This is a genomic window from Pseudomonas sp. AD21 (genome assembly GCF_002878485.1).
Taxonomy (GTDB): Bacteria; Pseudomonadota; Gammaproteobacteria; order Pseudomonadales; family Pseudomonadaceae; genus Aquipseudomonas.
In genome coordinates this window covers 111,092-151,927 of record NZ_NQYG01000011.1, presented here as the reverse complement: position 1 = coordinate 151,927, position 40,836 = coordinate 111,092, and the positions used below count along the sequence as shown (strand labels likewise).

General features: G+C 58.8%; 35 protein-coding genes (1 of these 35 running past the window's edge). 6 read left to right on the top strand and 29 right to left on the bottom strand.

Annotated elements, in window-relative coordinates; genetic code table 11:
• Positions 1-50: 50 nt before the first annotated feature.
• From hutH (PseAD21_RS10005) to rpmH, 28 genes are all read right to left on the bottom strand, one after another.
• Complete coding sequence (hutH, locus tag PseAD21_RS10005; RefSeq protein WP_102355526.1) at positions 51-1,583, bottom strand: histidine ammonia-lyase; 1,533 nt, start codon at positions 1,581-1,583, stop codon at positions 51-53.
• Positions 1,584-1,699: 116 nt separating this feature from the next.
• Positions 1,700-3,223 carry a histidine ammonia-lyase gene (hutH, locus tag PseAD21_RS10000; RefSeq protein WP_102355525.1) on the bottom strand — a complete coding sequence of 508 codons (1,524 nt, stop codon included), beginning with the start codon at positions 3,221-3,223 and terminating at the stop codon, positions 1,700-1,702.
• A 142-nt stretch (positions 3,224-3,365) separates the two neighbouring features.
• Entirely contained in the window at positions 3,366-4,196 is an 831-nt protein-coding gene (locus tag PseAD21_RS09995; RefSeq protein WP_049827999.1) for a glycine betaine/L-proline ABC transporter ATP-binding protein, read from the bottom strand.
• Complete coding sequence (locus PseAD21_RS09990; protein ID WP_007949591.1) at positions 4,193-5,044, bottom strand: proline/glycine betaine ABC transporter permease; 852 nt, start codon at positions 5,042-5,044, stop codon at positions 4,193-4,195. Before PseAD21_RS09990 ends, PseAD21_RS09995 begins: the two co-directional genes overlap by 4 nt.
• A gap of 70 nt (positions 5,045-5,114) precedes the next feature.
• Positions 5,115-6,083, bottom strand: coding sequence for an ABC transporter substrate-binding protein (locus PseAD21_RS09985; protein ID WP_102355524.1), 969 nt, complete (start codon positions 6,081-6,083; stop codon positions 5,115-5,117).
• 69 nt (positions 6,084-6,152) lie between these two features.
• Positions 6,153-7,625, bottom strand: coding sequence for a cytosine permease (locus PseAD21_RS09980; RefSeq protein ID WP_102355523.1), 1,473 nt, complete (start codon positions 7,623-7,625; stop codon positions 6,153-6,155).
• 173 nt (positions 7,626-7,798) lie between these two features.
• Positions 7,799-9,487 carry a urocanate hydratase gene (gene hutU / locus PseAD21_RS09975; protein ID WP_102355522.1) on the bottom strand — a complete coding sequence of 563 codons (1,689 nt, stop codon included), beginning with the start codon at positions 9,485-9,487 and terminating at the stop codon, positions 7,799-7,801.
• A 411-nt stretch (positions 9,488-9,898) separates the two neighbouring features.
• Entirely contained in the window at positions 9,899-11,731 is a 1,833-nt protein-coding gene (gene glmS, locus PseAD21_RS09970; protein ID WP_102355521.1) for a glutamine--fructose-6-phosphate transaminase (isomerizing), read from the bottom strand.
• Between the two features lie 2 nt (positions 11,732-11,733).
• Complete coding sequence (locus tag PseAD21_RS09965; RefSeq protein ID WP_102355520.1) at positions 11,734-12,510, bottom strand: DeoR/GlpR family DNA-binding transcription regulator; 777 nt, start codon at positions 12,508-12,510, stop codon at positions 11,734-11,736.
• 230 nt (positions 12,511-12,740) lie between these two features.
• The gene (glmU, locus tag PseAD21_RS09955; protein ID WP_102355519.1) at positions 12,741-14,108 is read right to left on the bottom strand and encodes a bifunctional UDP-N-acetylglucosamine diphosphorylase/glucosamine-1-phosphate N-acetyltransferase GlmU; all 1,368 of its coding nucleotides are present in this window, start codon (positions 14,106-14,108) and stop codon (positions 12,741-12,743) included.
• 117 nt (positions 14,109-14,225) lie between these two features.
• Positions 14,226-14,651 carry a F0F1 ATP synthase subunit epsilon gene (locus PseAD21_RS09950; protein WP_007954164.1) on the bottom strand — a complete coding sequence of 142 codons (426 nt, stop codon included), beginning with the start codon at positions 14,649-14,651 and terminating at the stop codon, positions 14,226-14,228.
• Positions 14,652-14,696: 45 nt separating this feature from the next.
• Positions 14,697-16,076: a F0F1 ATP synthase subunit beta gene (atpD, locus tag PseAD21_RS09945; RefSeq protein WP_016984062.1), complete on the bottom strand. Its 1,380-nt coding sequence runs from the start codon at positions 16,074-16,076 to the stop codon at positions 14,697-14,699.
• A gap of 27 nt (positions 16,077-16,103) precedes the next feature.
• Entirely contained in the window at positions 16,104-16,964 is an 861-nt protein-coding gene (atpG, locus tag PseAD21_RS09940) for a F0F1 ATP synthase subunit gamma (RefSeq protein WP_008084419.1), read from the bottom strand.
• 50 nt (positions 16,965-17,014) lie between these two features.
• Complete coding sequence (gene atpA / locus PseAD21_RS09935) at positions 17,015-18,559, bottom strand: F0F1 ATP synthase subunit alpha (protein WP_016984064.1); 1,545 nt, start codon at positions 18,557-18,559, stop codon at positions 17,015-17,017.
• Between the two features lie 21 nt (positions 18,560-18,580).
• Positions 18,581-19,117: a F0F1 ATP synthase subunit delta gene (locus PseAD21_RS09930; RefSeq protein WP_007911956.1), complete on the bottom strand. Its 537-nt coding sequence runs from the start codon at positions 19,115-19,117 to the stop codon at positions 18,581-18,583.
• A gap of 12 nt (positions 19,118-19,129) precedes the next feature.
• Positions 19,130-19,600: a F0F1 ATP synthase subunit B gene (locus PseAD21_RS09925; RefSeq protein WP_007954149.1), complete on the bottom strand. Its 471-nt coding sequence runs from the start codon at positions 19,598-19,600 to the stop codon at positions 19,130-19,132.
• Positions 19,601-19,659: 59 nt separating this feature from the next.
• On the bottom strand, positions 19,660-19,917 hold the full coding sequence (atpE, locus tag PseAD21_RS09920; protein ID WP_003097235.1) for a F0F1 ATP synthase subunit C: 258 nt from the start codon (positions 19,915-19,917) through the stop codon (positions 19,660-19,662).
• A gap of 133 nt (positions 19,918-20,050) precedes the next feature.
• The gene (atpB, locus tag PseAD21_RS09915; RefSeq protein ID WP_025112248.1) at positions 20,051-20,920 is read right to left on the bottom strand and encodes a F0F1 ATP synthase subunit A; all 870 of its coding nucleotides are present in this window, start codon (positions 20,918-20,920) and stop codon (positions 20,051-20,053) included.
• Between the two features lie 16 nt (positions 20,921-20,936).
• Complete coding sequence (locus PseAD21_RS09910; RefSeq protein WP_003229783.1) at positions 20,937-21,344, bottom strand: F0F1 ATP synthase subunit I; 408 nt, start codon at positions 21,342-21,344, stop codon at positions 20,937-20,939.
• Positions 21,345-21,492: 148 nt separating this feature from the next.
• Positions 21,493-22,365 (bottom strand): ParB/RepB/Spo0J family partition protein, encoded by an 873-nt coding sequence (locus PseAD21_RS09905; protein WP_102355518.1) that lies wholly within the window; start codon positions 22,363-22,365, stop codon positions 21,493-21,495.
• A gap of 9 nt (positions 22,366-22,374) precedes the next feature.
• Entirely contained in the window at positions 22,375-23,172 is a 798-nt protein-coding gene (locus PseAD21_RS09900) for a ParA family protein (RefSeq protein WP_003229787.1), read from the bottom strand.
• Between the two features lie 18 nt (positions 23,173-23,190).
• Complete coding sequence (gene rsmG / locus PseAD21_RS09895) at positions 23,191-23,835, bottom strand: 16S rRNA (guanine(527)-N(7))-methyltransferase RsmG (RefSeq protein ID WP_038359549.1); 645 nt, start codon at positions 23,833-23,835, stop codon at positions 23,191-23,193.
• Entirely contained in the window at positions 23,832-25,730 is a 1,899-nt protein-coding gene (gene mnmG / locus PseAD21_RS09890; RefSeq protein WP_102355517.1) for a tRNA uridine-5-carboxymethylaminomethyl(34) synthesis enzyme MnmG, read from the bottom strand. The genes rsmG and mnmG overlap by 4 nt, the downstream gene beginning before the upstream one ends.
• 551 nt (positions 25,731-26,281) lie before the next feature.
• The gene (gene mnmE, locus PseAD21_RS09880) at positions 26,282-27,652 is read right to left on the bottom strand and encodes a tRNA uridine-5-carboxymethylaminomethyl(34) synthesis GTPase MnmE (RefSeq protein WP_102355516.1); all 1,371 of its coding nucleotides are present in this window, start codon (positions 27,650-27,652) and stop codon (positions 26,282-26,284) included.
• Positions 27,653-27,733: 81 nt separating this feature from the next.
• Complete coding sequence (gene yidC / locus PseAD21_RS09875) at positions 27,734-29,416, bottom strand: membrane protein insertase YidC (protein WP_047596981.1); 1,683 nt, start codon at positions 29,414-29,416, stop codon at positions 27,734-27,736.
• Between the two features lie 2 nt (positions 29,417-29,418).
• Entirely contained in the window at positions 29,419-29,664 is a 246-nt protein-coding gene (gene yidD, locus PseAD21_RS09870; RefSeq protein ID WP_010565858.1) for a membrane protein insertion efficiency factor YidD, read from the bottom strand.
• Positions 29,657-30,058: a ribonuclease P protein component gene (gene rnpA / locus PseAD21_RS09865; RefSeq protein WP_201771622.1), complete on the bottom strand. Its 402-nt coding sequence runs from the start codon at positions 30,056-30,058 to the stop codon at positions 29,657-29,659. The genes yidD and rnpA overlap by 8 nt, the downstream gene beginning before the upstream one ends.
• A 16-nt stretch (positions 30,059-30,074) precedes the next feature.
• Entirely contained in the window at positions 30,075-30,209 is a 135-nt protein-coding gene (gene rpmH, locus PseAD21_RS09860; RefSeq protein WP_003213577.1) for a 50S ribosomal protein L34, read from the bottom strand.
• A 566-nt stretch (positions 30,210-30,775) separates the two neighbouring features.
• Here rpmH and dnaA point away from each other — a divergent pair.
• The 5 genes from dnaA to PseAD21_RS09835 all read left to right on the top strand — a co-directional run bounded on the left by dnaA (position 30,776) and on the right by PseAD21_RS09835 (position 39,253).
• A complete protein-coding gene (dnaA, locus tag PseAD21_RS09855; protein WP_102355514.1) occupies positions 30,776-32,299 on the top strand; it encodes a chromosomal replication initiator protein DnaA in 1,524 nt (507 codons plus the stop codon).
• 39 nt (positions 32,300-32,338) lie between these two features.
• Entirely contained in the window at positions 32,339-33,442 is a 1,104-nt protein-coding gene (gene dnaN, locus PseAD21_RS09850; RefSeq protein WP_102355513.1) for a DNA polymerase III subunit beta, read from the top strand.
• Between the two features lie 14 nt (positions 33,443-33,456).
• A complete protein-coding gene (gene recF / locus PseAD21_RS09845; protein WP_102355512.1) occupies positions 33,457-34,560 on the top strand; it encodes a DNA replication/repair protein RecF in 1,104 nt (367 codons plus the stop codon).
• Positions 34,561-34,565: 5 nt separating this feature from the next.
• On the top strand, positions 34,566-36,983 hold the full coding sequence (gene gyrB, locus PseAD21_RS09840) for a DNA topoisomerase (ATP-hydrolyzing) subunit B (protein WP_102355511.1): 2,418 nt from the start codon (positions 34,566-34,568) through the stop codon (positions 36,981-36,983).
• A 146-nt stretch (positions 36,984-37,129) separates the two neighbouring features.
• Positions 37,130-39,253 carry a DUF6311 domain-containing protein gene (locus PseAD21_RS09835; protein ID WP_102355510.1) on the top strand — a complete coding sequence of 708 codons (2,124 nt, stop codon included), beginning with the start codon at positions 37,130-37,132 and terminating at the stop codon, positions 39,251-39,253.
• Between the two features lie 47 nt (positions 39,254-39,300).
• On the opposite strand, the gene PseAD21_RS09830 is transcribed toward PseAD21_RS09835, so the two are convergent.
• Positions 39,301-40,020, bottom strand: coding sequence for a response regulator transcription factor (locus PseAD21_RS09830; protein WP_102355509.1), 720 nt, complete (start codon positions 40,018-40,020; stop codon positions 39,301-39,303).
• 168 nt (positions 40,021-40,188) lie between these two features.
• Between PseAD21_RS09830 and PseAD21_RS09825 the strand changes: the two genes are divergently transcribed.
• On the top strand, positions 40,189-40,836 hold the 5' portion of the coding sequence (locus tag PseAD21_RS09825; RefSeq protein ID WP_102355508.1) for a HAMP domain-containing sensor histidine kinase. 885 nt of this gene lie beyond the right edge of the window; the window shows 648 of its 1,533 coding nt (coding positions 1-648); it begins with the start codon at positions 40,189-40,191; its stop codon lies beyond the right edge, outside the window.

The window sequence follows — 40,836 nt, the reverse complement described above, 5'->3', positions numbered from 1 at the left end:
CGTCACGGGCTGCATTCCCACGCAGAGCGTGGGAACGATCAGTGGGTGGGTTACAAACTAGGCAAAAGTTTCGCTGGAACCAGTTCGGTCAGACACCGCGAAGCCAGCAGCTCGGTCGCCGCATTGATGTCCGGCGCAAAGAAGCGGTCCTTCTCGTAGAACGGCACTTCCTTGCGCAGAATCGCCCGCGCCTGTTCCAGCTTGGTCGAAGTCTTCAGACCGTTGCGCAGGTCCAGGCCCTGCACCGCCGCCAGCCATTCCACGGCGAGAATCCCGCGGGTGTTTTCGGCCATTTCCCACAGACGCTTGCCGGCAGCCGGGGCCATCGACACGTGGTCTTCCTGGTTGGCCGAGGTCGGCAGGCTGTCGACCGAATGCGGATGGGCCAGCGCCTTGTTCTCGCTGGCCAGTGCTGCGGCGGTCACCTGAGCAATCATGAAGCCGGAGTTGACCCCGCCATTGGCCACCAGGAACGGCGGCAGTTGCGACATGTGCTTGTCCATCATCAGCGAGATGCGGCGTTCGCTCAGCGAGCCGATTTCAGCGATGGCCAAGGCCATGTTGTCAGCGGCCATGGCCACCGGTTCAGCATGGAAGTTGCCGCCGGAAATCACATCGCCTTCAGCAGCGAACACCAACGGGTTGTCGGAGACGGCGTTGGCTTCGATGACCAGCACGTCGGCGGCCTGACGGAACTGGGTCAGGCAGGCGCCCATGACTTGCGGCTGGCAGCGCAGCGAGTACGGGTCCTGGACCTTTTCGCAGTTCTGGTGCGAATCGGAGACTTCGCTGCGCTCGCCGAGCAGATCGCGATAAGCCGCAGCGGCGTCGATCTGGCCTTTCTGGCCACGGGCGGCGTGGATGCGCGCGTCGAACGGCGAGCGCGAACCCAAAACGGCTTCAACGGTCAGGCCGCCCAGCGCCAGCGCACCGGCGAACAGGTCTTCACCTTCAAACAAGCCACGCAGGGCAAACGCGGTGGACACCTGAGTACCGTTGAGCAACGCCAGACCTTCTTTAGCCGCCAAAGTCAGCGGGGTCAGACCGGCGACTTTCAGCGCTTCGGTGGCTTCCATCCACTCGCCCTTGTAGCGCGCCTTGCCTTCGCCCAGCAGCACCAGCGACATGTGCGCCAGCGGCGCCAGATCGCCCGAGGCACCCACCGAGCCTTTCAGCGGAATGTGCGGATAGACCTCGGCGTTGATCAGCGCGATCAGCGCATCGATCACCACGCGGCGAATACCGGAGAAACCACGGCTGAGGCTGTTGACCTTGAGCACCATGATCAGGCGCACCAGCTCATCACTGATCGGCTGGCCGACGCCGGCGGCGTGGGACAGCACCAACGAACGCTGCAGGTTTTCCAGGTCTTCGCTGGCGATGCGGGTCGAGGCCAGCAGGCCGAAACCGGTGTTGATGCCGTAGGCGGTGCGATTCTCGGCGAGGATCTGCTCGACGCACGCGACGCTGGCTTCGATCTGTGCGGCAGCGCTGTTGTCGAGGGTCAGCTTGACCGGGTGCTGATAAACGTCACGCAGTTGCGCCAGGCTCAGTTGGCCGGGAATCAGGTTCAGCGCAGTCATTAAAATGCTCCTGTTTAGGCATTGTTATTAACTACCAGTCGCTCCGGAGCATTCCGTTATCCGTCGCTTCTCGTCTTGTGGACGATCCGCGCCTTGGCACGCTGGTATGGGTATTGTCAGTGCAGATTCGGTAACACGTTGTGCAGCGAATTCGAGTCTTTCAAAACACTCGCGGCGGCGGCGATATCCGGCGCCAGCCAGCGATCCTGATCGTAGGCCGGGACGGTTTCGCGCAGCAGTCGCCACGCCCGGTCAGTGCCTGCGCCAAAGCGCTGCTCCTTGAGGAATTCAAAGGCCTGCGCCGCCAGCAGGTACTCGATGGCGAGGATCTGCGTGCAGTTTTCCAGGGCACGGTGCAGCTTCAGCGCGGCGCTGGTGCCCATGCTCAGGTGATCTTCCTGCAGGCCCGAGGTGACGTAGTTGTCGAGCACCGCCGGTTGCGCCAGCTGGCGGTTTTCCGCGCACAGTGAGGCGGCGACGTATTGCACGATCATCATCCCGGAGTTCACCCCCGGGTTGGCCACCAGAAACGCCGGCAGACCGCTGACGTGCGGATTCACCAGACGATCGAGACGACGCTCGGCGATCGAGCCGATTTCGGCCATGGCAATCGCCAGCACGTCCGCTGCCATCGCCACGGATTGGCCGTGCGGGTTGGCTTGCGACATCACCCGGAAACTCTCCGGCGTACCCAGCAGCAGCGGGTTGTCGGTGCAGCCGTTGAGTTCGGCTTCGACCTGCTTGATCGCGTGATCCAGTTGATCGCGCGCAGCACCATGCACCTGCGGGATCGAACGAATGCTCAGCGCATCCTGAGTGCGAATGCCTTTACTCGCCGCGATCACTTCACTGCCATCGAGCAACGCGCGCAGATTGACACCGACCTGCTGCATGCCCGGGTGCGGCTTGAGCGCGATGATTTCGGCATCGAATGCGGCGATCTGACCGCGCTGGGCTTCGAAGCTCATGGCGCCGATCACATCGGCCCACTGCACCAGCCGCGTCGCATCGGCAATCGCCAGGCAGCTGAGGCCGGTCATGCACGGCGTGCCGTTGACCAGGCACAAGCCGTCCTTCGCGCCGAGTTGCACCGGTTGCAGGCCCTCTTCGACCAGCGCCTGTTGCGCCGAGGTGATTTGCCCGCGATAGCTGACATTGCCCACGCCCAGCAGCGCGATGCCGATGTGCGCCATGTGGGTCAGGTAACCCACCGAACCTTGCGACGGAACCTGCGGGGTAATGCCGCGATTGAGCAGTGCCAGCAGCCCTTCGACCACGCGGCGATGAATGCCGGATTTGCCGTGGCTGTAGTTGTGGACGGCGGCGCAGATGATCGCGCGGGTTTGCTCATCGGGCAACACCGGGCCGACACCGCAGGCGTGGCTGAGCAAGGTATTGCGCGACAGCTGGCTGAGCTGTTCGTCTTTCAGCGAGACGTTGGACAAGCCACCCAGACCGGTGTTGACGCCATAGGCACGCTCGCCGCTTTCGACGATACGCTGGACGATGCCTTGCGCGTTTTCGATGCGCGCCCAGGTCTCGCTCGACAACTCCAGAGGTGCGCCGTGACGGGCGACGGCGACCACGTCCTGCCAACGCAGAGGGTTGCCGGTGATAATGATTTTTTCAGCCTGGGACATCTAAAAAACCTCATGAACAAGATCGTTCCCACGCTCTGCGTGGGAATGCCGCCTGGGACGCTCCGCGTCCCGACTTCTGCTCTGTGCAAGGTGACGCGGAGCGTCACGGGATGCATTCCCACGCAGAGCGTGGGAACGAGCGTCAAACCACCGCCGCCCGCCGCTGCACGAACCGGTCGACATATTCATCCGCCGGCGAATGCAGGATCTCGCGCGGTGTACCGACCTGAATCAGGCGGCCATCCTTGAGGATCGCAATGCGGTTGCCGATACGCACCGCCTCGTCGAGGTCGTGAGTGATGAATACGATGGTCTTGTGCAAAGTCTTTTGCAGCTCCAGCAACTGGTCCTGCATCTCGGCGCGGATCAGCGGGTCGAGTGCACTGAACGCTTCGTCCATCAGGATGATGTCGGTGTCTGCCGCCAGTGCACGGGCCAGGCCGACACGCTGACGCATGCCACCGGAAAGCTGATGCGGGTATTTGTTTTCGTAGCCCTTGAGGCCCACGGTGTTGATCCAGTGCAACGCACGTTCGGCGCACATCTGCTTGCTCTCGCCGCGCACTTTCAGGCCGTAGGCGACGTTCTCCTGCACGGTTTTGTGCGGCAGCAGGCCGAAGCTCTGGAACACCATGCTGATCTTGTGCCGGCGAAATTCGCGCAGGGCGTCCATGTCGTATTGCAGGATGTCCACACCGTCGACCAGGATTGCGCCGCTGGTCGGGTCGATCAGGCGATTGAAGTGACGCACAAGGGTCGACTTGCCGGAACCGGACAGGCCCATGATCACGAAGATCTCACCGGTGCCAATGCTCAGCGACAGGTCGTTGACCCCGACCACGCAACCGGTTTCGTTCAGCACCTGATCCTTGGTCTTGCCCTGGCCAACCATCGCCAGTGCGTCCTTGGCGCGGTTGCCGAAAATCTTGAAGACGTTTTTGACTTCGATCTTGCTCACGGTTGCGTTGCTCATTTGCTCACCTCATGCCGTGGCCGACCGTACGCCTGAGTAATGCGGTCGATGACCACTGCGAGAATCACGATCGCCAGACCGGCTTCGAGGCCGCGCCCGACGTTGAGGGTCTGAATCCCCACCAGCACATCTTCACCCAGGCCTCGGGCGCCGATCATCGAGGCGATCACCACCATCGACAGGGCCATCATGGTGGTCTGGTTGATCCCGGCCATGATGCTCGGCAGGGCCAGCGGCAGTTGCACGCCGAACAGTTGCTGCCAGCGGTTGGCACCGAAGGCGTTGATCGCTTCCATGACTTCGCCGTCAACCTGACGAATGCCCAGGTCGGTCAGGCGGATCAGCGGCGGTGCGGCGTAGATCACCGTGGCAAAAATCGCCGGGACCTTGCCCAGGCCGAACAGCATCAGCACCGGAATCAGGTACACGAAGCTGGGCATGGTCTGCATGATGTCGAGCAGCGGCATCAGCACCGAACGCAGGCGATTGCTGCGCGCCGAGAGAATCCCCAGCGGAATGCCGATCAACACCGAAATGATCGTCGCGACCATCATCAGCGCCAGGGTCTGCATGAGTTTGTCCCACAGGCCAACAGCGCCAACGAGGAACAGCAGACCAACGATGACGGCAGTGGTCACGACTTTGCGCGTGGCGTGCCAGGCGACTACACCGACGATCGCCAGCATCAACCACCACGGCGCTGCACGCAGCAGGCCTTCGAGGTTGACGATGGCCCATAGCAGGGTGTCCGAGATGTGGCGGAACACATCACCGTAGTTGGTGACCAGCGAATCGACCCAACCGTTGACCCAGTCGGCGATGGAAAAGGTAAAGCTTTCGGGAAACATAAGAGACTCTCAATCAAGGGGTTGCGATCAAGCGTCCGGCTGCCGTTGCCGACAGCCGGAGAAGCTCAACCTACAAGGCCGCGTCGATTTTCCTGGCTGCGTCGTCGCTCACCCATGCGTGCCAGACTTCAGGATGTTCCTTGAGGAAGATTTTCGCCAGTTTTGGCGACTCGATACGTTCCTTCGCCATGCGTCCCAGGTTCTGGTTCAGCAGGTCGATCGGCAGGTTGACCTTTTCCAGCACGGCCACCAGCTCCGGGGCTTGCTCGTGGAAGGTCTTGGACAGGCCGACCTTGATGCTCACGGTCTTGTCGACGCCCGGTTTCTCTTCGAGTTTGACCGCGTCGATCTGGCCCATCAGTGGGGTTGGCGACCAGTAGTAGAACAGGATCGGCTCGCCACGCTTGTAGCTCGACAGAACCGCCGCATCCAGCGCCGGGCCGGTGCCCGGACGGAAGTTGGTGTAGGTGTTTTCCAGGCCGTAGCTTTTCAGCATTTCGCTGTTGTCCAGCTCACAGGTCCAGCCGGCCGGGCAGTTGTAGAAACGGCCTTTGGACGGCTCTTCAGCGTCCTTGAAAATGGCTGCGTATTTGCCCAGATCGGCAATGTTTTTCAGGTCCGGGGCTTTCGGTTCAAGCTTGCGCTTGGCATCGCCTTCGATCACGTAGCGCGGAACGTACCAGCCTTCGACAGCGCCGACGATCGGCGCGCCGATACCGACGACCTTGCCGGCCTTCTCGGCCTTGTTCCAGACCTCGCTGCGGCCGACCCATTCTTCGGCGAACACTTGAATATCGTTACTGCTCAGGGCGTTCTCCATGGTGATGGAGTTGCCCGGCAGGCTGTCGGTCTTACAGTCGTAACCTTTCTCCAGCACCACTTGCAGCACGTCGGTCAGCAGCATGGCGCTTTCCCAGTTCAGACCGGCGAATTTCACCGGTTTGCCGGACTCGCACCAACCGGCCGCCTGGGTGGCGCCGGCACTGGCCAACAGGCCCATGGACAGCAGTGTGGTCAGCAGGGTCTTGTTCGATTTCATTGTTGCGACGCTCCTAATCATGAATTGGCTTACGGCAGTCAAGAGGCATCCAGCCCTGTCCACGTCCAATCAGGCCTGCGCCGCAGCGCGCCCGGCCCCACTTTTTTCAGGTTGTACAACGCTGCTCTGCTCGACCGGCAGAATCAGTTGATCAGGCACCGAGCCGTGCCATTTTTTCGCGCACACGTAATACAGAACAGCAGGCATCACCAGACCGATGATCCAGGAGATGTCCACATCACCGAGGGCGGCCACCAGCGGGCCGGTGTAGAACTTGGTGGAGATGAACGGCAGCTGCACCAGCACACCGAACACATAGACGCTGATTCCGAGCAGGTTCCAGCGGCCATAGCGACCGTTCGGATCGGCCAGCGCCGGTACGTCATAGCGCTCGCGGGTGATGCAGTAGTAATCCACCAGGTTGATCGCGCTCCATGGCGTGAAGAACGCCAGCAGGAACAGGATGAAGGACTTGAACGCACCGAGGAACGAGTGCTGGCCGAGCAACGCGATCAGGGTCGCCGCACTGACGATCACCAGCACGAACACCAGACGCTGCAGGCGCGACACCGTCAGGTGCCCACGAAAACCGCTGATGATGGTGGCGATGCACATGAAGCTGCCGTAGGAGTTCAGCGTCGAGATGGTCACCTTGCCGAAGGCGATGCTGAAGTACAGCAGCGCAGCGGTGGCACCGGTGCCGCCCAGCCCTACGATGTAAGCCACTTCATGCCCGGCGAACTGACCGTTGGCCGAAGCCGCCGCGAACACGCCAAGGACCATCGCCACCTGAGCACCGATAACCGAACCTGCGCCAGCGGCAAAGAAGGTTTTCACCGAAGAAATCTTGCTCGGCAGGTAGCGCGAATAGTCCGCCACATACGGGCCGAACGCGATCTGCCAGGATGCCGCGAGCGACACGGCCAGCAGGAAGCTGCTCCAGCTGAAGTGTCGGATCTGCAACAGCGCGCCCACATCAACCTGGCTCAGCAGACGGCTGAACAGATAAACGAAGGCAATCACACCGATCACACTGGCGATTCGGCCGATCCAGTGGATCACCCGATAACCGAGCACCGTGACCACCACAATGACACTGGCAAACAGCAGGATGCCGACGGTGTCGCTGACGCCGAACAGCTGACCCAGCGCCTGGCCGGACAATACGGTGCCGGTGGCGGTGAAGCCCAGGTACATCAGGCACACCAGCACGATCGGAATCGCCGCACCATATACGCCAAACTGCACCCGGCTGGAGATCATCTGCGGCAGGCCGAGCTTCGGCCCTTGCGCCGCATGCAGCGCCATCACGCCACCGCCCAGCAGTTGACCGATCAACAGACCGATCAACGACCAGAACACGTCACCGCCCAGCACCACGGCCAACGCCCCGGTGACAATCGCGGTGATTTGCAGGTTCGCACCCATCCACAGGGTGAACTGGCTAAACAGACGACCGTGTCTTTCCGCTTCCGGGATGTAGTCGATCGAACGCCTTTCGATCAACGGTTTGTTGCCTGCACGATCGGGAGTTACAGCCATGATTCAACCTCTGTGGATTGTTATTCGAGTTCACTGAGCGTTTTTGTGGCTGCTTTGGGTGGGAGCGGGCTTGCTCGCGAAGGCGTCGGCACATTCGAAACATGTGCTGACTGATCCAACGCATTCGTGAGCAAGCCCACTCCCACCCAAAGCATTCCCCACAGTTTTTGCGTTTATTTACCGGTAATCATTGGCAGGTTCAGGCCCTGCTCCTTGGCGCAGTCGATGGCGATCTGGTAACCGGCATCGGCGTGGCGCATGACGCCGGTAGCCGGGTCGTTGTGCAGTACGCGAGCAATGCGCTCGGCCGCTTCGTCAGTACCGTCGCAGACAATCACCATGCCCGAGTGTTGCGAGAAGCCCATGCCCACGCCACCGCCGTGGTGCAGCGAGACCCAGGTCGCGCCGCTCGCGGTGTTCAGCAGAGCGTTGAGCAGTGGCCAGTCGGACACAGCGTCGGAACCGTCCTGCATCGATTCGGTTTCACGGTTGGGGCTGGCGACCGAGCCGGAGTCGAGGTGGTCGCGACCGATCACGATCGGCGCCGACAATTCGCCACTACGCACCATTTCGTTGAACGCCAGGCCGAGCTTGGCGCGCTGGCCCAGGCCGACCCAGCAGATACGCGCCGGCAGACCCTGGAAGCTGATGCGCTCGCGGGCCATGTCCAGCCAGTTGTGCAGGTGCGCGTCGTCCGGGATCAGCTCTTTGACTTTGGCGTCGGTCTTGTAGATGTCTTGCGGGTCACCCGACAGTGCCGCCCAGCGGAACGGGCCGATGCCACGGCAGAACAGTGGGCGGATGTAGGCCGGTACGAAGCCCGGGAAGTCGAACGCGTTTTCGACGCCTTCTTCCTGCGCCATCTGACGGATGTTGTTGCCGTAGTCGAAGGTCGGAATGCCTTGTTTCTGGAACGCCAGCATGGCGTTGACGTGCACCGCCATCGACTGCTTGGCGGCTTTGATCACGGCGGCCGGTTCGGTCTTGGCGCGGGCGCGGTACTCGTCCCAGGTCCAGCCGGCTGGCAGGTAGCCGTTGAGTGGGTCGTGGGCGCTGGTCTGGTCGGTGACCATGTCCGGGCGCACGCCACGCTTGACCAGTTCCGGGAGGATTTCTGCGGCGTTACCCAGCAGGGCGATGGAGATTGCCTTGCCTTCTTTCGTGTATTTGGCGATGCGTGCCAGGGCGTCGTCGAGGTCTTTGGCTTGCTCATCGACGTAGCGACTTTTCAGGCGGAAATCGATGCTCACCTGTTGGCATTCGATGTTCAGCGAGCAAGCGCCAGCCAGGGTGGCGGCCAGTGGCTGAGCACCGCCCATGCCGCCGAGGCCGGCAGTCAGCACCCACTTGCCAGTGAGGTTGTCGTTGTAGTGTTGGCGACCGGCTTCGACGAAGGTTTCGTAGGTGCCCTGAACGATGCCCTGGCTGCCGATGTAGATCCAGCTGCCAGCGGTCATCTGGCCGTACATGGCCAGGCCTTTGGCGTCGAGTTCGTTGAAGTGCTCCCAACTCGCCCAGTGTGGCACCAGGTTGGAGTTGGCGATCAGCACACGTGGGGCGTTGGCGTGAGTCTTGAACACGCCGACCGGCTTGCCGGATTGCACCAGCAGGGTCTCGTCGTCATTCAGGTTGGTCAGGCTCTCGACGATCTTGTCGTAGCATTCCCAGTTACGCGCGGCGCGACCGATACCACCGTAGACCACCAGTTCTTTCGGGTTCTCGGCGACTTCCGGGTCGAGGTTGTTCATCAGCATGCGCAGCGGCGCTTCGGTCAGCCAGCTCTTGGCGGTCAGCGTGTTGCCGCGGGCAGCGCGGATCTCGACGTCACGATACTTCGTAGGTTTCTGGGTATTGTCAGTCACGAAAAAGACTCCTCAGCGATCAATTCAAACCAACCCTGGTGGTGGGCAAGCGGCTTGTGCGCCTCTTGGCGCGACAAGCGAATCAGTGGACGTAATGCGGCGTTTCTTTCGACTCGTATGCATACGTCTTTACTTGTACATACAAGCATATGCAATCGAGCGGCCAACTTGCCGAGAAGTCCTCCAACAAGAACTGCTGACAGGGCTGGAGAGCGCCAAAATCAAGGGTTCCGGGGTGCTTGAATTTTTACGCTGGGATTTTTTTCGAGAAGTCGAAGACTGTTACATGAGCGTGGCTTTGCGCCGCGCTGGGGTGTTTGGTAACAAACCGTGGGGGGGGAAGCTGCAACCTGGAGTTCCAATGGGTCTCCAGGTTGTGCGCTTTTATTGCGGGTTATCCCTGTGGATAACTTATTCCACCGTCACCGACTTCGCCAGGTTGCGCGGCTGGTCGACGTCGGTGCCCTTGAGCACGGCGACGTAGTACGACAGCAATTGCAGCGGAATGGTGTAGAGGATCGGCGAGAGGATGTCGTGGATGTGCGGCATCTGCACCACGTGGGTGCCTTCGCCGTTGGTCATCCCGGCTTTCTCGTCGGCGAACACGATCAGTTCACCGCCACGGGCGCGGACTTCCTGCAGGTTGGACTTGAGCTTCTCCAGCAGTTCGTTGTTCGGCGCAACGGTCACCACCGGCATGTCGTTATCCACAAGCGCCAACGGACCGTGTTTCAGCTCGCCAGCCGGATAGGCTTCGGCGTGGATGTAAGAGATTTCCTTGAGCTTCAAGGCCCCTTCCATCGCCACCGGGAATTGCGCGCCACGGCCGAGGAACAGGGTGTGGTTCTTCTCGGCGAACAGTTCGGCGATTTTTTCCACCGTGCTGTCCATCGCAAGCGCTTCGCCCAGACGGGTCGGCAGGCGACGCAGTTCTTCCACCAGTGTGGCTTCGACATCTTTACCCAATGTGCCGCGCACCTGACCCAGGGACAGGGTCAGCAGCAACAGACCGACCAGTTGCGTGGTAAAGGCTTTGGTCGACGCCACACCGATTTCGCGGCCGGCCTGGGTCAGCAGGGTCAGGTCGGATTCACGCACCAACGAGCTGATGCCGACGTTGCAGATCGCCAGGCTGGCGAGGAAGCCCAGTTCCTTGGCATTGCGCAGCGCGGCCAGGGTGTCGGCGGTTTCGCCGGACTGGGAGATGGTGACGAACAGCGTGTCCGGTTGCACCACCACCTTGCGGTAGCGGAATTCGCTGGCCACTTCGACCTGGCACGGAATACCGGCCAGTTCTTCGAGCCAGTAACGCGCGACCATGCCGGCGTGGTAGCTGGTGCCGCAGGCGACGATCTGCACGTTGCGCACTTTGGCGAACAGTTCGGCAGCTTGCGGGCCGAATGCCTGGACCAGCACCTGGTTCGGGCTCAGACGACCTTCGAGGGTGCGTTGCACAACGGACGGTTGCTCATGGATTTCCTTGAGCATGTAGTGGCGGAACTCACCTTTGTCGGCGGCCTCGGCGCCATCACTGTATTGCACGGTCTGACGCTCGACGACATTACCGTTCACATCCCAGATCTGCACGCTGTCACGACGGATTTCGGCGATATCGCCTTCTTCCAGGTACATGAAGCGGTCGGTGACCTGACGCAGCGCCAATTGGTCGGACGCGAGGAAGTTCTCGCCCAGACCCAGGCCGATCACCAATGGGCTGCCACTGCGCGCGGCAACCAGACGATCCGGCTGTTGTGCATTGATCACGGCCAGACCGTAGGCACCGTGCAATTCCTTGACGGTCGCCTTGAGCGCAACTGTCAGGTCAGGCTGATCCTTGAGTTTGTGGTTCAGCAGGTGTGCGATGACTTCGGTGTCGGTGTCCGAGGTGAACACGTAACCCAGCGCCTTGAGTTGCTCACGCAGGGCTTCGTGGTTCTCGATGATGCCGTTGTGCACCACGGCAATATCGCCGGAGAAATGCGGGTGCGCGTTACGTTCGCAAGGTGCGCCGTGGGTCGCCCAACGGGTGTGCGCAATACCGAGACGACCCACAAGCGGATGTTCAGCCAGCGCCGCTTCCAGCTCACTGACCTTGCCCGGGCGACGCATGCGCTCGAGCTTTTCGTCGTTGGTGAAAACCGCCACACCGGCACTGTCATAGCCGCGGTATTCAAGGCGCTTCAGGCCTTCGAGCAAGATGGCGGTGATATTACGTTCAGCAACTGCGCCGACAATTCCACACATGCTTATTTCTCCTGACTGACAGCCGCGCAAATCACGGTGATACCGCGGGCCTGAATCTGATCGCGTGCATCGTTGGGCAGGCGATCATCGGTAATTAGGGTATGGACGCTGCTCCATGGCAGCTCCAGGTTGGGAATTTTGCGGCCAATCTTGTCGGCCTCGACCATCACGATGACTTCCCTCGCGACGTCGGCCATCACCCGGCTCAGGCCGAGCAATTCGTTGAACGTGGTGGTCCCGCGCACCAGATCGATGCCGTCGGCGCCGATAAACAACTGGTCGAAGTCGTAAGAGCGTAGTACTTGCTCGGCCACCTGGCCCTGAAAGGACTCCGAATGCGGATCCCAGGTGCCGCCGGTCATCAACAGCACCGGCTCGTGTTCGAGCTCGCTCAAGGAGTTGGCAACATGCAGGGAGTTGGTCATGACCACCAGACCCGGCTGCTGGCCAAGCTCGGGGATCATCGCTGCGGTGGTGCTGCCGCTGTCGATGATGATCCGGGCGTGCTCGCGAATGCGTTTCACCGCCGCGCGGGCAATCGCCTGTTTGTATTTCGAAACGCTTTGGCCGGGTTCAGCCACCAATTCCTGCGGCATAGTGATCGCCCCGCCGTAACGGCGCAGCAACAGGCCATGGCTTTCCAGCGCCGCAAGGTCCTTGCGGATCGTAACTTCCGAGGTTTCGAAGCGCTTGGCCAATTCATCGACACTGACTTCGCCCTGCTCATTGAGCAAGGCGAGAATGTTGTGCCGGCGCTGGGGAGTGTTGCGTTTCGACATGGCGACTTAAGTTTCGATTCGAAAGATAACGGAAGCAATCAAAACCTATCGACCATAAATCGTCAAGCGCGATGCAGAGTTTTTTGAGAACGACACGAACAAAAATGTGGTAGCGGGCTTGCTCGCGAAGGCGTCGTGTCAGTCAACATCAACGTTGAATGCTCTAACGCTTTCGCGAGCAAGCCCGCTCCCACATTGGATTTGCGTGGCTAAGTCAGGCTGTGGATAACTCAGCCCTTTTTGATTTTCACCGGACGCTTCCAGCCATCGATATTCTTCTGCCGCGCCCGACCCACGGCCAACTGCGCGTTATCCACATTTTGCGTGATGGTCGAGCCGGCTGCCGTGGTAGCACCCGAAGAGATATCCACAGGCGCTACCAACGAGTTGTTGGAACCGATGAATACATCTTCACCCAGCACGGTTTTCCACTTGTTGGCGCCATCGTAGTTGCAGGTGATGGTGCCAGCGCCGATGTTGGTGCGCGCACCGATTTCGGCGTCGCCCAGATAAGTCAGGTGTCCAGCTTTGGCACCCTCGCCCATCCGCGCGTTTTTCAGTTCGACGAAGTTACCCACATGTGCGCGCGCTTCAAGCACGGTGCCCGGACGCAGACGGGCGAACGGACCGGCATCGCTGCCCTCACCAAGAATCGCGCCTTCAATGTGGCTGTTGGCCTTGATCACCACACCTTTGCGCAGGGTGCTGTCCTTGATTACGCAGTTCGGACCGATCACCACGTCGTCTTCGATAACGACGTTGCCTTCGAGGATCACGTTGACGTCGATCAGCACGTCGCGACCAACGGTCACTTCGCCGCGCACATCGAAACGCGCCGGGTCACGCAGGGTCACGCCTTGCGCCATCAGTCGGCGACCGGCGCGCAACTGGTAATGACGCTCCAGCTCCGACAGTTGCTTGCGGTCGTTGGCGCCCTGCACTTCCATCGGGTCATGCGGTTGTTCGGTAGCCACCACCAAGCCGTCATTGACCGCCATTTCAATCACGTCGGTCAGGTAGTACTCGCCCTGTGCGTTGTTGTTCGACAGGCGGCTCATCCAGTCGGCCAGATGATTGGCCGGGACGGCGAGGATACCGGTGTTGCCTTCGGTGATTGCGCGCTGGGCTTCGCTGGCGTCCTTGTGCTCGACAATCGCGGCAACCTTGCCGTCGGCGTCGCGCACGATGCGGCCGTAACCGGTCGGGTCTTGCAGCTCAACGGTCAGCAGCCCCATCTGTCCCGGTACGACATGCTTGAGCAGACGTTGCAGGGTTTCGACTTCGATCAGCGGCACGTCACCGTAGAGAATCAAGACCGTGTCGGCGGTGATGAACGGAACAGCCTGGGCGGTGGCATGACCTGTGCCCAGTTGCTTGTCTTGCAATACAAAATTCAGATCATCAGCGGCCAGACGCTCACGCACCACATCGGCACCATGGCCGATGACCACATGGATGCGCTGCGGATCAAGTTGCCGCGCGCTGTGGATAACATGACCAAGCATTGAATTGCCGGCAACCGGGTGCAACACCTTCGGCAGCGCCGAACGCATACGGGTGCCTTGACCGGCCGCGAGAATAACGATTTCGAGAGACATGACTGGCTACCAATCCTGGGTGGTCAGCAACTGCGACCAGGTTGTAAAAATCGGAAAAGAAAAAAGGGTAGCCGAGGCTACCCTTTTTTATCAATCGCACAACAAGTGGCTGACGGATTAACCGCCAAACTTCTTGCGGATCTGCTGGACGGTGCGCAGCTGAGCTGCAGCCTCGGCCAGACGTGCGGACGCAGCTCCGTAGTCGAAATCTGCGCTCTTTTCGTGCAAAGCAGCCTCGGCAGCCTTGAGAGCTGCTTGAGCCTGAGCTTCATCCAGGTCGGCGGCACGTTGCACAGTGTCGGCAAGAACCTTGACCATGTTCGGCTGAACCTCGAGGAAACCACCGGAGATGTAGAACACCTCGGCTTCCCCGCCTTGCTTGATCAGGCGGATCGGACCTGGCTTCAGATTAGTGATCAGCGGCGCGTGACCCAGAGCGATACCAAGATCACCCAGTGCACCGTGCGCAATCACCATCTCGACCAGGCCGGAAAAGATTTCCCCTTCCGCGCTGACGATATCGCAATGGACTGTCATAGCCATCTGATTGCCTCAACCTAAATTAGCGCCCGTTGCCGGGCGCCGGGATTACAGTTTCTTGGCTTTCTCGATCGCTTCTTCGATGCCGCCAACCATGTAGAACGCTTGTTCTGGCAGGTGGTCGTAGTCACCGTTGAGGATGCCTTTGAAGCCAGCAATGGTGTCTTTCAGGGAAACGTATTTACCCGAAGCACCGGTGAAGACTTCAGCCACGAAGAACGGCTGCGACAAGAAGCGCTGGATCTTACGAGCACGGTTTACCAACTGCTTGTCGGCTTCCGACAGCTCGTCCATACCCAGGATCGCGATGATGTCCTTCAGCTCTTTGTAACGTTGCAGAACGTACTGAACGCCGCGAGCGGTGTCGTAGTGGTCCTGGCCAATTACGTTCGGGTCCAGCTGGCGCGAAGTCGAATCCAGTGGATCTACCGCTGGGTAGATACCCAGGGAAGCGATGTCACGGGACAGAACGACGGTGGCGTCCAAGTGGGCGAAGGTGGTCGCTGGCGACGGGTCGGTCAAGTCGTCCGCAGGTACGTATACCGCCTGGATCGATGTGATCGAACCTTCCTTGGTCGAAGTGATACGTTCTTGCAGAACGCCCATCTCTTCAGCCAGGGTCGGCTGGTAACCTACTGCCGAAGGCATACGGCCCAGCAGTGCGGATACTTCAGTACCGGCCAGGGTGTAACGATAGATGTTGTCGACGAACAGCAGAACGTCGTTACCTTCGTCACGGAACTTCTCGGCCATGGTCAGGCCGGTCAGTGCTACGCGCAGACGGTTACCCGGCGGCTCGTTCATCTGACCGTAAACCAGTGCCACTTTGTCCAGAACGTTGGAGTCCTTCATCTCGTGGTAGAAGTCGTTACCCTCACGAGTACGCTCACCCACACCGGCGAACACGGAATAACCGCTGTGCTCGATGGCGATGTTACGGATCAGTTCCATCATGTTTACGGTTTTGCCTACACCGGCACCACCGAACAGACCGACTTTACCGCCTTTGGCAAACGGGCAAACCAGGTCGATAACCTTGATGCCGGTTTCCAGCAGGTCGTTGCCGCCTGCCTGTTCAGCGAACGAAGGCGCTGGACGGTGAATGCCCCAACGCTCTTCGGTGTCGATCGGGCCAGCTTCGTCGATCGGGTTACCGAGGACGTCCATGATCCGGCCCAGGGTCGCTTTACCGACCGGTACGGAGATGGCTGCGCCAGAATCGGTAACTTCCAGACCGCGCTTCAAGCCCTCGGTGGAACCCATCGCAATGGTACGAACCACGCCGTCGCCCAGCTGCTGCTGAACTTCCAGAGTGGTGCCGGCATCGCTTTTAACTTTCAAAGCGTTGTAGATGCTCGGTACGCTGTCGCGTGGAAATTCCACGTCGATAACGGCGCCGATGATTTGAACGATACGTCCGCTACTCATAGCTGGATCCTCTGAATATTTGAACCGTTAAACCGCGGCAGCGCCGCCGACGATTTCCGAGATCTCTTGGGTGATCGCAGCCTGACGCGCCTTGTTGTAGATCAGCTGCAAATCGCTGATCAAATCACCGGCGTTGTCGGTAGCGTTCTTCATCGCGATCATCCGCGCAGCTTGTTCAGCCGCGTTGTTCTCGACCACCGCCTGGTAGACCTGCGACTCAACGTAGCGGACCATCAAGCCGTCAAGCAGCTCTTTGGCATCCGGTTCGTAGAGATAGTCCCAGTGGTGCTTGAGATCCTGATCCGGGGTGGCCACCAGTGGAATCAACTGCTCCACGGTAGGCTGTTGCGTCATGGTGTTGATGAACTTGTTGGACACCACGGACAGGCGGTCAATACGGCCATCCAGGTAGGCATCCAGCATCACCTTGACGCTGCCGATCAGATCATTGATCGACGGCTCTTCACCCAGGTGGCTGATAGCTGCAACGACGTTACCGCCGAAGTTGCGGAAAAAGGCCGCACCCTTGCTACCAACGACACACAGATCAATCTCGACGCCGTTTTCGCGGTTTACCGCCATGTCCTTGACCAGGGCCTTGAACAGGTTGGTATTCAAGCCGCCGCACAGACCACGGTCACTGCTCACAACGACATAACCAACACGCTTGATAGCGCGGTCGATCATGAACGGGTGGCGGTATTCCGGGTTGGCGTTGGCCAGATGCCCAATAACCTGGCGGATACGCTCCGCATAAGGACGGCTAGCAGCCATGCGCATTTGTGCCTTGCGCATTTTGCTGACCGCCACTTTTTCCATGGCGCTGGTAATCTTTTGCGTGCTTTTGATGCTCGCAATCTTACTGCGAATCTCTTTTGCGCCTGCCATGTAACACCTATCAGGTTAGCAAGCGGGAGCCTCGCGGCTCCCGCTGCGGCTTACCAGGTTTGGGTGGCCTTGAACTTCTCGATACCGGCTTTCATGCCAGCGTCGATTTCGTCATTGAAGTCACCTTTAACGTTGATCTTGGCCATCAAATCGGCGTGATCGCGGTTGAAGAAAGCAATCAGCGCTTGTTCGAAGCTGCCGATCTTGGCGATTTCAATGTCAGTCAGGAACCCACGCTCAGCGGCATACAGCGACAGCGCCATGTCAGCGATCGACATCGGTGCGTATTGCTTCTGCTTCATCAGCTCGGTAACGCGCTGACCATGCTCAAGTTGCTTACGGGTCGCTTCGTCCAGGTCAGAAGCGAACTGGGCGAATGCCGCCAGTTCACGGTACTGAGCCAGAGCGGTACGGATACCACCGGACAGCTTCTTGATGATCTTGGTCTGAGCGGCACCACCCACACGGGATACCGAAACACCGGCGTTCACTGCAGGGCGGATGCCCGAGTTGAACATGGCCGATTCCAGGAAGATCTGACCGTCGGTGATGGAAATCACGTTGGTCGGAACGAACGCGGAAACGTCGCCAGCCTGGGTTTCGATGATCGGCAGTGCGGTCAGGGAACCGGTTTTGCCGGTCACTGCGCCGTTGGTGAACTTCTCTACGTACTCTTCCGAAACGCGGGATGCGCGCTCCAGCAGACGGGAGTGGAGATAGAACACGTCGCCTGGGTAAGCTTCACGGCCTGGTGGACGGCGCAGCAGCAGGGAAATCTGGCGGTAAGCCACTGCTTGCTTGGACAGATCGTCATAAACGATCAGCGCGTCTTCACCGCGGTCGCGGAAAAATTCACCCATGGTGCAACCGGAGTACGGTGCCAGGAATTGCAGCGCAGGAGATTCCGAGGCACTGGCAGCCACGATGATCGTGTTGGCCAGGGCGCCGTTTTCTTCCAGCTTGCGAACCACGTTGGCGATGGTCGATTGTTTCTGACCGATTGCTACGTAGACGCAGAAAATGCCGCTGTCTTTCTGGTTGATGATCGCGTCGATCGCCAGAGCGGTTTTACCGATCTGACGGTCACCGATGATCAGCTCACGCTGGCCACGGCCGACAGGGATCATGGCATCGACAGCCTTGTAGCCAGTCTGTACAGGCTGGTCTACCGACTTACGCCAGATCACGCCCGGTGCAACTTTCTCGACCGCGTCGGTCTCGGTGTTGCCCAGTGGACCTTTGCCGTCAACAGGGTTACCCAGTGCGTCGACTACGCGACCCAGCAGTTCCTTACCCACCGGAACTTCGAGGATGCGGCCAGTGCACTTGGCGCTCATGCCTTCAGCCAGAGACTGGTAAGCGCCGAGTACAACGGCACCTACGGAGTCTTGCTCCAGGTTGAGGGCCATACCGTAGACGCCGCCCGGAAACTCGATCATCTCGCCGTACATTACGTCGGCCAGACCGTGAATCCGCACGATGCCGTCAGATACGCTGACGACAGTGCCTTCGTTACGGGCTTGGGAGGTCACATCGAGCTTGTCGATGCGGCCCTTGATAATTTCACTTATTTCGGAAGGATTGAGTTGCTGCATTGCTCTGCTGCCCCTTCAAACTCAAGATTTCAATGCTTCGGCAAGTTTCGCGATTTTGCCGCGAATCGAGCCATCGATAACCAGGTCGCCGGCGCGGATAACGACACCACCTATAAGGGCAGCATCCTCCGCAACTTGCAGGCGCACTTCCCGGTTGAGTCGTGCACTGAGAACCTTGGCGAGTTTGTCTTGCTGTTCTTGGTTCAATGCAAATGCACTGGTCACTTCAACGTCTACCGACTTCTCTTGTTCGGCCTTGTACAGGTCGAAAAGAGCGGCAATCTCCGGCAGAAGCGGGAGACGGTCGTTTTCGGCAACGACATTGATGAAGTTCTGTGCCTTGGCATCAAACTTGTCGCCGCACACGTCAATAAACGTGGCGGCCTTTTCTGCGCTCGTCAGTCGCGGGGCCTTGAGCACGCGCTGCATGGTGTCATCTTGTGACACCGCTGCAGCCAGGCCGAGCATGGCTGACCAATTGGCCAGTTGCTGGTGGGCCTGAGCGTGCTCGAAGGCCGCCTTAGCGTAAGGTCGGGCCAACGTGGTCAGTTCTGCCATGATCGCCCTCGCTTAGATTTCAGCAGCCAGTTGGTTAACCAGCTCTGCGTGCGCGTTTTGATCGATTGTGGCACCCAGGATCTTCTCGGCGCCGCCGACAGCCAGCAAACCCACTTGGGCGCGCAGCTTGTCTTTGACACTGTTCAGTTCCTGTTCGATCTCGGCTTGAGCCTGAACCTTCACACGGTCAGCGTCGACACGGGCCTTTTCAACGGCCTCTTCGACAATCTGGTTACCGCGTTTCTTGGCTTGCTCGATGATTTCAGCTGCCTGAGCTTTCGCTTCGCGCAGTTGCTGACCCGCTTTCTCTTGGGCCAACTCCAGGTCGCGAGCTGCACGGCTGGCAGCGTCCAGACCATCAGCGATCTTCTTTTGACGTTCGTGCAGAGCAGCGATGACCGGAGGCCATACGAACTTCATGCAGAACAGTACAAAAATCAGGAACGCAACGGACTGGCCAATCAGGGTCGCATTAATGTTCACGCCAACACCTCGCAGTTACGTTGTCCATCACATCAAATTACTCGGAAGAATCCGGGTAATTAGCCAGCGATCTGACCAACGAACGGGTTCGCAAAGGTGAAGAACAGAGCGATACCAACACCGATCATGGTTACGGCGTCGAGCAGACCGGCAACGATGAACATTTTAACTTGCAGCATTGGAACCATTTCTGGCTGACGCGCTGCGCCTTCCAGGAACTTGCCGCCCAGCAGGCCGAAACCAATTGCGGTACCCAGTGCGCCCAGGCCGATCAACAGTGCAACAGCGATAGCGGTTAGACCAACTACAGTTTCCATCTTTCCTCCCGACTTTTACGTCGTATGGTTTAGGTTTTTTAGATTAAAGCGGTAAAACAAATCGTTTCAGAGGCCCGGTTAAGAGCCCCCTCCCGTTTAACCGGGAGGGACATCAGACTAGTCGAGACTGGTCTTAATGGTTTTCTTCGTGCGCCATCGACAGGTAGACGATGGTCAGCATCATGAAGATGAACGCCTGCAGGGTGATGATCAGGATGTGGAACACCGCCCACGCCCACTGCAGAACAACGCCCAGGCCGCTCAGCCAGAGCAGGCCGCTGCCGAACATCACAGCGATCAGAATGAACACCAGCTCGCCGGCATACATGTTGCCGAACAGACGCAGAGCCAGGGAGATCGGCTTGGCGATCAGGGTCACGAATTCCAGCAGGAAGTTCACCGGGATCAGCAGGGCTTGTACGAAGATGTTCTTGCTGCCGAACGGGTGCAGGGTCAGTTCGCCGATGAAGCCGCCGAGGCCCTTGACCTTGATGCTATAGAAAATGATCAGTGCGAAAACCGAGAACGCCATGCCCAGGGTCGCGTTCGGGTCGGTAGTCGACACGGCACGGAACGGGATGTGGTGGTCGCCGGTGATCAGGATGGCCAGCTGAGGAATCCAGTCGACCGGTACCAGGTCGACGGCGTTCATCAGGAACACCCAGACGAAGATGGTCAGTGCCAGCGGTGCAATCACCGGGCTACGGCCATGGAAGCTGTCTTTCACGCTGCCATCGACGAATTCGACCAATACTTCAACGAAGTTCTGCAGGGCACCCGGTTGACCGGAAGTCGCCTTCTTTGCCGCCATGCGGAAAAGGAAAACGAAAATCAGGCCCAGTGCGACCGACCAGCCGAGGGTATCGACGTGGAAAGCCCAGAAGCCCATTTCTTTGGCTTCTGCTGCGGAATGGGCAAAGCCCCAGCCGCCGTTAGGTAGCTGACCGAAGGTCAGGTTCTGCAAGTGGTGCTGGATATAGCCCGAAGCGGTTGTTTCTGCCATGGTTGCCTCAAACGCCCTAAGGTCTCGAAAGTCTTGTTCTCATCAGCAGGGGAGCGAACCAGCTGACCGACTGAGTCAGCACGAAAGCGCCGAATACTGCGATCGGCGCCAATGGCTTCACACCTGCAAACACCAGTGCAAACAGCACTGCCGTCAAAATCAGTTTGCCTGCCTCGCCGGCATAAAATGACCGGACGATGGACTGGGCTGCTCGGGCGCCGGAAAACCGAAATGCCTTGTGAGCGAAATAAACATTGGGCAGCAAGGCTATCAGGCCTCCGCAAAGTCCCGAGTATCCGGCAACGACTCCATGCCATTGCCAGAGCGCCAAAGCAGCAATGAGCAAAATGACAAATTGAGCCATCAACACCGGAAAAACCGCCAGGCGATGGAACGGCAGGCGGTTTGGCTTGCGGGTTTCCATCACGATTGCTCTCCAATGGTCGGCTGCCGAAATTCAATAACTTGGCATAATTTGTGCCGACAAAATGCGCGCAGAGTATAGGGGCGGTTCTGCCCCTATTCAACTGTCAGGTAGTGATTTCCGACTGCGCGCTACATGAGGAAATGTTTCAGCGGATGTGCGCGAGCACACCTTGAAGCTCATCGAGGGAGTTGTAACCGATGACCAACTGACCCTTTCCCTTCTTGCCGTGGCGAATCTGCACCGCAGAGCCTAGGCGCTCGGCCAGACGCTGTTCGAGACGAGCGATGTCCGGGTCGGGTTTGGCCGCTTCCACAGGCTCCGGTTTGCCACTCAACCACTGGCGAACCAGTGCTTCAGTCTGGCGCACGGTCAGGCCGCGTGCGACAACATGTCGCGCCCCTTCCACCTGCTGATTGTCCGGCAAGCCGAGCAAAGCACGGGCATGACCCATTTCCAGGTCGCCATGGGACAGCATGGTCTTGATGACTTCAGGCAGTGCAATGAGCCGTAACAGGTTAGCCACAGTGACGCGGGACTTACCCACAGCCTCGGCAACCTGTTGCTGAGTGAGCTGAAATTCCTGCTGCAGACGCTGCAGGGCGACCGCTTCTTCGATCGGGTTCAGGTCTTCACGCTGGATGTTCTCGATCAGCGCAATGGCGATCGCGGTTTCATCCGGTACATCGCGGACCATGGCCGGAATGGTTTCCTGCCCGGCCTGCTGACTCGCGCGCCAGCGGCGTTCACCGGCAATGATCTCAAAACGGCCACCGCCAATCGGGCGAACCACAATCGGCTGCATCACGCCTTGTGCCTTGATCGACTGCGCCAGCTCTTCGAGCGCCTGCGGGTCCATGTCGCGACGTGGCTGGTATTTGCCACGCTGCAGCAGGTCCAGCGGCAGGGGTTGCAGTTCACGGGTATCCGCCTGCGCGGCCTGTTCTTCCAGTGCGCTGACAGTCGGACCACTCAGCAGTGCATCCAGTCCACGTCCGAGACCTCGTTTCTTGACGGCCATGGGGATTCCTTAAGTTGGCTGAGCAGCGGCGATGCGTGAATTTTTGCGCTGACGGCGAACCATCTCGCCCGCCAGGGCCAGGTAGGCCAGCGCGCCGCGCGATTGCTTGTCGTAGGCCAGTGCCGGCATCCCGTAGCTCGGCGCTTCGGCCAGGCGGATGTTGCGCGGGATCACTGTGTCGTAGAGCTGCTCGCCGAAGTGCTCCTTGAGCTGCGCCGAAACATCGTTCATCAGACTCAGGCGCGGGTCGTACATGGTGCGCAGCAAACCTTCGACCTTCAGGTTCGGGTTCAGCAGTTCAGCGATGCGCTTGATGTTATCCACAAGGTCGCTCAAGCCTTCGAGCGCAAAGTATTCGCACTGCATGGGGATAATCACCCCGTCAGCGGCGACCAGTGCGTTGAGCGTGAGCATCGACAGCGACGGCGGGCAGTCGATCAGAATGTAATCGTAGTTCTCACGGATCGGCGCCAGCGCGCTGCGCAGACGGCTTTCCTTCATCTGCATTTCCAGCAGGACCACTTCGGCTGCGGTCAGGTCGCGGTTGGCCGGCAGCAGTTGATAACCGCCGTGCTCGGAGTAGTGCATGGCCTGGGCCAGATCGCATTCGCCGATCAGCAGGTCGTAAACCGAGTTTTCCAGGCCGTGTTTATCCACACCGCTACCCATGGTGGCGTTGCCCTGTGGATCGAGATCGATCAACAGCACCCGGCGCTTGGTCGCGACCAGGGATGCTGCGAGGTTGATGCAGGTGGTGGTCTTGCCCACACCACCTTTCTGGTTCGCTATCGCGAATACCTTAGCCATTCTTGCTTGTGTTCCCAATCATGCCGTGCGGCGCAGTATCAGCAGATGGCGTTGGCCTTGGCAACCGGGTACGGCCAGGGCGTGTTCGCTATCGAGTTTGAAGTCTGCCGGCAATGCTACCAGCTCATCGGCCGGATGAACGCCCTTCATTGCCAGCCAGCGCGTATCGGCATCGCCGAGATGGCGAGTCCAGTTGGTGAAGTTCTCCATGCTGCTGAACGCCCGGGAAATGATCCCGTTGAACGGCTGTGCAGGCTGGAAAGCTTCGACGCGACTGTGGATAACTTGCAGGTTATCCAGTTTGAGTTCGAGTTTGACCTGGGTCAGGAAGCGGGTTTTCTTGCCGTTGCTGTCCAGACAGGTCACTTGCGAGTCCGGGTACAGGATCGCCAACGGGATCCCCGGCATACCGCCGCCGCTGCCGACGTCGAGCCAGCGGCCGTTTTCGATGAACGACATCACGCTCAGACTGTCGAGCAAGTGCCGCGAAACCATTTCGTCCGGATCACGCACAGCAGTCAGGTTGTAGGCCTGGTTCCATTTGATCAACAGGGCCAGGTAACCCAGCAGCAATTCGTGCTGGGCTTCAGTGAGATTGACACCGAGCTCGCGGGCTCCTGTGGATAACTCTTCGGCGTGTTGCGAAGTGACCTTAGAACTCAAGCGCTTTGCTCCAACTGACGGCCCGCGCCGCGTTTTTTCAAATGAATCATCAACAGCGAAATCGCTGCCGGGGTCACACCCGGGATCCGCGAAGCCTGGCCCAGCGTCTCCGGACGCGTCGCACCGAGCTTGCTCTGGATCTCCTTGGAGAGACCGGAAATGTTGGTGTAATCGATGTCCACAGGCAGTTTCGTGTCTTCACTGGCGCGCAGACGGGCGATTTCGTCCTGTTGACGGTCGATGTAACCGGCGTATTTGGTCTTGATTTCAACCTGCTCGGCGACCTGTGGATCTTCGGCGCCGTTGCCGGTCACTTCAACCAGACCAGCGTAGTCGATTTCCGGACGACTCAAGAGGTTGAGCAAGTTGTATTCGTGGGTCAGTGGCGTGCCGAATTTTTCGGCAATCGCATCGCCCTGCTGAGTATTTGGACGAACCCAAGTGCTTTTCAGGCGCTGCTCTTCCAGTTCGATGCTTTCGCGTTTCTTGCAGAACGCCGCCCAACGCGTGTCATCGACCAGGCCGAGCTCACGACCTTTTTCGGTCAGACGCAGGTCGGCGTTGTCCTCACGCAGGATCAGGCGGTACTCGGCACGGGAAGTGAACATGCGGTACGGCTCTTGGGTACCGAGGGTGATCAGATCATCGACCAACACGCCGATGTACGCTTCATCGCGACGCGGACACCAGGCATCTTTGCCCTTGGCGCGCAATGCAGCGTTGGCGCCAGCGAGCAAACCTTGGGCGCCAGCTTCTTCGTAACCGGTGGTGCCGTTGATCTGGCCGGCGAAAAACAAACCGCCAATCGCTTTGGTTTCCAGGCTGTACTTCAGGTCACGCGGATCGAAGTAGTCGTACTCGATCGCATAACCCGGACGCACGATGTGCGCATTCTCCATGCCACGGATCGATTGCACGATCTGCAATTGCACGTCGAACGGCAAGCTTGTGGATATCCCGTTCGGGTACAGCTCATGGGTGGTCAGACCTTCCGGTTCGATGAACACCTGATGGCTTTCCTTGTCGGCAAAGCGGTGGATCTTGTCTTCGATCGACGGGCAGTAACGCGGACCGATGCCCTCGATTTCGCCGGCGGCGGAGTACATCGGCGAACGATCGAGGTTCGCGGCAATGATTTCGTGAGTGCGGGCGTTGGTGTGGGTGATCCAGCAACTGACCTGCCGTGGATGCTGCTCTTTGTTACCCATGAACGACATCACCGGGATCGGCGTATCGCCTGGTTGCTCGGTCATCACCGAGAAATCCACAGACTTGCCGTCGATACGCGGCGGCGTACCGGTTTTCAGGCGACCGACACGCAGTGGCAATTCACGCAGGCGGTGAGCCAGTGCGATCGACGGTGGATCGCCGGCGCGACCGCCGGAAAAATTCTGCAAACCGATGTGGATAAGTCCGCCAAGGAACGTACCGGTAGTCAACACCACGGAATCAGCGAAGAACCGCAGGCCCATTTGCGTGACAACACCGCGCACTTGTTCCTGCTCAACGATCAGGTCATCAGCGGCTTGTTGAAATATCCACAGGTTCGGCTGGTTTTCCAGAATTTCGCGAACAGCGGCCTTGTACAGAATCCGGTCGGCTTGTGCACGAGTGGCACGCACGGCCGGGCCTTTGCGGCTGTTCAACACGCGAAACTGGATGCCGCCCAAATCGGTCGCCATGGCCATCGCGCCGCCGAGGGCGTCGATTTCCTTGACCAGATGGCTTTTGCCAATGCCACCGATGGCCGGGTTGCAACTCATGGCACCGAGGGTTTCCACGTTATGCGTCAGCAACAGGGTTTTTGCCCCCATACGTGCTGAGGCCAGTGCTGCCTCGGTACCGGCATGACCGCCGCCGATGACGATCACTTCAAAACGGGAAGGGAAATCCACCACGCACCTCGTGCCTGCTTAAGTAGGTAATTCAGGAATAGTTTGAGATCAGGTTTCTGGACCTGGTCGACAAGTATAGGGACTTCGCCCTTCCTAAAGAACCCTTTGCACAAAATTTAACCAGCTGTGGAGAACTCAAGGTTAAAAGAATAAAAAAGAGAGAAATTTATAAAACCTTTGTTTTTATGTTTATTTTTACTGACCGACATTTCTGTGGATAGATCTCTACAGGCCTTATTATTCAATATGTACAGCGTTTCAAAACCCTGTGACCAGGTGCCAATGAGGCCCTTGGATAACCGGTTTAAGCCTGTGGATGAATGGGGTGGTTATCCACAGGGGCAGTTATATCCAGTTTTGAAGCCCTGTTATCAACTGACCTCATTGGCAGTTATTCACAGGGCTTAATCCACAGAAAATGGCTGAATGGGGATGATGCGGGCACGAAAAATCCGCTCAGGGAGAGGGGATCTGCCCAGCACTGAAGGAAGGTGTGGAGAAAGAGAGGAGCAGACAGGCCGCGAACGGGCCTGTCTGTGTACAGCAGAAGACTATTTACCGATGCAGAAGCTGGAAAAGATCCGGCCGAGCAGGTCATCGGAACTGAATGCTCCGGTGATTTCCCCCAGGGACTGCTGCGCCTGACGCAAATCTTCAGCCAGCAGTTCACCTGCGCCTGCCAATGTCAGCTGCGCGCGCCCGTGTTCCAGCGCGGCACTGGCATGCCGCAGGGCCTCAAGATGCCGACGGCGGGCACTGAAGCTGCTTTCCGAGGTTTGTTCATAGCCCATGCAGGCCTTGAGGTGTTCACGCAGCAATTCCAGACCGTCACCGGCCGATTTGGCGCTCAGGCTGATGGTGACATGGCCATCCTCGCTGACTTCCAGGGCAATCGCTTCCCCGGTGAGGTCAGCCTTGTTGCGGATCAAGGTGACTTTGGCTGGATCCGGTCGGGTTTCGAGGAATTCCGGCCATAGCGCAAACGGATCTGCTGCTTCCGGAGCGGTCGCATCGACGACTAAGAGCACGCGATCCGCTTCAGTGATGGCTTTTAACGCGCGCTCAACGCCGATTTTTTCCACCTGATCGTCGGTATCGCGCAGACCAGCGGTATCCACTACGTGCAACGGCATGCCATCAATGTGGATATGTTCACGCAGGATGTCTCGCGTAGTACCTGCAATCTCAGTCACGATCGCTGCTTCGCGTCCGGCCAGGGCATTCAACAAGCTGGACTTGCCAGCATTCGGACGACCGGCTATCACCACGGTCATACCATCACGCAACAAGGCACCCTGCCCGGCTTCGCGAAGCACTGTGGACAGTTCATCGCGGACCTTGTCGAGCATGCTCAGCACATGGCCATCGGCAAGAAAGTCGATTTCCTCTTCCGGAAAGTCGATGGCGGCTTCGACGTAGATGCGCAGCGCGATCAATTGTTCGGTGAGGTTATGCACACGCAGGGAAAACGCACCTTGCAAGGAACGCAGGGCATTGCGTGCAGCCTGTGCAGAACTGGCTTCGATCAGATCGGCGATCGCCTCGGCCTGGGCCAGGTCGAGCTTGTCGTTGAGGAACGCACGTTCGCTGAATTCGCCCGGCCGCGCCAAGCGGCAGCCCAGTTCCAGACAACGTTTGAGCAGCATGTCCAGAACGATCGGGCCGCCGTGGCCCTGCAGTTCCAGTACGTCTTCGCCGGTGAACGAGTTCGGCCCAGGGAAATACAGGGCCAGGCCTTCGTCCAGCACCTGCTGATCATCACTGAAAAACGGACCGTAATGAGCGTATCGCGGTTTCAGTTCGCGGCCGCTGATGGCTTTGGCCGCAACACTGGCCAACGGCCCGGAAATACGGACGATGCCGACACCACCGCGACCTTGAGCGGTAGCGACGGCGGCGATGGTTTCACGAGGTGCGCTCATAAAACGGTATCCAGACAAAAGTGACAGATAGCAAAACGCCCCACTAGGGGGCGTTTTGAGTGGTGTTATCCACAGAGTAAGTTACGCCTCGGCTTTTTTCGTCGCCGCTTCGATCTTACGCGTGATGTACCACTGTTGGGCAATCGACAGGCAGTTGTTCACAACCCAGTACAGCACCAGACCCGCAGGGAACCACAGGAAGAAGAAGGTGAAGATGATTGGCATCATTTTCATGACCTTCGCCTGCATCGGATCCGGCGGAGTCGGGTTCAGACGCTGCTGGATGAACATGGTTGCGCCCATGATGATCGGCAGGATGAAGAACGGATCCTTGATCGACAGGTCGGTGATCCACAGCATGAATGGCGCCTGGCGCATTTCCACACTTTCCAGCAGAACCCAGTACAGCGAAAGGAAAACCGGCATCTGCACGAGGATCGGCAAGCAACCGCCCAGCGGATTGATCTTCTCTTTCTTGTACAGCTCCATCATGGCCTGCGACATTTTCTGCCGGTCATCGCCATGTTGCTCTTTCAATGCAGCCAGTTTCGGAGCAACGGCACGCATGCGCGCCATGGATTTGTAGCTGGCAGCCGACAACGGGAAGAAGATCCCTTTGATCAGCATGGTCAGGAAGATGATCGACCAGCCCCAGTTACCGACAATCGCGTGGATGTGTTGCAGCAACCAGAAGATCGGTTGAGCGATGAACCACAGAATGCCGTAGTCGACCGTCAGTTCCAGACCTGGGGACAACTCTTTCAGCACTGCCTGGCTTTTCGGGCCGGCGTACAGAATGGCGCTGGTTTCAACTTTTGCACCCGGTGCAGCGGTCAACGAAGGACCGGTGTAACCGATGATGTAGTTGCCTTTGCTGTCTTTACGCGTCTGAACGATGTTGTTTTCGCCTTTCGGCGCAACCCACGCAGTCACGAAGTAGTGTTGCAGCCAGGCTACCCAGCCACCGGTGACGGTTTCCTTGAGCTGACCTTTGTCCATGTCTTTCATGGACACTTTCTTGTACGGCTCGGAACTTGTCCACAGGGCGGCGCCCAGGTAAGTCGCGGTACCGGTAGCAGTGGTCGACGAAGGGTCGGCACTGGCGTCGCGCTTCAACTGAGCGAACATCGAACCGGACCAGGGCTGAGCGCTCTGGTTATCCACAAGGTAGGTCACGGTCACGTCATACAGGCCGCGTTTCAGGGTGAAACGCTTGATGTAGTTGACGCCGTCCTTGCTGAACTTCAGGTCGACGACCAGTTGGTCCTGACCGTCAGCCAGTTGATAACTTTTCTTCTCCGAGGCGTAAACCGGACGACCGGCCGGGCTAGCGTCCGGACCGTTGGTGCCGATCAGGCCGCTTTGTGCCAGATAAGTACGCTCGCCGCCGTTGTCGAACAGCTGGAACGGAACATCCGGACGGTCCTGACGACGTGGATACAGTGGCAAGGTCAGTTGCGCAACGTCACCGCCCTGTGGATCGATCGCGAGATCGAGCACGTCGGTTTTGACCTGGATCAGATCCTTGCTGGCAGCGACCGGAGTTTCCACAGGTGCGCTGGTATCGCTTGCGGCACGCGGAATATCGTCACTGGCGGAAGCGTTATTGCCAGGAACGGTGTCCGGCAAACCGGATGCAGTCGTACTGGAAGCAACATTCTGAGTCGGCAGGGCAGCCTGGCCATAGTCCTGGTTCCATTTAAGAACCATAACGTAGGACACGATTGCCAGGGCGACGATCAGGATCGTGCGTTTGATATCCATGATTACTCGGCCATCGAAGAAGAACGGGAGGTAGGGATAGGTGGAACCGGGTCATAACCACCGGGATTCCACGGATGACAGCGACCTAAACGACGAAAGGTCAGCCAGCCACCGCGCAGAAGGCCATGATTTTCGATGGCTTCTAACGCGTAGCAGGAACAACTGGGGTAGAAACGACAGTGATCAGCCATCAGGGGACTAATGGCATAGCGATAAAACTGGATCGGAACGAGGGCCAGTTTACGCATCTGGACTGTCTACCCCTACAGTTTCGGCTTTGACTGCTGGAACTGGCTTGTTACGGGCCAGCCGCTTCCAGAGTTTGCCGAAATGCTGAATCAATTCGGGGTTTTCTACATCGCCCAAACCTTTGCGCGCGACGATAACGATGTCCCAGCCGACCAGTGAATCCTGGTGCAGGCGAAACGATTCGCGCATAAGACGTTTGAGACGATTGCGCTCGACGGAGAGCTTTACGCTCTTTTTCCCGATAACCAGCCCGAGACGGGGGTGATCAAGATCGTTGTTGCGCGCAAGGAGCAGGAGATTTTTCCCCGGAACCTTGCCGGTAGGGGAGTCAAAGACTGCCTTGAAATGCCGGGGGGTAAGCAGACGCTTTTCCCGACTGAAGTCCTGACTCACCTCCAGTACCGGATTATCAAACTGCCAGACGCGCACGACCTTTGGCGCGACGACGCGACAGGACTGCGCGGCCGTTCTTGGTAGCCATGCGAGCACGGAAACCGTGGGTACGAGCGCGTTTGATAGTGCTTGGTTGGAAAGTACGTTTCATGTCGTGTTACCTGGTTCGTCCACAACGGGCCGGAATGGCCCCCGTTTTAAGAGACCGGGGATTCTAGAGAAAGCAAGCCTTCAGGTCAATTTCCAACCAGCGTTTCCTTATAAATAGATCTCTGGAGCTTCCTGAACCGAAATCCGGTTTGCCAGATATAAAAATAAAGAAGGGAATTATTTAAAGCTTTTCTGTAAAGCTTGTAAAAGCTAGGGCGGCCATCTTCTGTGGATAACCATATCCAGCCCTTGTACAACGTGATGTACAGAGAATGACAACTACAGTGGAAAACCGTGGTCAGCCTGTGCTGCGCTATCGGATAACCTGTGTGTGGAAACGTCAGTTATCCACAGCCTGGTTATCCACCGAGTTCTACCCCCAGTTGTCCAGTGCCCTCAGAGGCGGTTATCCACAGAGCTTATTCACACACCGTTGGTCGCCTTTTTGCTGGTTAACGCATTGATTAATCATGTTCACCACACAACCTGCATGTGGATAAGTGGACCGCTCGCCGTTACAATGGTCGCTTGTTTTTGCCTCACCGGCTTTCAACTTAGGGGATATCCGTGTCAGTGGAACTTTGGCAGCAGTGCGTGGAGCTTTTGCGCGAGGAGCTGCCTGCCCAACAATTCAACACTTGGATCCGTCCACTACAGGTCGAAGCCGAAGGCGACGAGTTGCGCGTCTACGCACCGAACCGTTTTGTGCTGGACTGGGTCAACGAAAAGTACCTGGGGCGCGTCCTTGAACTGCTGGATGAGCACGGCAACGGCATGGCGCCTGCGCTTTCCTTATTAATAGGCAGTAAACGCAGTTCGGCACCGCGTGCCGCGCCGAATGCGCCGTTGGCTGCTGCGCAAGCGTCCCTGGCTCAAGCCAATGCCGCGCCGGTCAGTGCTCCAGCACCGGCCCCGACGGCTGCACCGACCAAACGCTCGACGCAGAAAACCGAGGAAGTCAGTGAAGAGCCGTCCCGCGACAGCTTTGATCCGATGGCTGGTGCGGCCTCGCAACAGGCCCCGGTTCGCGCCGAACAGCGCAATGTTCAGGTTGAAGGTGCGCTCAAGCACACCAGTTACCTGAACCGCACTTTCACCTTCGAGAACTTCGTTGAAGGCAAGTCCAACCAGCTCGCCCGTGCGGCGGCCTGGCAGGTGGCTGACAATCCCAAGCATGGCTACAACCCGCTGTTCCTTTATGGCGGCGTCGGCCTGGGTAAAACCCACTTGATGCACGCTGTGGGTAACCACCTGTTAAAGAAGAATCCGAATGCCAAGGTCGTGTACCTGCATTCCGAGCGTTTCGTGGCCGACATGGTCAAGGCGCTGCAACTGAACGCGATCAACGAGTTCAAGCGTTTCTACCGTTCGGTGGATGCCCTGCTGATCGACGACATTCAGTTCTTCGCCCGTAAAGAGCGTTCGCAGGAAGAGTTTTTCCACACCTTCAATGCCCTGCTTGAAGGTGGCCAGCAGGTCATTCTCACCAGTGACCGCTACCCGAAAGAAATCGAAGGCCTTGAAGAGCGCCTCAAATCCCGCTTCGGCTGGGGCCTGACGGTTGCCGTCGAGCCGCCGGAACTGGAAACCCGCGTGGCGATCTTGATGAAGAAGGCCGACCAGGCCAAAGTCGACTTGCCGCATGACGCCGCGTTCTTCATTGCCCAACGCATTCGCTCCAACGTCCGTGAGCTGGAAGGCGCGCTGAAACGCGTGATCGCCCACTCGCACTTCATGGGCCGCGACATCACCATCGAGTTGATTCGCGAATCCCTGAAAGACCTGTTGGCGTTGCAGGACAAACTGGTCTCTGTGGATAACATTCAGCGCACCGTCGCCGAGTACTACAAGATCAAGATCTCGGATCTGCTGTCCAAGCGCCGTTCGCGCTCGGTCGCACGTCCACGTCAGGTAGCCATGGCGTTGTCCAAGGAACTGACCAACCACAGCCTGCCGGAAATCGGCGATGTGTTTGGCGGTCGCGACCACACGACGGTGTTGCACGCCTGCCGCAAGATCAACGAACTTAAGGAATCCGACGCGGACATCCGCGAGGACTACAAGAACCTGCTGCGTACACTGACCACTTGATGAACACCAGCGCAGCTTATTAAGGCAAGGGACTAGACCATGCATTTCACCATTCAACGCGAAGCCCTGTTGAAACCCCTGCAACTGGTCGCAGGCGTCGTTGAGCGCCGACAGACCTTGCCGGTACTCTCCAACGTGCTGTTGGTCGTCGATGGCCAGCAACTGTCGCTGACCGGTACCGACCTGGAAGTCGAGCTGGTCGGTCGCGTGCAACTCGAAGAGCCGGCCGAAACAGGTTCCATCACCGTGCCTGCGCGCAAGTTGATGGACATCTGCAAGAGCCTGCCCAACGATGCGCTGATCGACATCAAGGTCGACGAGCAGAAACTGGTCGTGAAGGCGGGCCGTAGCCGCTTCACCCTGTCGACCCTGCCGGCCAACGATTTCCCGACGGTGGAAGAAGGCCCGGGGTCGCTGACCTGTAGCCTGGAGCAAAGCAAACTGCGTCGTCTGATCGAACGCACCAGCTTCGCCATGGCCCAGCAGGACGTGCGTTATTACCTCAACGGTATGCTGCTGGAAGTGTCTGAAGGCATCATCCGCGCTGTGGCCACCGACGGTCACCGTCTGGCCATGTGCTCGATGAAAGCCGATATCGGTCAGCCGGATCGCCATCAGGTGATCGTGCCGCGTAAAGGTATTCTCGAACTGGCGCGTCTGCTCACCGAGCCGGACGGCAACGTCAGCATCGTCCTCGGTCAGCACCACATTCGCGCCACCACCGGTGAATTCACCTTCACCTCGAAACTGGTCGACGGCAAATTCCCGGACTACGAGCGCGTTCTGCCAAAAGGTGGTGACAAGCTGGTACTGGGCGATCGTCAGGCACTGCGTGAAGCCTTCAGCCGTACCGCGATTCTGTCCAACGAAAAATACCGTGGTATCCGTCTGCAACTGGCCAGCGGCCAGTTGAAGATCCAGGCCAACAACCCGGAACAGGAAGAAGCGGAAGAAGAAGTGGGCGTTGAATACAACGGCGGCTCGCTGGAAATCGGCTTCAACGTTAGCTACTTGCTCGACGTGCTGGGCGTGATGACCACCGAGCAGGTTCGCCTGATCCTGTCCGACTCCAACAGCAGTGCGCTGGTGCAAGAGTCCGACAATGACGACTCGGCTTACGTTGTCATGCCGATGCGTCTGTAATCAGCTGACCCTGGATGTCCTTAAGTCGTGTTTCGGTCACCGCGGTGCGCAATCTGCACCCGGTGACCTTCTCCCCTTCCCCCCGCATCAACATCCTTTACGGCGCCAACGGCAGCGGCAAAACCAGTGTTCTGGAAGCCATTCATCTGCTGGGGCTTGCCCGTTCGTTTCGTAGCACGCGGCTGTTGCCGGTCATCCAGTATGAGCAACTCGCCTGCACCGTGTTCGGTCAGGTCGAATTGGCCGAGGGTGGCCATAGCGCATTGGGGATATCCCGCGATCGTCAGGGCGAGTTCCAGATCCGCATCGACGGTCAGAACGCCCGCAGTGCTGCGCAACTGGCGGAGATCCTGCCACTGCAGTTGATCAACCCTGACAGCTTCCGCCTGCTCGAAGGTGCGCCGAAGATTCGCCGGCAGTTCCTCGACTGGGGCGTGTTCCACGTCGAGCCACGGTTCATGGCGACCTGGCAGCGTTTGCAGAAGGCCTTGCGCCAGAGAAACTCCTGGCTGCGGCATGGTACACTTGACGCCGTTTCGCAAGCGGTTTGGGACAGGGAACTGTGCCAGGCCAGCGCTGAAATCGATGAATACCGCCGCGCTTACATCAAAGCCTTGAAACCAGTCTTTGAACAAACCTTGAGCGAACTGGTTGAGCTCGAAGGTTTGACGCTCAGCTATTACCGAGGCTGGGACAAAGACCGGGAATTGAGCGCCGTACTGGCTGGCTCCGTGCAACGGGATCAGCAAATGGGTCATACCCAGGCCGGACCGCAACGGGCTGATTTGCGTCTTAGATTGGGCGCACACAACGCCGCGGACATCTTGTCCCGGGGTCAGCAGAAGTTGGTGGTCTGTGCACTGCGGATTGCCCAAGGGCACCTGGTCAGCCAGGCCCGTCGCGGTCAGTGTATTTATCTGGTGGATGACTTGCCGTCCGAGCTGGACGAGAACCACCGTCGCGCGTTGTGCCGCTTGCTGGAAGACTTACGCTGCCAGGTGTTCATCACCTGTGTAGATCACGAATTATTGAGGGAAGGCTGGCAGACGGAAACGCCAGTCGCTCTGTTCCACGTGGAACAGGGCCGTATCACCCAGACCCACGACCATCGGGAGTGAAGGCATTGAGCGAAGAAAATACGTACGACTCAACGAGCATTAAAGTGCTGAAAGGCCTGGATGCCGTACGCAAACGTCCCGGTATGTACATTGGTGACACCGACGATGGCAGCGGTCTGCACCACATGGTGTTCGAGGTGGTCGACAACTCGATCGACGAAGCCCTCGCGGGCCACTGCGACGACATCAGCATCATCATCCACCCGGATGAGTCCATCACCGTTAAAGACAACGGCCGTGGCATCCCGGTAGACGTGCACAAAGAGGAAGGCGTTTCCGCCGCCGAGGTCATCATGACCGTCCTCCACGCTGGCGGTAAGTTCGACGACAACTCCTACAAAGTATCCGGCGGTCTGCACGGTGTAGGTGTGTCGGTAGTGAACGCCCTGTCCGAAGAGCTGGTACTGACTGTTCGTCGCAGCGGCAAGATCTGGGAACAGACCTACGTCCACGGCGTACCTCAGGCTCCGATGGCCATTGTTGGCGACAGCGAAACCACCGGTACCCAGATCCACTTCAAGGCTTCCAGCGAAACCTTCAAGAACATTCACTTCAGCTGGGACATCCTGGCCAAGCGTATTCGTGAACTGTCCTTCCTCAACTCCGGTGTCGGCATCGTCCTCAAGGACGAGCGCAGCGGCAAGGAAGAGCTGTTCAAGTACGAAGGCGGCTTGCGTGCGTTCGTTGAATACCTGAACACCAACAAGACTGCGGTCAACCAGGTGTTCCACTTCAACATCCAGCGTGAAGACGGCATCGGCGTGGAAATCGCCCTGCAGTGGAACGACAGCTTCAACGAGAACCTGTTGTGCTTCACCAACAACATTCCGCAGCGCGACGGCGGCACCCACCTGGTGGGCTTCCGTTCGGCCCTGACGCGTAACCTGAACAACTACATCGAGCAGGAAGGTCTGGCGAAGAAGCACAAAGTCGCGACCACCGGTGACGACGCACGTGAAGGCCTGACCGCGATCATCTCGGTGAAAGTGCCGGATCCGAAGTTCAGCTCGCAGACCAAAGACAAGCTGGTGTCTTCCGAAGTGAAGACCGCGGTCGAGCAGGAGATGGGCAAGTACTTCTCCGACTTCCTGCTGGAAAACCCGAACGAAGCCAAGCTGGTCGTCGGCAAGATGATCGACGCGGCCCGTGCTCGTGAAGCGGCGCGTAAAGCCCGTGAGATGACCCGCCGCAAAGGCGCGCTGGACATCGCCGGCCTGCCGGGCAAGCTCGCTGACTGCCAGGAAAAAGACCCGGCACTGTCCGAACTGTACCTCGTGGAAGGTGACTCCGCGGGCGGCTCTGCCAAGCAGGGACGTAACCGCAAGACCCAGGCGATCCTGCCGTTGAAGGGCAAGATCCTCAACGTCGAGAAGGCTCGTTTCGACAAGATGATCTCGTCCCAGGAAGTGGGTACGCTGATCACCGCGCTGGGCTGCGGCATCGGTCGCGATGAGTACAACATCGACAAGCTGCGTTATCACAACATCATCATCATGACCGATGCTGACGTCGACGGTTCGCACATCCGTACCTTGCTGCTGACCTTCTTCTTCCGTCAGTTGCCGGAGCTGATCGAGCGCGGCTACATCTACATCGCCCAGCCGCCGCTGTACAAGGTCAAGAAAGGCAAGCAAGAGCAATACATCAAAGACGACGACGCCATGGAAGAGTACATGACGCAGTCGGCCCTGGAAGATGCGAGCCTGCACCTGAACGAAGAGGCCCCGGGCATTTCCGGTGAAGCCCTGGAGCGCCTGGTAAACGACTTCCGCATGGTAATGAAGACCCTCAAGCGTCTGTCGCGCCTGTACCCACAGGAACTGACCGAGCACTTCATTTACCTGCCGGCCGTCAGCCTGGAAATGCTCGGCGACCACGCCAAGATGCAGGACTGGCTGGCCCAGTACGAAGTCCGTCTGCGCACCGTCGAGAAGTCGGGCCTGGTCTACAAGGCCAGCCTGCGTGAAGACCGTGAACGTGGCGTGTGGCTGCCAGAGGTTGAACTGATCTCCCACGGCCTGTCGAACTACGTCACCTTCAACCGCGACTTCTTCGGCAGTAACGACTACAAGACTGTCGTCACCCTCGGCGCTCAACTGAGCACCCTGCTCGACGAAGGCGCCTACATCCAGCGTGGCGAGCGCAAGAAAGCGGTCACCGAGTTCAAGGAAGCTTTGGACTGGCTGATGGCTGAAAGCACCAAGCGTCACACTATTCAGCGATACAAAGGTCTGGGCGAAATGAACCCGGATCAGCTGTGGGAAACCACCATGGACCCAAGCGTGCGCCGCATGCTGAAGGTCACCATCGAAGACGCCATTGGCGCGGATCAGATTTTCAACACCCTGATGGGTGATGCGGTCGAACCTCGCCGTGACTTCATTGAGAGCAATGCGCTGGCGGTATCCAACCTGGACTTCTAGGTTGCCGACTCCGCACAGGAAAGGCCCGCGCAAGCGGGCTTTTTTTTGCGTTCAGTTTCGTCTTGAGGCGCGATACGATGCGGCTCTTTCGTCGCAGACTGGCGGCGGTCGGATTGTAAAAAAACGACTAAAAAACGAGCAATCAATTGACTCATCTATGCGTAACGAAGGATTCCGTCACACGTCTATCGGTCAATGTGCTGCCCTTGCTGTTGGGGATTCTGGCTTTTTTTATCGTCATCGGTCCAAGGGCGCTAAACCCGCAAAACATTGCGTGGTTGGGCAGCGGTGATCCGGCAACACACTATCTTGGCTGGGTGTTTTTCAGGCATTCGCCCTGGTCGTTGCCGCTGGGGCTCAATCCTTCGTATGGATTGGAACTGAGCAGCGCAATCATCTACTCGGATTCGAACCCGCTGCTGGCGTTGATCTTCAAACCCTTTGCCGCGTGGCTGCCCGAGCCTTTCCAGTACTTTGGTCTGTGGCTGCTGCTGTGTTTTGTGTTGCAGGGCTGGTTCGCCTGGAAGCTGATGGGCCTGGCCACTGCCAACGTTGCGCTGCGTTTGCTGGGGGCGGCACTGTTTCTGTTCAACCCGGCACTGATATCGCGGATGGGCGAGCATTTATCCCTTGCCGGGCATTTCCTGATCCTCGCCGCTTTGTATCTGGCCCTGCGTCCTCACGCCGAACGGCGGCGTTTGGCCTGGGGCGTGTTGTTGGCGGTCGCGGCCTTGATACACGCTTATCTGTTGGCAATGGTGGGCTTGATCTGGCTGGCCGACCTGGCGGCCCGATCATTGAGGCGGCAGATGCTGCTGAAAAAGTCGATCGTCGAACTGGTTGGCCTGCTGTTGCTGACCGGGGTGTGTTGCTGGCAAGCAGGCTATTTCACCGTCGAAGGTGAGGGACTGACGTCATTCGGATTCGGATTGTTTCGCGCCAACGTGCTGACGTTTTTCGACCCCGCTGGATGGTCTTGCGTCCTGGGCGATATACCCGGCGTACCCGGGGATTCGGCTGGCATGGCGTTCCCGGGGCTGGGGGTGATGTTCCTGTTCGTTTGCACGTTGTGGTTCATTTGCTCAGGCGAAGGCCAGATCGTTGCAACGATACGCAAACGTTGGGTATTGCTGCTGGCACTGTTTGGACTGATGCTTTTTGCGTTCTCCAACAGGATCGGCGTCGGACCGGTCGAGTTCGTCTACTGGTTGCCTGACCCCGTCATTTCCATGGCCGGCATTTTCCGCGCTTCGGGGCGGATGATCTGGCCTGTCATGTACGCGGCGATCTTTGCGGTGGTGTTCCAGGTCGCGCGTAACGCGTCGCCACGGACTGCGCTGTTGCTGCTGGTGACGGCGATGCTGGTACAGGTCTTCGACACCCGCGCCGGTTGGGCAGGCATACGCCGGCAGCAGATGGTCACACCGACTGCGACCTGGAATTCCCCGATGGTCAATCCGTTCTGGCACAGCGCGGCAGCGCACTATCAGAAGGTCCGCTACGTAATTCCGCAGAACCTGACGACTCATTGGATGATCCTCTCCGATTACGCGGGCAAGAATCATCTCGCCACCGATGCGGTGTACCTGGGCCGGGTGAGCGCGCAAGCGCAGGAGGATCTGCAGCATGCGGCGGCCAGGGCCATCGAGTCTGGCCGTTATGAGCGCAACACCCTCTACGTGCTTGAGCAGCGATCAGCGCTGCAAGCGGCGCTCAACGTCGATGGCGACAGCGATGGGCTGGCCATGATTGACGGCTTTTATGTGCTGGCTCCGGGCTGGAAGCGCTGCGCTGACTGCCTGCCACGCATGGACGGTGCACCCCGGGATCTGATCCCTTCATTCGGCGCCGGTGAAAAACTGCAGTTTGTGGCGGGGAGCCACGCGGTAGATGCACTCGGCAAAGGCTGGTGGTTTGCCGATGCGCAGGGCACGGGGTCGGTAGGGCCGGATGCCGAGATCATCCTGCGGCCCAAGGCTGGCGTGAGTTCACTGACACTTGAAACCAACGCGTTCCTGTCTGAGAAAACTCCGCGCCAAACGGTGGAGATCAGCATCAATAACGTGCCGGTAATCTCTGCCAGCCTGAGCAATGCCACCGGCAATACAATCAACATCAACCTGCCCGCCGAGGTGCAGGCCCTGGTCGCGCAACAAGGCCTGCTGCGTATCCAGCTGCATTTCCCGCTGGCAATCAGTCCGCATGATCTGGGCTGGGGAGAAGACATCCGCAAACTGGCGATCAGCTTGCTGGCATTGACCTTTCATTGATCAGTGATGTCAGCCAGGGCCAACGCAATGCCGTTGGCCTGCCCTCTTCACCCGCTCGTTGCCGCGACACTTTCCAACCGATACCCATATCCGTAAATCGTCAACAGCTGCCAACCGCGATCCGCCGTCAGCCCCAGTTTGTTGCGCAGGCGGTAGATGTGCGTGTCCAGGGGGCGCGACGAGAGCACCTCTTCATGGGGCCAGAACCGTTCGTATAAGTACTCGCGTGACAACGGCCGCCCCAGATTGCTGAACAGACAGCGAGCGAGGCGGTATTCGCGTTCGGTCATGACGATGGGTTTATGGTCGCGGGTGACGGTCAGTTCGGCGTCGTCGAAGGTCAGGTCGTTGAAACTCAACATTTCGGCGCCGGCACTGCGTTGCTGGCTGTGCCGGCGCAGCACGGCGGCGACTCGGGCTTTCAGCTCGTTGGGGCGGAACGGTTTGCTGACGTAATCGTCGGCACCGGCGTTCAGGGCCTGGACGATATCGCTTTCGCCGTCGCGGCTGGTCAGCATGATCGCGGCGGGCGGCGACTCCATGTGTTCGCGGGTCCAGCGCAACAGCGCCAGGCCGGTCAGGTCAGGCAGTTGCCAGTCGAGGATCAGCAGGTCGAAGGTGTCCCGGCGCAACTGGCGCAACAGATCCTCTCCCCGTTCAAAGCTGTGCAGTGACCATGGCTGGTCTCCCGCAGCCGCCATTTGCTGCAGGGTTTGCTCGACCCGGCGCAGTTCGGCGGGTTCATCGTCCAGTATCGCAACGCGCATACGCGTGGGTTCCTTGTTGCTTGGGCAGTGGCCGGCAACCTTAACGGCCTGGCCTGTGCAGTGAAAGTAAGCGGTCCGCCGTCGGTCGACGTCCGCTATTATTCTTCGGATCTATGTCCTCAGACCTGTGGCCCATGAAACCATTCACTGCCCCCTGCCCGTTTTGCCATGAATAGCCCGCGTCGGCGTGAAAGCCGGGAGCCGAGTCAGGTCCAGCGCCTGTTTCGGCGGCTGGTGCGTGAGTGGTTGTGGATAAGTCTAGTGCTGTTAACGCTGACTGCGCTGTTGTCGTATCGCGCCCAGATCAATCTGCACGACACGGTACCGGGCTGGAGTGCGTTGCTCTCGGTTGGGCTGGTGGCCTGCGTCCTCGGTTTGCTGCCGTGGCACCCGCGCTGGGCGATCTGGGTGACGCTGGGCGGGGTGGCTTGCGTGTTGCTGACTAGCGCCGGGCTGGCGGAAGCCCGGCACTGGTGGTCACCGACGCCGGCGGCGCTCGGCATGTTGTTCGGCTATCTGATCTGGAACTGGCGACGCCTGAGCGTGGTGCTGACGTACTTTGGCTGGGAACTGGCGCGACTGGACCGCGAGCCGAAAGTGTTCCCGGAACGGCGCCGTGCGCAATTCACCAGTGCAGACCAGTTGCAGGGGCAGATCATGGCGCTGGAACAAGCCATGAGCCGCACGCGCGATACCCGGCGCTTCATCGCCGACGGTTTGGAATACCTGCCGGTGGCGACGCTGATCAGCGATCCCAGGGGGCAGATCCTGCTGGGCAACCGCAAGGCCCGCGTATTGTTCGATCACCCGCTGGTC

Excerpts from the sequence above, each read along its gene's own strand:
- atpA (WP_016984064.1), bottom strand. The coding sequence starts at position 18,559 with ATGCAGCAACTCAATCCTTCCGAAATAAGTGAAATTATCAAGGGCCGC.
- PseAD21_RS09905 (WP_102355518.1), bottom strand. The coding sequence starts at position 22,365 with ATGGCCGTCAAGAAACGAGGTCTCGGACGTGGACTGGATGCACTGCTG.
- dnaN (WP_102355513.1), top strand. The coding sequence starts at position 32,339 with ATGCATTTCACCATTCAACGCGAAGCCCTGTTGAAACCCCTGCAACTG.
- atpD (WP_016984062.1), bottom strand. The coding sequence starts at position 16,076 with ATGAGTAGCGGACGTATCGTTCAAATCATCGGCGCCGTTATCGACGTG.
- hutH (WP_102355525.1), bottom strand. The coding sequence starts at position 3,223 with ATGTCCCAGGCTGAAAAAATCATTATCACCGGCAACCCTCTGCGTTGG.
- PseAD21_RS09950 (WP_007954164.1), bottom strand. The coding sequence starts at position 14,651 with ATGGCTATGACAGTCCATTGCGATATCGTCAGCGCGGAAGGGGAAATC.
- PseAD21_RS09985 (WP_102355524.1), bottom strand. The coding sequence starts at position 6,083 with ATGAAATCGAACAAGACCCTGCTGACCACACTGCTGTCCATGGGCCTG.
- recF (WP_102355512.1), top strand. The coding sequence starts at position 33,457 with ATGTCCTTAAGTCGTGTTTCGGTCACCGCGGTGCGCAATCTGCACCCG.
- yidC (WP_047596981.1), bottom strand. The coding sequence starts at position 29,416 with ATGGATATCAAACGCACGATCCTGATCGTCGCCCTGGCAATCGTGTCC.
- hutH (WP_102355526.1), bottom strand. The coding sequence starts at position 1,583 with ATGACTGCGCTGAACCTGATTCCCGGCCAACTGAGCCTGGCGCAACTG.
- rpmH (WP_003213577.1), bottom strand. The coding sequence starts at position 30,209 with ATGAAACGTACTTTCCAACCAAGCACTATCAAACGCGCTCGTACCCAC.
- glmS (WP_102355521.1), bottom strand. The coding sequence starts at position 11,731 with ATGTGTGGAATTGTCGGCGCAGTTGCTGAACGTAATATCACCGCCATC.
- PseAD21_RS09830 (WP_102355509.1), bottom strand. The coding sequence starts at position 40,020 with ATGCGCGTTGCGATACTGGACGATGAACCCGCCGAACTGCGCCGGGTC.
- yidD (WP_010565858.1), bottom strand. The coding sequence starts at position 29,664 with ATGCGTAAACTGGCCCTCGTTCCGATCCAGTTTTATCGCTATGCCATT.
- PseAD21_RS09930 (WP_007911956.1), bottom strand. The coding sequence starts at position 19,117 with ATGGCAGAACTGACCACGTTGGCCCGACCTTACGCTAAGGCGGCCTTC.
- PseAD21_RS09990 (WP_007949591.1), bottom strand. The coding sequence starts at position 5,044 with ATGTTTCCCGAAAGCTTTACCTTTTCCATCGCCGACTGGGTCAACGGT.
- PseAD21_RS09995 (WP_049827999.1), bottom strand. The coding sequence starts at position 4,196 with ATGAGCAACGCAACCGTGAGCAAGATCGAAGTCAAAAACGTCTTCAAG.
- atpG (WP_008084419.1), bottom strand. The coding sequence starts at position 16,964 with ATGGCAGGCGCAAAAGAGATTCGCAGTAAGATTGCGAGCATCAAAAGC.
- glmU (WP_102355519.1), bottom strand. The coding sequence starts at position 14,108 with ATGTCTCTCGAAATCGTTATTCTCGCGGCCGGTCAAGGCACCCGTATG.
- PseAD21_RS09900 (WP_003229787.1), bottom strand. The coding sequence starts at position 23,172 with ATGGCTAAGGTATTCGCGATAGCGAACCAGAAAGGTGGTGTGGGCAAG.
- atpE (WP_003097235.1), bottom strand. The coding sequence starts at position 19,917 with ATGGAAACTGTAGTTGGTCTAACCGCTATCGCTGTTGCACTGTTGATC.
- mnmE (WP_102355516.1), bottom strand. The coding sequence starts at position 27,652 with ATGAGCGCACCTCGTGAAACCATCGCCGCCGTCGCTACCGCTCAAGGT.
- PseAD21_RS09910 (WP_003229783.1), bottom strand. The coding sequence starts at position 21,344 with ATGGAAACCCGCAAGCCAAACCGCCTGCCGTTCCATCGCCTGGCGGTT.
- PseAD21_RS09965 (WP_102355520.1), bottom strand. The coding sequence starts at position 12,510 with ATGTCGAAACGCAACACTCCCCAGCGCCGGCACAACATTCTCGCCTTG.
- PseAD21_RS09980 (WP_102355523.1), bottom strand. The coding sequence starts at position 7,625 with ATGGCTGTAACTCCCGATCGTGCAGGCAACAAACCGTTGATCGAAAGG.
- atpB (WP_025112248.1), bottom strand. The coding sequence starts at position 20,920 with ATGGCAGAAACAACCGCTTCGGGCTATATCCAGCACCACTTGCAGAAC.